Consider the following 55,889-nt stretch of genomic DNA (forward strand, 5'->3'; position numbering starts at 1 on the left):
ACGATGAACGCGATGAGGCGGAACTGGCCGTCCTCTGGATGGGCGATGAGCAACTGCCAGATACCGAACAGGAACGGCAGGTAGACCAGGATGAACAGGTTGGCGGACACATCGGCCACGAAACCGTCCTGGCCGCCGCGCAGCCGCCACACCAGGCAGGCGACGGCGGTCAGCGCGGTCGCGCCCACCAGCCACTCGGCGCCGCCGAAGTGGGCGGCCGGCTGCATGAGCACACCGCCCACCGCCAGCGGCACCAGGGCCGGTTTCACGCCCTTGCCGACGAACGCCCGGTTGACCTCCCGCAGCCCGATCAGCACCCCGGCCACGGTGATGATCGTGAAGAGCTGCGGCCAGGGGAAGATCGTGAGCAGCACGAGCGCGCCCAGGACACACCCGCTGATGATGGCCACCGGGAGGTTGCGGCCGGTCTTGACCGGATCGCCCCCCGGTTTGTGCAGCACGAAGCGCTGTCCCTCGGCCTTGTCGGAGTCGGGGCGCGACTCCGCGTCGGGTCTGTGCTCGTGCGAGGGGTCGCTCCCCTCGGAGCCCGTGGAAGGAGATGTCACCTAGACCTCAAGCAGTTCGGTTTCCTTGTGCTTGAGCACCTCGTCGATGGACGCGACGTACTTGTGGGAGAGGTCGTCGAGCTCGCTCTGGGCGCGGTGCGCCTCGTCCTCACCGATCTCCCCCGCCTTCACGCCCTTCTCGAAGGTGTCCTTGGCACGGCGGCGGACGTTGCGGATGGAGACCTTGCCGTCCTCGGCCTTGGTCCGCACGACCTTCACGTACTCCTTGCGGCGCTCCTCGGACAGGTCCGGGAACACCACGCGGATGACCTGGCCGTCGTCGGAGGGGTTCACGCCCAGGTCGCTGTTGCGGATGGCGTTGATGATCTCGGTCCGCGCGTTGACGTCGAACGGCGAGATGACCACCATCCGCGGTTCGGGGACCGAGAAGGAGGCGAGCTGGTTGATCGGCGTCCGGGCACCGTAGTAGTCCACGGTGATCTTGTTGAAGGTCGCGGGGGTCGGGCGTCCGGTACGGATCGTCGCGAACTCCTCCTTGGTGACCGCCACGGCCTTCTCCATCTTCTCCTCTGCTTCGAGGAGGGTCTCTTCGATCATGTCAGCGCTCCCGGATTCGACTCTGGTGTTCGTGGCTTGCCGACCGCGCCGCCTCAGGCGGAGGCCGGTCCGACGATGGTGCCGATCTTCTCACCGCGGACCGCGCGCAGGATGTTGCCCTGGCTCATCAGGTCGAAGACGACGATGGGCAGCCCGTTGTCCATGCACAGGCTGACCGCGGTGGCGTCCATGACCTTGAGTCCGCGGGTGAGGACCTCGTTGTAGTTGAGCTTGTCGAACTTGACCGCGTCCGGGTTGCGCCGGGGGTCGGAGTCGTAGACCCCGTCGACCTGGGTGCCCTTGAGGACCGCCTGTGCCCCGATCTCCAGCGCCCTCTGGGCGGCCGTGGTGTCGGTTGAGAAGAAGGGGGCGCCCAGACCGGCGCCGAAGATGACCACACGGCCCTTCTCCAGGTGGCGGACGGCCCGGCGCGGGATGTAGGCCTCGGCGACCTGGCTCATGTGGATCGCGGTCTGCACGCGGGTCTCCACCCCCAGGCGCTCCAGGAAGTCCTGGAGGGCGAGGCAGTTGATGACGGTGCCGAGCATGCCCATGTAGTCGGCGCGGCCGCGTTCGATCCCACCCTCGGTGAGCTGGGCGCCGCGGAACATGTTGCCGCCGCCGACGACCACGGAGACCTCGATGCCCTCGGAGACGGCCTCGGCGATGGACTCCGCGACGTACTGGACGATCTCGGGGTCGATGCCCAGACCGCCTCCGCCGGCGAAGGCCTCACCGGAGAGTTTGAGCATCACGCGTTTCCAGCCGGAATCGTGCATTGCGGGTTCGGTGCTCATGGTTTCGTTCTCCGACACGGCCCCTTGGCCTCCCTTGGTGTCCCCGAGTGGCCCCAGGGTCCCCCGATTGTTCCTGCCGGGTGGGGAGCGGGCGCTCACATCCCGCTCGAACCCGCCCATATCCACCGAAGGTGCCGGGGGATCACTCTCCCCGGCACCTCCATCATGTCAAAGACCTAGGCCTGGCCCACCTTGAAGCGGACGAAGCGCTTGACGCTCACCCCGGCCTCGTCGAGGACCTTCTGCACGGTCTTCTTGTTGTCCTTGACGAACGGCTGGCCGACCAGCGTCACGTCCTTGAAGAAGCCGTTGAGGCGGCCCTCCACGATCTTGGGGATCGCCTGTTCGGGCTTGCCCTCCTCGCGGGTGGTCTGCTCCGCGATGGCGCGCTCCTTCTCCACCACGTCGGCGGGGACGTCGTCCTTGCCGACGTACTGCGGGGCCAGGGCGGCGATCTGCTGGGCGACGTCCTTGCCCACCTCGGCGTCGGCCTTGTCCAGCTCGACCAGGACGCCCATGCTCGGGGGCAGGTCGGGGTCGGACTTGTGGAGGTAGCTGGCGACGTAGGCGCCCTCGAACTTGGCGAGGCGGCGGAGCTGGAGCTTCTCGCCGATGACCGCGCCCTTCTCCTCGATGAAGGTCTGCAGGGTCTTGCCCGGCTCGATCTCGGCGGCGGCGACGGCGGCGAGGTCGTCGCTCTCCTGGTTCTCGGCGAAGTCCGCGACCTGGTTGGCCAGCTCGATGAACTGGTCGTTCTTGGCGACGAAGTCGGTCTCGCAGTTGAGCTCGATGAGCGTGGCCTTGCCGTCGCCGGCCTGCTTGAGGACGACCATGCCCTGGGCGGCGGTGCGCTCGCCGCGCTCGGCCTGCTTCTTGGCGCCCTTGATACGCAGGGCCTCGACGGCCTTCTCGAAGTCGCCGTCGGCCTCGGTGAGGGCCTTCTTGCAGGCCATCATGCCGGAGCCGGTCATGTCGCGCAGCTTCTTGACGTCCGCGGCGGTGAAGTTCGCCATGACTGTTCTCGCCAGTTCCCTTGAGTGGAGTGTCGTGGAATCGCGGGGCTGCCCGCGTGAGCCGCCCCACCGGCAGGCGGTGGGGCGGCGGGGTGTGACGGCCCTGGGCCCTACTCGGCGGGCTTCTCGGCCGGAGCGTCGGCAGCGGCCTCGGCGGGCTTGTCCTCGGCCGGGGCCTCAGCGGCGGCTTCGGCGGGAGCCTCGGCGGGCTTGTCCTCCGCCGGGGCCTCAGCGGCGGCTTCGGCGGGAGCCTCGGCAGCGGCCTCGCCCTTGCCTTCGAGCAGCTCGCGCTCCCACTCGGCGAGGGGCTCCTCGGCGGGCTTGTCCCCACCGGCCGCCTCGGCGCCGGAGGCACCGGAGCGAACCAGCAGACCGTCGGCCACGGCGTCGGCGACGACGCGGGTGAGCAGGCTGACACTGCGGATCGCGTCGTCGTTGCCCGGGATGGGGTAGTCGACCTCGTCGGGGTCGCAGTTGGTGTCCAGGATCGCGACGACCGGGATGTTCAGCTTCCGGGCCTCGCTGATCGCGATGTGCTCCTTCTTGGTGTCCACGATCCACACCGCGCTGGGCACGCGGGACATGTCGCGGATACCGCCGAGGGTGCGCTCCAGCTTCTCCTTCTCACGGCGGAGGTTGAGGAGCTCCTTCTTGGTGAGCGTGGAGCCGGCCACGTCGTCGAAGTCGATCTCCTCCAGCTCCTTGAGGCGCTGGAGCCGCTTGTGGACGGTGGAGAAGTTGGTGAGCATGCCGCCCAGCCAGCGCTGGTTGACGAAGGGCATGCCGACCCGGCGGGCCTGCTCGTCGATGGCCTCCTGCGCCTGCTTCTTGGTGCCGACGAACAGGATGGTGCCGCCGTGGGCGACGGTCTGCTTGACGAACTCGTAGGCCCGGTCGATGTAGGCCAGCGACTTCTGGAGGTCGATGATGTAGATGCCGTTGCGCTCGGTGAAGATGAAGCGCTTCATCTTGGGGTTCCAGCGACGGGTCTGGTGCCCGAAGTGGACGCCGCTCTCCAGGAGCTGGCGGATGGTCACGACTGTGGCCATGACTCGGTCCTCCTTGAGGGGGCGGAGGGCTTCCTCCGCCATCGGTTGTGCCTGACGCCCCGGCCGTACCGCCGCCCCGCCGAAGCGGTGCGGACCGTGGGTGCGGCCCCTCCCGGAGGAGGCGCGTGGACGCGCGAATTGTGGTCGACCCAGTGGGCCACGGATGATTCTATCGCCCGTCGGGGATACACGGGACCTGCGCTCTGTCAAGAGGGAGGGTTGTCCACAGTTCCGCCCGACCCCTGGCGCACCACCTCCCGGCGGCCGACCCTTGACCCATGAGCCCGTCCCGCCCGCGGTACCTGCCCCGCCTGCTCGTGACCGCCTCGATTCTGCTGCTGCCCCTCGTCCCCGACCGAACCGCCGCGGAGGGCCCCTGGGAGTGGCCGGTGGAACCGCCCGCTCCGGTACTGCGCCCCTTCGACCCGCCCGAGGAGCGGTGGCTGCCCGGCCACCGGGGCGTCGACCTGGCCGCCGAAGCCGGCGCACCGGTGCACGCGCCAGGCCCCGGACACGTGCACTACGTCGGCGAGATCGCGGGAACCCCGCTGGTGAGCCTCAAACACGGCCCTCTGCGCACCACCTATCTGCCGGTGGAGTCCCCCCTCGGACGGGGCGACCCCGTCGGCGCGGGTGAGGTGATCGGCACCGTCGCCGCGGAGCCGGTGCACTGCCCCGGCCGCCCCTGCCTGCACTGGGGCCTGCTGCGCGGCCGGACCTACCTGGACCCCCTGGGACTCCTCGGCCTCGGAAAGGTCCGCCTCCTCCCCCTCGTTCCGCATTCGTGAAAGCACCCGTGACCGAAATCGGCCACACTTTCTCCACCTGCGGCAATGCTTTTCTCGTGACCGAAAGCGACAATGGCCGCTCTAGAACCCCAGCGAACCTCTCTCTTCCACCCGTGGGATTCATCCCCCCGACAGATCAGGAGATCGCCTTGGCACACGTGGTCGGCGTCAACGCCTCGGACGCCTACGCGGCAGGAGCGGGTGCCCAGGAGTACGCCACGGGGTTCATCGGACTCGGCACCGACTTCAACGAACCGACACCACTCCCAGTGGAAATCGCCGAAATGGTAGGGGCGATGACAGAAAACTTCTCCCAGGAAATCAGAAACCAAAACATGGAAAATGAAAGCGCCACCCCCACCCCCTCCTCTCCCACTGCCCCGGTCAACCGACCGGGATTCCACCCTTGGTTCATCGCTCTCACATGCCTAGCCCTGCCCTTGGCAGGAATGGTCCTGATCATCCCACTTCTTGACTTCCCTTTCCTTAGAATCGGAGAACTCCGCCCTCTGCCTTCCTGTCACCGGCATGTTCCCTTCAAACGGCATGGATTTCCCCGCAGATGAAGCCGGATCCCTCACCAGGGAGTACTGCGACTTGAAACGCCAAGCCCGCATCGGAGGGGCAGTGATCGTGGCAGTGCCGACGGCGATCGCGGGGTCGGTGGGTATGACCGCTTTCCTCTTCCGCAGGCAGCTCTCCTCTCCGGCCGGGCGCAAGGAGGAGCGGAGCGGCGAGTGACCGTGCCACGGCGTCGATGATCAGGCGCGGGGGTGGGCGCGGCGGTAGGTGTCGCGCAGCCGCTCCACCGACACGTGGGTGTACACCTGGGTGCTGCGCGGACTGGCGTGGCCCAGGAACTCCTGGACGCTGCGCAGGTCCGCTCCCCCGTTGAGCAGGTGGGTGGCGGCGCTGTGCCGCAGACTGTGCGGACCGCCATCCGTTCCGGCGGCGCGCAGGTGGGCGTGGACGTCCTCACGGGCCTGACGCACCCCGAGCCGCCGCCCCCGGGCACCCAGGAACACCGCCGGGCCGCTGGAGGGCACGGCCCACTCGGGACGCCCCCCGGTGAGCCAGGCGTCCAGCGCCTCCAGCGCGGGCGCCCCGACGGGCACCGTGCGCTCCTTGGCGCCCTTGCCCAGGACGCGCACCGTGTCGCGCTCCCGGTCCACGTCGTCGAGATCGAGGGCGCACAGCTCCGCCACGCGCACACCGGTGGCGTAGAGCACCTCCACCACGGCGTGGCGGCGCAGTTCCAGCGGCGAACCCGCGTGGGTCCGGGACAGCGCCTCGGCAGCCTGGTGCTCCTCCAGCACCGTGGGCAGCGACCGCCGCTGTCGGGGAGAGGCCAGGCGCGAACCGGGGTCCGACGCCAGGACGCCTTCCCGATGCAGGTAGCGGGTGAGTGCCCGGACGGCGGCCACCCGGCGCGCGATCGTGGACCGGCTCGCGCCCGCGTCGCGGGCGCGGGAGAGCCACGCGCGCACCAGGGGCACGTCCAGTTCCTCGATCGGGCGGCCGTGCTCCTCCAGGTGGGCCAGGAGGGAGCGCAGGTCGGCCAGGTAACCGCGCACGGTGTGCGGCGACCGCCCCAGCTCGCCCGTCAGGTGGGCGGCGAAGTCCTCCAGCACCGCGCTCACCTCCGGGGCAGGCAGGCGACGGCGTCGATCTCCACCAGGAACCGCGGGTTGACCAGTCCGTTCACCTCCACGAGTGTGCCCGCCGGACGCAGGTCGCCCGGCAGACAGGAGACGAGGGCGGGACGGAACTCGTCGAGGTCGGTGATGTGGCGCAGGTAGTAGGTGAGCTTGACCAGGTGGGTGAGGTCGGCGCCGTGCCGGGCCAGCACCGCTTCCATGTTGCGGAAGATCTGCCGGGTCTGGCCGGTGACGGTCCCGGCGACGCTCCCGTCGGGCGCCTGGGGGAGTTGACCGGAGACGAAGAGGAGGGGGCCGTCGGCCAGCAGGGCGTCGCTGTAGGTGGCAGCCATGGCGTGAACCTACCCAGACGGGCGGGGCGGAACCGGTCCCGGGCGTGCCGAGGTTCTCCCTGCGGCGAAGGTCGACCTGAAATATCGCCCTGGGGCGATCCTCGCCCGCGCGGAGCCACCGGTCGGCCCTGGGGCACGCCCTGCCCCCCGGCCCGACCGGGCGGCGCCACCGCCCCCTCACCGCGGTACCCGCCAACCGGCCGTGCAGCGCTCCACCCGGCCCGCCGCGGCCAGCAGCCCCAGGGAGCGCATGGCCTGCTCCAGGGTGGCACCGCTGCGCGCGGCGATCGTCGCGGTCCCGGCCCCGGCCCGGGGCACGGCCTCCAGCACGCGTGCCGTCTCCGGGGCGAGGTCGGCCGCTACCCGCAGCGGCCCCGGGCCGTGCTTCGGCGGCGCCTCGCCGAGCGGTGTCACGTGGGCCACCACGTCCTCGGCGCAGGTGACGCACGCCGCCTGCCGGTCCCGGAGGAGTACATGGCAGCCCACCGAGGCCGCGGAGGTGACCGGGCCCGGTACCGCCATCAGGGCCCGGTGCATCTCCAGCGCGTGCGAGGCGGTGTTGAGAGCCCCGCTGCGCCGCCCGGCCTCCACGACCACCGTGCCGGGGGTGAGCGCGGCGATGAGCCGGTTGCGCACCAGGAAGTCCGGGGCGCGAGGCGTGGTACCCACCGGGTGCTCGCTCACCAGCACCCCGCTCCTGGCGATGTCGGTGAACAGCGCGGCGTGCCCGCGCGGATAGTCCACGTCCAGTCCGCAGGCCAGCACGGCCACAGTGCCGCCGACGGCCAGCGCGGCCCGGTGGGCGGCACCGTCGATCCCGTAGGCGCCGCCGGAGACGGTCACCACCGAACGCTCCGCAAGGTCGTAGGAGAGTTCGGAGGCGACGTGCCGGCCGTAGGCCGTGGCCGCCCGCGCGCCCACCACGGCCACCGAGCGCAGGCAGAGGTTGCGCAGGTCGCCGCGGCCGCGCACCCACAGGCCGTGCGGACGGCTCCCCCCGTCCAGGTCCAGGGCGAGGAGCCGCCCCGGCCACTCCGGGTCGCCGGGGGCGACGAAGCGCACCCCCGCCTCCGCCGACGCCCCGAGCAGCGCGTCGGCGTCCACCCGCGCGGCCCGGGCACCCCACTGCCGCCAGCGCCGCGCCAGGCGCCCCTCCTCCGCCGGTGAGGGCTCCGGGCCGCCGGTGCCTGGCGGCGGAGCGCCGCCGGAGAGCCGCCCCCACACCCGCTGTGCGCCGTGCTCGGCGAGCATCGCCGCCACCCACGGGTCCCCCGGCGGCACCGCCGCCGTGAAGCAGGCCCGTGCCCGTGCCTCGGCCTCCTCCGCCACACCCCGTTCCGACACCACCGGTCCTCCCTTCGTCCGCACGGTGTACGGGCACCGCGCCTTCCCCGTTCCCACCCGGCTCGCACCACGGCCGCGCTGTCGCACGTGCAGCGGTTCCCGCACCGCCTTGGTCCCTTCCGGGACGTCCCCGCCCCAGCGGTCCGACCAGTGCCGGGCCGCCTGGGACCACCGACCGGAGCCCGCCTCCCCAACGGCGACGCCGCCGCGCCGTCCTGTGCCGCGGCCGCACCCGGCCGGCCTCGGACCGTGCTCACCACGCCCGACCCGACCACAGGGCGAAGGCGTAGGCGGTCTCCTCCTCACCCGGCCGGTCCCGGTCCCCCAGGTCGGCCAGTGTCCAGGCGACCCGCAGGGCCCGGTCCACACCGCGGGCGCTGATCTGCCCCCGGTCCATCGCCGTCCCGAGGACCCGCAGCGCCTCGGGCTCCACGGGGAACTCGCGCCGCAGGCGCGCCCCCGGGATCTGGGCGTTGGTCCGCCACGGTGTGCCCGCCAGCCGGTCGGCGGCCCGTGACCGGGCCTTCTCCACCCGGGCGGCGACGGTCGCCGAGGACTCCGCGAAGGCCCGGTCTGCCAGGAGTTCGGCGCGCGCCACCGGCTGGAGTTCCACCTTGAGGTCCACGCGGTCCAGCAGCGGCCCGGACAGCCGGGTGAGGTAGCGGCGGCGGTCGCCGGGCGGGCAGGCGCACAGGCTGCCGGGTTTGGCGCAGGGGCAGGGGTTGGCGGCCATCACCAACTGGAAGCGCGCCGGGAAGACCACCGTGGCCGCGGAGCGGGCCAGGGCGATCTCGCCCCGTTCCAGGGGTTCGCGCAGCGAGTCCAGGACACCCCTCCCGAACTGGGGTGCCTCGTCCACGAACAGGACCCCGTTGTGGGCCTTGGACGCCCATCCGGGCGCGGGGTAGCCGGGGCCGCCGCCGATGATCGAGGCACGGCTGGAGGAGTGGTGCGGGGCGGCGAACGGGGGCGTGCTGATCAGCGGCTCTCCCGGCCGCAGCGTTCCCGCCACGGAGTGGATCGCCGTGGACTCCAGCGACTCGGCCGGGGTGAGCCGGGGCAGGACCGTGGGCAGCCGTTCGGCGAGCAGGCTCTTCCCGGTCCCGGGGGAGCCCAGCATGAAGAGGTTGTGTCCCCCGGCGGCGGCGATCTCCACCGCCCTGCGTGCGACCGGCTGGCCGAGGACGTCCGCCAGGTCCACGCCCGGTTCCCTCCGGTCGCCCCCGTCCGGCCGCCGCGGGGCGGACCCCTGCTCGGGCTCCTCGGGCGCTTCGCCGCCGCGCAGCCAGTGGCACACGTCGGCCAGGTGGCCGGTGGCGAGCACCTCCACGCCGGGGACCAGGCGGGCCTCGGCCGCGTTGCCATGGGCGACCACGAAGCGGTCGTAGCCGAGTTCGGCGGCGGCGATCACGGCGGGAAGAGTGCCCTGGACCGGTCGGGTCCGCCCGTCCAGCCCCAGTTCCCCGATGAGGACCGTGCGGGCCAGCCGGGCCACCGGAACCTCACCGGAGGCAGCGAGGACGGCCCCGGCGATGGCGAGGTCGAAGAGGCTGCCGGACTTGGGCAGGGCGGCCGGGGAGAGACTGATGGTGACCTGGCCGCCGGGCCAGCGCTCACCGCTGTTGGCCACGGCGGCGCGGATACGGTCCCGGGCCTCCCGCAGGGCGGCGTCGGGCAGCCCCACCAGGGTCACGCCCGGGTTGCCGCCGCCCAGGTGCACCTCCACCTCGACGACGTGCCCCTGGACCCCCACGAGGGTGACGCAGTGGGTGCGCGCGTGCGACATCAGCCCACCCCCCGCTCATGGGAGACGAACACGCGGGCACCGGCCAGCAGCACGCCGACGCCGTCGACGCGCAGCGGGCGCGCGGGGACGCGGTGGCGGCCCGCCCACGCCGTGCCGAGCCGGCGCAGGCGACGCCGCTTGGCGGGGGTGAGGGCCTCCAGCGGATGCCCGTAGCGCAGGGAGGTGCGCGTCTTGACCTCCGCCACGACCAGGACGGGGCCGTCCCTGGCCACGATGTCGATCTCACCGTCGGGGATCCGCCAGTTGCGGTCGAGCACCCGCATACCGGCACGTTCGAGGAAGACCGCGGCCAGCTCCTCACCGCCACCGCCCAACCGGCGGCGGTACTGTGCCCACGTGTCCATCGGCGACCACCTCCCGCTACTACGGTCGGTGATCGACGGTCAACGCGCCAGGGATCTCCTCAGCCTGTGGACAACCTCAGGCGCCGGCTCCCCGCCCATGCGGGCCTCAGGACGTGCCACCGTCCGGCGGCGGCACCTCCAGGTCAGACTTGGCGATCTCCTCGACGTTGACGTCCTTGAACGTCACCACGCGCACGTTGCGCACGAACCTGGCGGGCCGGTACATGTCCCAGACCCAGGCGTCCTCCATCACGACCTCGAAGTACATCTCCCCGTTCTCGGTGGAGCGCGGTTGCAGGTCCACGTGGTTGGTGAGGTAGAACCGGCGCTCGGTCTCCACCACGTAGCCGAACAGGCCGACGACGTCCCGGTACTCGCGATAGAGCTGGAGCTCCATCTCGGCCTCGTACTTCTCCAGGTCCTCAGAACTCATCACGTGCTCGCTTTCGTCGCACTCTCCTCCGGACCCCCTTCCGGCCGACGCCGCCGACTCCCGGGTGGGAGGGCGGCCCCGTGAACCGGGGGGACACGAAGGCGGCCCGGGTTCCATCATGCGTCACGAAGGGGCCGCAGTGGACCCCCTGAGCGGATATTCTCCTCGGCTCCACCGACCCGGCGCCGCCTCCCGGCACGCTCCGCGACAGGAGCGGGGCTCACTGCCGCGCGCTGTCGAGGTCCTCGAAGGTCTCGGGCACCGACAGCCATCCGGCCTGGTCGAGCGGCCAGATGATGACGAAGGCCCGCCCCGCCACGTACTCCATCGGCACCGCGCCGCCGCCCGGGTCGTTCTGGTGGTCGCGCGAGTCCCCGGAGATGGCGCGGTTGTCGCCCATGACCCACAGGTGCTCCTCGGGCACGGTGATCGGGCCGAACGGGTCGTGGCTCTCCAGGCCCCCCGGGTGGAGGTAGGCCTCCTCGTCCAGCGGTACACCGTTGACCGTCACCCTGTTCTGCTCGTCGCAGCACTCCACCACGTCGCCCGGCAGGCCGATCACGCGCTTGATGTAGTCCTTGCCCGTGGGTGCGACCCCCATCTGCTGCTGCACCCACGTGAACGCGGCGGAGAACGGGTTGGTCGGCTTGGGCACGAAGGTGTCGGCGTCGTCCCAGGAGTCCTCACCGTTGAAGACGACGATCTCTCCGCGCTCGACGTCGCGGATCTCGTAGACGATCCTGTTGACGAGGACCCTGTCGTCCACCAGCAGGGTGTTCTCCATGGAAGTGGAGGGGATGTAGAAGGCCTGTATCACCCAGGTCCTCATCACGAACGTCAGCACCAGGGCGATGGCGATGAGGATGGGCAGTTCCTTCCAGAACGACCCCTCCTTCTCGGCGCTCTCGGACTTGCTCATCTCACTGCCCGCCCCCTCTTCCGGGCCCGGACCGCCTCCCCCGGACACAGCACCGGCTCCCGAGTGCCCGTGCACTCGGGAGCCGGTTTCGGAGCTGCCGTCCTCGGGACCGGACCGGGGGGACTGCCCATCCCGGTCCTCGTCCGCCGCGCGGTCCCTGCCGTCGTCGTTGCTCATCGCCGAAAGCCTATACCGCGCGGCCTTCCGGGGCGGTGAGGTCCGACGACGACGGGCCGGAGACGGGTCACTTGCCGACGGGCTCGCGGCGCTCGCGGATACGGGCGGCCTTGCCGCGCAGCTCGCGCAGGTAGTACAGCTTGGCCCGGCGGACACGGCCGCGGGAGACGACCTCGTACTTCTCGATGGCCGGCGTGTGGATGGGGAAGGTGCGCTCCACGCCCACGCCATAGCTCACCTTGCGGATGGTGAAGGTCTCGCGGTTGGCCGCGCCCTGACGGCGGATGACGACACCCTTGAAGACCTGGGTACGGGTACGGGTGCCCTCGGTCACGCGCACGTGGACGTTGAGCGTGTCACCGGGACGGAAGTCCGGGACGTCGGTGCGGAGCTGAGCCTTCTCAAGCTCCTGAATGGCGGTGTGCATCTGTCATCCTCATCGGTAGCGCTCCGCGTCCTGCCCCGCCGGACGGCGCCGGGGAGGGGAACGCGGGCGGGGCCCTGGACTCTGGATCTGGAGTCCGACTGTCGAACCGCCCGGGTGACCGTCACAGAGGCCGACGTCGGTCCGGCGGCATGCGGATGCGGCCGGTCACCAGGGGGGAACTCACCTAGTCTGCCACATCCCCGCGGCCGCCCCGAACGCCCTCTTCTTCGAGAATCTCCCGGTCACGCCGGTCGAACGCCTCCTCGGGCGTGTCCCGCACCAGGTCGGGCCGGTTGCGCGCGGTCTTGCGCAGGGCCTGGTCGCGCCGCCAGCGGTCGACGGCACCGTGGTCACCGGACAGCAGGACCGGTGGGACCGCGCGGCCGCGCCACTGGGCGGGCTTGGTGTAGACGGGGCCCTCGACGAGGCGCTCCATCCCGCCGGAGGCGAACGAGTCCTGAACCGCCGACTCCCGGTTGCCGAGCACGCCGGGGAGCAGCCTGGTGATCGCCTCGACCATCACCAGGGTGGCGGACTCCCCGCCGTTGAGCACGTAGTCGCCGATGCTCAACTCCTCCACCGGCATGCGCAGGGCGGCCTCCTCCGCCACACGCGCGTCGATCCCCTCGTAGCGCCCGCACCCGAAGACCAGGTGTCCCTCGCCCGCCAGGCGTTCAGCGTCGGCCTGGCGGAAGGGGCGTCCGCTCGGGGTCGGCAGGACCAGCCGCGGCGGACGGCCCTCCCCCTGCCCGGGGCCGCCCGCCACCGCGTCGAGCGCCTCACCCCACGGCTCCGGCTTCATCACCATGCCCGGTCCGCCGCCGCAGGGGGTGTCGTCGACGGTGTTGTGCCGGTCGTGGGTCCAGGAGCGCAGGTCGTGCACGCGCACGTCGAGCAGTCCGGCCACGCGCGCCTTGCCGATCAGCGACAGTTCCAGGGGCGCGAAGTAGTCGGGGAAGATACTGATGATGTCGATGCGCATGCGCGCCTTCTCACTCTGCGAGATCGAGCAGGCCGGGCGGCGGATCGATGACGATCCGCCCCCCGGCCACGTCGACCTCGGGGACCAGTGCGGCCACGAACGGCACGAGCGTCTCCCGCCCGTCACCGGTAGCGACGGCGAGGACGTCCTGCGCCAGATGGAGGACGTCCGACACCCGGCCGACGGGCTCACCGAGGGTGGTCACCACGTCCAGGCCGATGAGTTCGTGGTCGTGGAACTCGTCGGGGTCGTCGGTCGGCGCGATGTCGGCGGAGTCCACCAGCAGGGTGGTACCGCGCAGCGCCTCCGCGGCGTCGCGGCCGGCGTGTCCCTCGAAGCGCGCGAGGGACCTCCCGCTGTGGCGGCGGAACGCGGCGACCGTCAGCGGCCCCCGGTCGGCCGGGTCGGTGGCGAGTACGGAGCCCACGGCGAACCGCTCCTGGGGGTCGTCGGTGCGCACGTCGACGACCACGTCGCCGCGCACCCCGTGAGCACGGCCGATCCGGCCCACTACGAGCAGCATGGGGCTGTGCCCCTCCCTGGTGTCCGGCCCGGCTCAGGTCCGGGACGACGGAGCCCGGGGCTCGCGGGAAACGGCCCCGGGCATGGCAGCGGGGCGCCGCCCCTTGCGGGCGGCGCCCCGAGAGGCGTGTCAGCGCACCTCGTGAAGATCCAGCAGGTCCACACGGACGTAGCGGCCCCCGGCAAGGGAACCGATGACGGTCCGCAACGCCTTGGCGGTGCGGCCGTTGCGGCCGATCACCTTGCCCAGGTCGTCGGGGTGGACCCGCACCTCCAGGACCTTGCCCTTGCGGAGCCTCCTGGCCCTCACCTGGACGTCGTCGGAGTTGGCAACGATCCCCTTGACGAGGTGCTCAAGCGCCTCTTCCAGCACGTCAGGCCTCGCCCTCGGACTTCTCTGCCTCGGCGGCGGCCTCGGCGGGCTTGTCAGCCTTCTCCGCCTTGTCCGCCTTCTTCTCGGACTTCCTGCCCTTGCCCTTGCCCTCGGTGCCCGGGAGCACGAGCTCCTTGAGGGCGGCCTGGAAGGCGGCCTCCTTGGCCTCGGGGTCCTTGGGCTCGGCCACCTTCAGCGGCGCCGGAGCGGGCAGACCCTTGAACTTCTGCCAGTCACCGGTCTTGCGCAGGAGGACCTTGACCGCGTCGGAGGGCTGGGCGCCCACGGACAGCCAGTACTGCGCCCGCTCGGAGTCGACCTGGATCAGGCTCGGCTCCTCCTTGGGGTGGTACTTGCCGATCTCCTCGATCGCCTTGCCGTCACGCTTGTTGCGGGCGTCGGCGACGATGATGCGGTACTGGGGCGTACGGATCTTGCCCATACGCTTGAGCTTCAGTTTGACAGCCACTGGAGTGGTCTTCTCCCGGTCAACGGTGCGATCTGCCCGGCGGCGGACCGCGTGGGGTTGCGGCGCGCGTTGGGGCTGACGTGGGCGACCGACGAGTTAGAGGGCTGGCCGATCACCGTTAGTCGACTCCCCATTGTGCCAGACACCGGCGGGTTCCTCGGCCAGGAACCCGGCCGCGCATGGTCACACATCCGACAGTTCGCCGGACTACTTCTTCCCGCCCTTGCCCTGACCGAGCGTGAAGTCCGACAGGTCCGGCATGTTGGGCCCGCCGAAGGCGGGCGGGAGCTTGGGCTGCCCGGAACCGCCCGCACCGCCGCCCAGCCCCGGAGGCAACTGCGGCTGGCCGCCGCCCTCCTCCTGGCGGCGCCGACGCTGTTCGGCGCGCTCGGCCTCCTGCTGGCGGGCCTTCATCGGGTTGCCGCTGCGCTGCTTGCCCTTCTTCGCCTTCTTGGCCTGGGCCTTGGCCTTCTTGCGGTTGCCGCCGCCCCCCATGCCGGGCATACCCGGCATCCCGGGCATGCCGCCGCCCTCCTTCATCTTGCGCATCATCTTCTGCGCCTCGAAGAACCGGGTGACGAGGCCGTTGACGTCACTGACCTGCGTCCCCGAACCGTTGGCGATGCGCAGGCGGCGCGAGCCGTTGATCATCTTGGGCTGGGCGCGCTCGGCGGGGGTCATCGACCGGATGATCGCCTGGATGCGGTCCAGGGACTTGTCGTCGATGCTGTCGATCTGCTCGCGCATCTGCCCCATGCCGGGCATCATGCCGAGCAGGTTCCCGATCGGCCCGAGCTTGCGGACCATCGACATCTGTTCGAGGAAGTCGTCGAGCGTGAAGTCCTCGCCCGAGGTCATGGTCGAGGCCATCTTCTCGACCTCGGCCTCGTCGAACGTGCGCTGCGCCTGTTCGATCAGGGTGAGGACGTCGCCCATGTCCAGGATGCGCGAGGCCATCCGGTCCGGGTGGAAGAGGTCGAAGTCGTCCAGCTTCTCGCCGGTGGAGGCGAACATGATCGGACGGCCGGTGATGTGGCGGATGGACAGCGCCGCGCCGCCACGCGCGTCACCGTCGAGCTTGGTGAGCGCGACGGCGTCGTAGCCGACCCCGTCGAGGAAGGCCTGGGCGGTGTTGACCGCGTCCTGGCCGATCATGGCGTCGACGACGAAGAGGATCTCGTCGGGCTCGACCGCGTCACGGATGTCCGCGGCCTGCTGCATCATCTCGGTGTCCACACCGAGGCGGCCCGCGGTGTCGATGACGACCACGTTGTGGTTGTTGCGGCGGGCGTACTCGACGGAGTCCCGGGCCACCCGCACGGGGTCGCCCACGCCGTTGCCCGGTTCGGGGGCGAAGACCGGCGTGCCCGCGCGCTCGCCGACCACCTGGAGCTGGGTGACCGCGTTGGGGCGCTGGAGGTCGGCGGCGACCAGCAGCGGGGTGTTGCGCTCACCGGTCAGCCACTTGGCGAGCTTGCCCGCCAGGGTCGTCTTACCGGCACCCTGAAGGCCGGCGAGCATGATCACCGTGGGCGGGTTCTTGGCGTACCGAACCTGCCGGGTCTCGCCGCCGAGGATCTCGACCAGTTCCTCGTTGACGATCCTGATGACCTGCTGTGCCGGGTTGAGGGCCTTGGAGACCTCCTCGCCGCGGGCACGCTCCTTGACCCGTGCGAGGAACGCGCGGACCACCGGCAGGGCGACGTCCGCCTCCAGCAGCGCGAGACGGATCTCGCGCGCGGTCGCGTTGATGTCCTCCTCGGACAGGCGCCCCTTGCCGCGCAGAGAGGAGAAGACCGATGTCAGCCGGTCGGAAAGCGTCTCGAACACGAGTGTGGCCAGTCCTTCGTCTCGGAATTGGTCTCCCAGATTACCTGCCCGCCCCGGCACCGCCACCACACGGCGGCGGGCACCCGGGAGGCGGCTCAGTCCTCCGTGGCCTCCCCGGACGGCTCCGCCCCGGTTCCGTCCGTGGCCCCGCCCTCCCCGGCACCGCCCGACAGGGTGGCCTCGCGCTGCTCCTCGATCGCGGTCAGGAGCTCCTCCTGGCGCTCGCCGGTCAGACCCCGGGTGGACAGCCGGGACTCGGCGTTCACATCGTAGACCTCGTCGCCGCTCTCACCGGTGAAGCCGTAGTCCACGGAGCACGCCAACTCCAGGGAGCCCCCGGCCTCCAGGGTTCCGGTCTGGCTGCACTCCTTGTCCCCGAGTTCCTCGTTGCTGAAGTCCACGTCCATGACGACGGTCACGGACCCGCTGCCGGTGCCGCCCTGGTCGTGCACGACCCCGGACCAGGTGCAGTCGGGGCCCTCACCGCAGCTCAGGCTCGGCTGGCCGTCCCAGGTCACGTCGATGCGCGCGTCCCGGGACGAGTCCAACTCCTCCCCCGCGACGGTGCTCAGGCCGTCGTAGAGCTCCTCGACGGCGGCGCCGTCGGCCTCCGCCAGGTCCAGTCGGACCTGCGGCCCGCTCTCGGCCCCCTCGGGGACGAGTTCCTCGATGGCGACGCGCTCGACCCGGCCGGTCTCGGCGTTGATCCACAGCCGGTTGCGCTCGCCCGTCAGGTCCACCCGGTGGGTCAGGACACCGTCCAGGTTCTCCGTGACCGCGTCCGGAGAGGCGACCTCCATCCCACCGAGGATCTGTGCGAGCGCGGGCGGGGCCAGCGTCGCGGCGGGGTCGATCCACGCCTGTTCCCCGGTGACGCGCACCCACTGCTCCGGGAACTCGTCGGAGTCGGGGCCGAAGACGCCGCGGTCGAGCCAGAAGCCCTCCGGGGCGCGCAGGAAGAGCATGCCGTCGGCGCCGGCCAGCTCGCCGTCGAGGTCGTTGGCGCTCACCGTGCCCTGGGAGGCCCCGCCGTCGGCGACGGTGAGGGACACGTCCTGCGGTGCCTCACCGACGGAGGCGGCCACCTGGCCGGTGGCGGTGAGCGCGGGGTAGGCGGCCAGGTCGGTGAGGGCCTCCTCCAGGATCGGGGCGGCTGCCACGGTCTCGGCCTGCTCCCCGCCCCCCTCGCCCTCGTCCGTCCCCGGGGTGCATCCGGCCAGGCCGAGAACGAGGGCTGCGCCCGCTGCCGCGCACGCGGCACGGCCGCGTCCGAGGGCCTTGCTGTGACTCACCGGGGCCATGCTGCCTCCTGACCCCGACATACGGGGCACTGTACGAATACACGTGATTGCTCGGGAGCTCGGGGACCGGAAAGGGCCTCGGGGGCCGTCTCGGTCACACCCGTACCGCGACAGAAAGGTTATCCAACCGCGACGGGTGCCGATGCCACACCGCTTCAAGACAGCGAACGGGGCCGACGGGGAAGAGTTCCCCGCCGGCCCCTTGGAGCACCTCACCGCGTCAGCGGCGCAAGACCCACTGCCTCAGCGTCGAGGGCTAGGCCTTGGCCTGCGATGAGGCCGTCTCCTCGCCCGGAGGCGTCGACGAGGAGACCGCTTCTTCCTCCAGCTCGTCGAGCTCCTCGAAGGCGTACGCCGATTCGGCGTGCAGCTCGTGGTCCAGGCCGTTGGTCTCGACCTCCTCCGCGATGCGGAAGCCGACGATGAGGTCGATGACCTTGGCGATGATCCAGGTGACGACGAAGGAGTAGACGATCGTGGCGACCACGGCGATGAGCTGGACGAGCAGCAGGTTGAAGCTGCCGCCGTAGGCGAGGCCGTCGGTGCCGTTGGCCGCGGAGGCGGCCACGAGGCCGATCATCAGCGAACCGATGATGCCGCCGACCATGTGGATACCGACCACGTCGAGGGCGTCGTCGTACTTGAACTTGAACTTCCAGCTAATGGCGTAGGCGCAGATGGCACCCGAGGCGAGGCCGACCGCGATGGCGCCGATCGGGGTGACGTCGGCGGCCGCCGGGGTGATGGCGACCAGACCGGCGATGGCACCGGAGGCGAAGCCCAGAGCGCTGACCTTGCCGTAGCGCACCTTCTCCACCAGGATCCAGGCGAGGATCGCGGCGGCCGTGGCGACCTGGGTGTTGACCAGGGCCAGTGCGGCGATGGCGTCGGCGGCGTAGGCGGAGCCGGCGTTGAAGCCGAACCAGCCGAACCACAGGAGGGCGGCGCCCAGGAGGACGAACGGCAGGTTGTGGGGGCGCATGGACTCCACACCGAAGCCCTTGCGGCGGCCCAGGACGAAGGTCAGGGCCAGGGCCGCGGCACCGGCGTTGATGTGGACGGCGGTACCGCCGGCGAAGTCGATGAGGCCCGCGCCGACGACTTCTTCGAGCAGGCCGAACCAGCCGCCGCCCCAGACCCAGTGGGCGACGGGGAAGTAGACCAGCAGCGCCCAGAGGGGAACGAAGAGCAGCCAGGCGCCGAACTTCGCGCGGTCGGCGATGGCGCCGCTGATCAGGGCGACGGTGATGATGGCGAACATCATCTGGAAGCCGGCGTCGACGAGCAGCGGGTAGCCGCCGTCCGCGTCGACCTCGCCGACGATGCTGCTGAGGCCGGCCATGTCGAGGCCGCCGATGAAGTGGTTGAGCGCGCCCGGCCCCTCGGCGTAGGTGAGCGAGTGCCCGATGAGAACCCACAGGACGCTGACGATCGCGATGCTCGCGAAGCTCATCAGCATCATGTTGAGAACGCTCTTGGCCCGGGACATGCCGCCGTAGAAGAAGGCCAGGCCCGGCGTCATGAGCATCACCAGCGCGGCGCTGACGAGCAGCCACGTGGTAGTGCCAGTGTCAATCATTTGGTCGCCTCCGATGGGACGGAAGGGGGATGAAAACGTGCGGGCGGCGGTCTAGCGAGCGCGTCATCGGGCCCGTCGCAGCACCACGGAGGCCACTTTCCGACCTGGGTGTTTCTCTCCCTGAGCCGACATGTTTCGTCCATGTAAAAGGACAGACAGAAGTGTTAAGGCGGCGTGAAACGATGGCCCAGGTCACATCAACCGTGACGGACGAGGTCAGAACGCCCATATATCTCAGACTCGGGGTGACAAAACGGCTACCGAGAATGAGATATCACCTCGATAACGAAGCCTCCGCCAACTCCTGGATCGTAGTGTTTCTGTCATGTTTCCGTTGCGTGAAACAGATCACATCAGGGAACAGAAACCTCCCCGGGTGCACACGGGGGCGGGCATCCGCATCGATGCCCGCCCCCGTGTGCGCCCGCCCCGCCTCGGGGCGACGGATCAGTCGACGGCCAAGACGGCGTCCACGAAGACCTCCGGGTCGAAGGGGGCGAGGTCGTCGGGGCCCTCTCCCAGGCCGACCAGCTTGACGGGCACACCCAGCTCCCGCTGCACCTGGACGATGATGCCGCCCTTGGCTGTGCCGTCCATCTTGGTCAGCGCGATGCCGGTCACGTTGACCACCTCGGCGAACACGCGCGCCTGGCGCAGCCCGTTCTGCCCGGTGGTCGCGTCCAGCACCAGCAGGACCTCGTCCACCTGGCACTTCTTCTCGACGACGCGCTTGACCTTGCCCAGCTCGTCCATCAGACCGGTCTTGGTGTGCAGACGCCCGGCGGTGTCGATGATGACGGTGTCCGCACCGTCCTCGATCCCCGTGGCGACCGCGTCGAAGGCCACGCTCGCCGGGTCCGCGCCCTCCTCCTTGCGCACGACCGGCGCGCCCACCCGGGAACCCCAGGTCTGGAGCTGCTCGCTGGCGGCGGCGCGGAAGGTGTCCGCGGCACCCAGCACGACGCTGTGGCCGTCACCGACCAGGACGCGGGCGAGCTTGCCCGTCGTGGTGGTCTTGCCGGTGCCGTTGACGCCGACCACCATGATGACGGCGGGCCGGTCGCCGTGCGGGCCGGTGCGCACCGTGCGGTCGGTGTCCGCCCCGATCTGGTCGATGAGCTCCTCGCGCAGCAGCCCGCGCACTTCATCGACCCCGCGCGTGCCGAGCACCTTCACCTTGGTGCGCAGGTGGTCCACGATCTGTGTGGCGGAGGTGACCCCGATGTCCGCCGTGATGAGGGTGTCCTCGATCTCCTCCCAGGTGTCCTCGTCGAGGGTGTCGGAGGCCAGGAGGTTGAGCAGCCCCTGTCCCAGGGTGCTCTGCGAGCGGGCGAGCCGGGCGCGCAGCCGCACCATCCGGCCCGCGGAGGGGGGCGGGGTCTCCGGTTCCGGCACAGCGGGCGCCTCTTGGGCGGGAGGGGCCTCCTCGGCCGGGGGCGCGTGGGCGGGGGGCGGGACGACCGCTGCCCCACCCGCCTCCGCTTCCTCGGGGGCCTCGGTGGGACGCTCCTCCGTCTTCGTGGCCCCGGTGTCCTCCTCGTCCCGCGTGCCCGGACGCCGGACCGTCGTGACCAGGAAGAACCCGCCGACCACCAGCAACGCGACGACGATGGCAAGGGTTGCGATCAAGGTGATGTCCATAGCCCCATCAGTATCCCAGAGCGCCCGGTGCGATCGCCGTGACCCACGGCGGGTCAGGTGTGCCGGTGGCGCGTCGCGCGCAGGACCATGACGAAGAAGGGGGCGCCCAGGAACGCCGTGACCACGCCGATCGGGAGCTCGGCCGGTGATACCGCGGTCCGCGCCACGATGTCGACCACGATGAGGAAGGCCGCCCCGAACAGGACGCCGCCCGGCAGGATCGCCCGGTAGTCGGCACCCACCAGGCGGCGCACGACGTGCGGGACGACGATCCCGACGAACCCGATCAGCCCGCTCACCGCCACCGCCGCCGCGGTGGCCAGGGACGCCGCTGCGATGACGACGAGCCGCACGGCGCCGGGGCGCAGCCCCAGGCTCACCGCCTTGTCATCGCCCAGGGCGAGCAGGTCCAACAGGTGCCCGCAGGCGAGCAGCACGGCCAGTGAGACCACCGCGTAGGGCACGACCAGCCGGACGTCGTCCCATCCGCCGCGGCCCAGACCGCCCAGCAGCCAGGAGAAGATGCGCTGGAGCTGGTCCACCCCGATCTGCTGGACGAGGGTCTGGGCGGCGGACAGGAAGGAGGACACCGCCACGCCCGCGAGGAGCAGTCCGGCCGTGCCGCCTACGCCCGCGGCGGAGCCGAGGGCGTAGGCGGCGGCCACCCCGAGCAGGGCCCCGGCGAAGGCCGCCGCGGGGACCAGGTCGCGCGGCGAGGCAGCGAGGTCCGGGCCGAAGACCATGACCAGCGTCGCGCCGAGCCCCGCGCCCGAGGCGGCGCCGAGCAGGTAGGGGTCGGCCAGCGGGTTGCGGAAGACGCCCTGGTAGGCGGCGCCCGCCGTGGCCAGGAGGGCGCCGACGAGGGCCGCCGTGACCACCCGGGGCAGGCGCAGCTCCACCAGCAGGGCCACCTGCCGCTCCGTCAGCGGGCTCTCCACGCCGTCCGCCACGAGACTGAGCAGGTGGCGGGCGATACCGGCGGCGGAGAGGTCCGCCGCGCCCGCGGAGACCCCCAGGAGGACCGCCGCCGCCAGCACGGCGCATCCGGCCGGGAGCCACACGGACGCCCTCGGCCTCCCTCTCACGTTCAGCCGTCCGCGCTCGCCAGGACCGCGTCGCCGACCTCCTCGGCGAAGTCGACCACGCGCGGACCCCAGCGGGAGGCGACGTCGGGGTCGAGCAGGACCACACCGCCGTTCCCGACTGCGGCGACGGTGTCGAAGGCGGGCCGTTCGGCCACCGCGGACACGGTGGCCTCGTCCCCGTAGGAGAGGAAGATCAGATCCGGGTTCTCCTGGACGACGAACTCGGGGGACAGTTGCGGGTAGCCGCCCGTGGTGCCGTCGTCGGCCCCGTCAGCGATGTTGACCAGGCCGAAGGCACTGTAGACCTGTCCGACGAAGGTGTCGGAGGTGGCGGAGTAGAGGGTGTCGTCGAGCTCCTGGTAGAAGGTGAGCCCGTGGTCGCCCACCTCCGAGCACACGGTCTCGACCGCCTCGGTGAAGGCGGTCTCGACGCGGTCGGCCTCGGTGTCGGCCTCCTCAGGCAGACCGGTGGCGTCGCCCAGCAGGCGGATCTGGGCGTAGACGTCCTCCAGGTCCGCGGCGGCGCCGATCGTGAGGACGGGGATGCCCACGGCCTCCAGTTGCGGGGCGGTATCCGCCGCACTGTCGGCCAGGACGACGAGGTCGGGGTCGTACCCGGCGATCGCCTCGACGTTGGGGGTGAACCCGCTGAGGTCGGTGGTGGGTGCCTCGGCCGGATGGTCGGAGTACTCGTCGGCCGCTTCGACCAGGTCACCCGCACCGATGGCGAAGAGCATCTCGGTGTGGCTGGGCGACAGGGAGACGATCCGTTCCGGCGCCCGGTCGAGGGTGACCTCCCCGAGCGCGCCGGTGAGCGTGACGGGGAAGGTTCCGTCGCCGACACCGGGGCGGTCGGCGGCGGGGGCGGGCGCGCCGCAGGCGGCAGCGCTCTCCACGGTATCCGCGGTGGGCTCGGTTCCGGGCCCGGCCCCGGAACCGCCGCAGGCGGTGAGGGCGAGCGCGGCGCCGAGCAGGACGAGGGGAGGTTTGCGCGCGATCCGCACGTGTGCTCCTTGGCGGGGCAGGGGGAAGGGGAGCACGGCCCGGGCAGGGACGGCCGGTCCTTCCCACGAGGACGGGTACGTCGGCACCGGCGAGGCGACCTGGCTCGTCCCCGCGGGGCGGGGCGTCACAGTTGCGGGACAGCGCCGGGTTGGGGCGGCGTGGCCGCCGGACCGGACTTCGCTCGTTCGGCACCGTCGGCTCACCGACGGTGAACCGACCTTTCCACCCTACTCGGCCGCAGAACGCCACTTCGTCCTCTATGGGCGCCTCAGTGCACGGCCGACCGCCGGCTCAGCCCTTGCGTTCGATCTTCTGACTGATCACCTGGGAGATGCCGTCGCCCTTCATCGTGACGCCGTAGAGGGCATCGGCCGCCTCCATGGTGCGCTTCTGGTGGGTGATGACGATCAGTTGGGACGAGGCGCGCAACTCCTCGAAGATCACCAGGAGCCGTTGCAGGTTGGTGTCGTCCAGCGCCGCCTCGACCTCGTCCATCACGTAGAACGGCGACGGCCGCGCCTTGAAGATCGCCGCCAGGAAGGCCACCGCGGTCAGCGACCGCTCCCCGCCCGACAGCAGGGACAGCCGCTTGACCTTCTTGCCCGGGGGACGGGCCTCCACCTCGATCCCGGTGGTCAGCATGTCCTCCGGTTCGGTGAGCAGCAGCCGTCCCTCCCCGCCGGGGAACAGCCGGCCGAAGATCGCCGCGAACTCGCGCTCCACGTCCAGATAGGCGTCCGAGAACACCTCCTGCACCCGGGCGTCCACCTCCTGCACGATGTCCATCAGGTCCCGGCGGGTCTTCTTCAGGTCCTCCAACTGCGCGTTGAGGAAGGCGTGCCGCTCCTCCAGCGCTGCGAACTCCTCCAGCGCCAGCGGGTTGATCTTGCCCAACTGGTTGAGTCGGCGCTCGGCCGCCTTGGCCCGTTTGGCCTGCACGTCGCGGACGTAGGGGACGGCCGCGGCGTCCTCCCCCGCGTCCGCGGGCGGCGGCACCGGCACCCTGGGCCCGTACTCGGCCACCAGTGTGGGCACGTCCACGCCCATCTCGTCGACGGCCTTGGCCTCGAACTGCTCCAGACGCATGCGCCGCTCGGCGCGGGCCACCTCCCCGCTGTGCGCCGAACTGGTGAGCTTCTCCAGCTCCACCGACAGTTCACGCACCCGGGCACGCACGGTCTTCAGCTCGGCGTCGCGGGCCTCCTTGGCAGACTCGGCGGCGGACCGCTCGGACTCGGCGGCTGCCAGCGACACGGCGATCCGGCCCAGGGCCAGGCGCGCGCTCTCGGCGACCGCCTCGGAGACGGTGGCCTGCGCGGCGCGGGCCCGGCGGCGCTCGGCGGCCTGTGCCGCGGCCCGGCGCTCCTGCTCGGCCTGGGCCCGCAGGGTGTCGGCCCGGCCCGCCAGGGAGCGGGCGCGCTCCTCCGCGGTGCGCACCGCCAGCCGGCGCTCCACCTCGGTGGCCCGGGCGCGCGAGGCCTGGGCGGCCAGGGAGTCGCGGGTGTCGGCGTCGGGGGCGTCCTCCTCGATGGAGGCGGCCATCTCCTCGGCCTCGGCGAGCTCCTCCTCCAGACGGGCCAGCTTGGCGGTGTCCTCGTCCAGGGCGGTGGCCGCCTTGGCGGCGGCGGAGGCACAGCGCCGCGCCTCCGCCTCGGCCGACCTGGCCTGACCCGAGAGCGTGCCCATCCGCTGCGCGGTCTCGTTGCGCCTGCGCTCCCCCTGGCGGCGGCGGGCGGTGAGCTCGTCCGCAGCCCCGACGAGTTCGGCGCGCTCGTGCTGCTTGGCCTCCAGCGCCACGACGGCCCGTTTGGCCGCCTCGGTGGCCTCCTCCAGCCGCTGCCCGGCCTCGTCCACGGCCGCCTGGACCTCCAGCAGGCTGGGCGCGGCCGCCGATCCGCCGTAGACGAACGCGGCGCCGAACACGTCGCCCTCCGGCGTGACCGCGCGCACACCGGGTAGCGCGGCGACCAGGCGGCGGGCGCCGTCGGCGTCCGCGGCCAGGGCGGTCCGGTCGAGCAGTGCGGTGACCGCCCCCTCCAGGTGGTCGGGGGCGGTCACCGCGTCGACCGCGTAGCGCACCCCGGCGGGCAGTTCGGGCCACTCGCTCCGGGCGAGTGCGGGCGCGGCTCCGGCGATCACGATGCCCGCCCTGCCCGCGTCCCGTGCGCGCAACAGCGCGACGGCGGCCAGTGCGGCCTCCGGGGCGTCCACGGCCACGGCGCCCGCGGCCAACCCGAAGGCGGCGGCGACGGCGGTCTCGCGGCCGGGTTCGACCTGGACCAGCGCGGACACGGCGCCCAGCAGGCCGGACGGCCCCTCCTCCAGGAGGGCAGCGGCTCCGTCCTTGTGCGCCAGGCCCAGTTCGAGTGCCTCCTTGCGGGCGACCAGCGCGGTGCGCTCCGCCTCCGCCCCGCGCTCCGCGTCGCGCAGAGCGCCGAGTTCGGCGTCGACCGCGGCCAGGGCCTGGGCGGCGCGCTCCTGCTCCGTGTCGAGTTCGGCGTCGCCCTCGTCCAGCCCGGCGGACTCCTCCGACGCCGTCTCGTACTCGGCGCGGGCCTCGGCCGCGTGTTCGGCGGCCTGCCGGGCGGCCTCCTCCAGGCGGGCGGCCTCCTCTCGGCCCTCCCCCAGGCGGGCGCTCAGGTTCTCCACCCGCACCCCCAGACGCACGATCCCCTCACGGCGTTCGGCGGCGGCCCGCGCGGCGGCCTCCAGTCGGCGCTCCTCGCGGTGCAGGGCGTCCTCGGCGGCGGCCCGTTCCCCGACTGTGGTCTCCAGAGCCTCCCGGGCCTCCTCCAGGCGGGCGAGCAGCTCCTCCTCCTGGGCGGCGGCCTCGTCGGCCTCCGCCTCCAGCTCATCGGGGTCGCGGCGGTTCACGGGTTCTTCGGAGGCCGAGGTGAGCAGGTTGCGGCGGCGCTCGTCGGCCAGTCCCCGGACCGCGTCGAGACGCTCGGTGAGGCGTGACAGGGCGTGGTAGGTCTCCGAGGCCCGGGCCAGGGCGGGGGCGGCCTCGGCGGCCTGGGACTCCAGGGAGTTCTCCCGCTCCTGGGCCTGGGCGAGGGCCTCCTCCGCGGCCCGGCGGCGCTGGCGCACCTCCTTCTCGTCCGCTTCCTCCTTGGCCAGCCGCTCGGTGAGGCCCACGATGTCGTCGGCCAGCAGGCGCAGGCGGGCGTCGCGCAGGTCGGCCTGGATGACGGCGGCCTTCCTGGCGAGTTCGGCCTGGCGGCCCAGGGGCTTGAGCTGGCGGCGCAGCTCCACCGTGAGGTCGGTGACGCGGTCCAGGTTGCCCTGCATCGCGTTGAGCTTGCGGATCGCCTTCTCTTTGCGTTTGCGGTGTTTGAGGATGCCGGCCGCCTCCTCGATGAGGGCGCGGCGCTCCTCGGGGCCGGCGTGCAGGACGGTATCAAGCTGTCCCTGGCCGACGATGACGTGCATCTCCCGGCCGATACCGGAGTCGCTCAGCAGTTCCTGGAGATCGAGGAGCCGGCAGGTGTCGCCGTTGATGGCGTACTCGGAGCCGCCGTTGCGGAACATCGTCCGCTTGAGGGTGACCTCGGTGTAGTCGATCGGCAGGGCGCCGTCGGAGTTGTCGATGGTCAGGCTGACCTCGGCGCGGCCCAGGGCCTGGCGGGTGGAGGTGCCCGCGAAGATGACGTCCTCCATCTTGCCGCCGCGCAGGGACTTGGCGCCCTGCTCGCCCATCACCCAGGAGAGGGCGTCCACGACGTTGGACTTGCCGGACCCGTTCGGACCCACCACACAGGTGATCCCGGGTTCGAAGCGCAGCGCGGTGGCCGAGGCGAACGACTTGAAACCACGCAACGTCAGGCTCTTCAGGTACACCCACACCTCCCACACCGGCCGCCGTACCCAGCCGAACACACAGGCGGACGGGGCCGTCTGCTGTTCATGTATACGCTGCCGGGCGTTCGTCTGGCCACCCAAGGGTGCCACGAAACCGGAGGTGAACGGCGCGATTCGCGCCGATGGGGCCGGACGACGGTTCCGGCGGGGGATGGGGAGGACCGGCGGACACCGAAGGATTGCGACGCGGTCCGCCGGGTACAACAGTCGTTAAATATGCCGCAAAGGAAAAAGAAAAACAGTGGAGAGAAGGGCGACCTCGCGGCGCGGAGGCCTTCTCGGGTCCGTTGGGATGCCGGGGCGCGGATCCGTGGCGGTGGTTGCGGAACCCCTCAGGGACGCCTGTGGTGGTGCGTACGGCGTCCCGTCAGTGGTTCACGCGCGGCGCCCTGCGTCCGAACGGAGCTCGGTGGGCTCGACAGCGCTGATCAGGCGAGCGCGGGCTCGCGGTCGGTCGCGTTGGCGGCGACGTCGGTTACGGCCATGCTGAGCTGGTCGTTGCGAGCCTGGAGGCGGCTGATCTCGTCCTCGAGGTCGCGAACTCGGTTCTGAAGTCGTCGCATCTCCTGGACCATACGAGGGTCGGAGCCGCCGACGTGGCCAAACAGAGCCTTCGCCATGATGTGGGTCCTCCACACTGAGTGACCAGTGGTAATGTGCGCGCGCAAGACCCCGCAGCACTCGGCTGGTGCCCGGTTCCACGGGTGGAAATCATGCGCGATGTGCCTTCCAGAGTCTCACTCCGCGCACCGCTGGTCAAGATTGGATTACGGCAGTCGTCGGCCACCGCGCTCCGGACCGAAGAGACCCGGGCACGTGAGGCCGCACGATCCGAACATGATCCGCCCCCTGTGCTGCGCACCCCCGTAGGACACGCGCGGAGCGGACCGATCCGCCGCCGACGGCCCCGTGGGACCCCCGATCGGACGGCATGCCCGAATCGCGTTACGCCACAAGCATACTCACCGCTCGACGAATCCGGTGAACGTCCCCCCAGGAGAGGCCCAACGTTCCACCACGGAGTCCACTCTTCCCGGCGTCAGACCGCCCCTCAGGTGCTCCAGGAGCCGTTCGCAGTCTCCCCTCGACCCTTCGGCGACCACCTCGACCCGGCCGTCGGTGAGGTTGGTCGCCGCGCCCGTGAGCCCCAGTTCCAATGCCCGGGACCGCGTCCACCAGCGAAAACCCACGCCCTGGACCCGGCCGCGCACCCACGCGGTGAGCCGGACGGCTTCGGTGCCGCTCTCCACAACCGACCTCTTCCCTTACCTCAAGGAGACACATTCCTCACCGACGCCCGGGAAACCGCCGATCGAAGCACCGGCCCCTCACGGGACGCGCGGCGGCTGGCATCGGGGACAACTGAACGACGAGCGGTTCATGAACGACTCCCGGACGATGAGCGCACCGCAGCGCCCACAGGGCCGGTCGCGGCGGCCGTAGGCGTTGAGCCCGCGCTCGAAGTAACCGCTCTGCCCGTTGACGTCGACATAGAGGCCGTCGAAGGTGGTCCCGCCAACCTCCAGTGCCTCGTTCATCACATCGCGCACGTGCCCCAGCAGTTCCATGGCCCGCTCCCGGGAAAGCTCCCGCGTGGGGTCGGCCCAGTGCAGCCGCGACCGCCACAGCGCCTCGTCGGCGTAGATGTTGCCCACACCGCTGACGAGCGACTGGTCCAGGAGTGCCCGCTTGACCTCGGTCCGCCGCGAGCGCAGGGCATGGACGAACTCCTCGGCCGCGAAGGCGCCGTCCAGGGGGTCGAGGGCGATGTGGTCCACGGAGGACGGTACGTCCGCGCGCTCACCGGGCACGTCCACCCGCACGTGGCCGAAGGTGCGCTGGTCGACGAAGCGCACCTCGTTACCGCAGGACAGGGGGAAGCGCACCCTCAGGTGCCGCTCGTCGGGTTTTCCCGAGGGCTGGACCAGCATCTGCCCGCTCATCCCCAGGTGCGCCAGGAGCATCTCACCGCTGTCCAGCACCAGCCACAGGTACTTGCCGCGCCGACACGCGGCCGTGGCCACCCTGCCGCGGAGGCGGGCGGTGAAGTCGGCGGCACCCGGTACGTGGCGGCGCACCGACCTGGGGTGCAGGACCTCGGCCTCACCGATGGTCCTGCCCAGCATGTGCTCGGCCAGACCCCGGCGCACGACCTCGACCTCGGGGAGTTCGGGCACGTCAGCTCCGTTTCCGTCCCTGCTCGCCGACTGCCTCCGCGGCGGCGTCGGTCTTCGCTCGGATGGCCTTCCACGCGGCCTCGGCCGCCTGCTGCTCGGCCTCCTTCTTGCTGCGCCCCTCGCCCAACCCGTAGCTCTCCCCCGCGACCCTGACCGTCGCCCGGAAGGTCTTCTGGTGGTCGGGGCCGCTCTCGTCGACGTGGTACTCGGGCACACCCAGCAGTTCGGCCGCGGTCAGCTCCTGGAGGGAGGTCTTCCAGTCGAGTCCCGCGCCCAGGCCGGAGGCGGTGGCGATGAGCGGGTCGAAGAGCCGGTGGACGAACTCGGAGGCGACGTCGAGGCCGCGGTCCAGGTAGACGGCGCCGATGATGGCCTCAAGCGTGTCCGCGAGGATCGAGGACTTGTCGCGCCCCCCGGTGCCCTCCTCGCCCCGGCCGAGCCGGATGAAGGAGCCGATGCCCAGGCCGCGAGCCACGTCGGCCAGGGCCCGCATGTTGACGACGGCGGCGCGGAGCTTGGCCAACTGGCCCTCCGGTAGGTCCGGATGCTCACGGAAGAGGGTGTCAGTCACCACCAGGCCGAGCACCGAGTCGCCGAGGAACTCCAGGCGCTCGTTGGTGGGCAGACCGCCCTTCTCGTAGGCGTAGGAGCGGTGGGTCAGCGCCCGGAGGGCGATGGCGGGGTCGACCTCGACCCCGACGGCCTTGTGGAACGATGCGGTCTCGGCCGCGGAGAGTTGACTTGCCACTCGGGCCTCTTCCCTGTTCGGACGTGCCTCTCGGGCACGTGGTTCGGGTCCCCCAGACCGGTACGGGTGCTCGAAAACGAGGTGCTCGTCGCGGGAGCCGCGCTCCCCCGGCAACCACCACGAACTCGGGAACCCGTGCGTGCGCGTGTCACTGGTCGGGACGGTGTGGGCCACTCACTCTACAAAGCGGGCCACGACAACACGTCGGGGCGGACCCGCTCGACGGGTCCGCCCCAAGGCGGTTCAAGAATCGGGCACCGTGCCCGAAGCCCGGCATGAGCCTTACGCCGGGTTGGTGACCTGACGGTTGTTGTAGGTGCCGCAGGTCGGGCACGCGATGTGGGGCTGCTTCGGGTCACGGCAGCGCGGGCAGTTGACCAGCACCGGGCGCGACGCCTTCCACTGGGAACGGCGGGTCCGGGTGTTGCTCCGCGACATCTTCCGCTTCGGGACGGCCACTTCAATCCTCCTGGGTCACCCCCGCGGTCGCGGGAGGTCACTTATCTGGTCACCGCTCGCCGACACCCCGCGGGCGCCGACGTATCGCACCATTCCTGGGCGAAAGTCCCGTACCCACCCGACGAGGTGGGTCATGGGTGCACGCTTTGGTGCGCGGGCCGCCCGGCTGGGACTGGCCTCACACCCGCTCCACGTGCGGTCTTCCGTCTCCGGGCCGCTCCCGGCGACGCCGGGCCCGGACCCGGACCACCAAGCGTGTTTCACCTGCCGCCGCAGGGGTCGGACACCCGACCGGCCGCGGGATCACCGCTCTCCGGGGTCCTCCGCGAGAGTGCGCAGGGCCTCCCAGCGCGGGTCGATCCGCTCGCCGTGCCCGTGCTCGGGACCGGCGTCGGCGAGCCTGGCCCCGCAGTCCGCGCACAGACCGGGACAGTCCGGTTCGCACAGCGGCGAGAGCGGGAGCGTGAGCACGACCGCGTCCCTGACCACGGGTCCGAGATCGAGCAGGTCGCCCTCTAGATAGTAATCCTCATCCTCGTCGGACGCGTCCTCGCCGGATTCGGCGGCCTCCGCGTTCTCGTCCGAGTACCTGTACAGCTCCTGGAACTCGGCCTCGAAGTCCTCTGAGAGGGGGTCGAGGCAGCGGGAGCACTCCGCGGTGATCCGGCCGCCCGCGGTACCGGTGACCAGGACGCCCTCCATCACCGCCTCCAACCGGAGGTCGAGTGCGATCTCACTGCCCTCGGGCACGCTGGCCATCGCCGTTGAGTAGGCCTCCGGTGCGGCCACGAGGCGATCGACGGTTCGCATCGACCCCGGCTGGCGTCCCAGCGGGCGGGTGTCGACCACGAAGGGGTCACGAGGTTCTAGGGTCATCGCGCTTTCACGAGAGTTGTGAGAGCAGCCGGCGCGGCGCGTGCAGCGGCGGCGCCTGGCGGCCTCGCCGCGGACGCCGGGGACCGGCGACGCTCAGGGTCGAACCACGATTCTACCTACCATGGCGCCGACCACCCAAATCAGCCTCCAGCAGCCCGCTCACGCCCCCTCTCGCCCCTTGAACTTCTCGCGGAGGCGGTCCTCCACGTAGGGGGTGACCAGGCTGGAGACGTCCCCGCTGTGCTGGGCGATCTCGCGCACCAGGCTGGAGGAGAGGAACGAGTACCGCGGGTTCGCGGTCATGAAGACGGTCTCCACCCCCGAGAGCCGGTAGTTCATCTGCGCGATCTGCAACTCGTAGTCGAAGTCGCTGACCGAGCGCAGGCTGCGCACGATGGTCTCGATGCCGTTCACCTGGCAGAAGTCCACGAGGAGGCCGTCGAACTCGCTGACGCGGACGTTGTCGAACTCGGCGGTGGTCTGCCGGAGCATGTCCAGTTTCTCCGGGACGGTGAAGAGCCCGCGTTTGTTGACGTTGTTCAGAACCGCGGCGACGACCTCGTCGTACTGCTTGGCGGCTCTGCCGATGATGTCGATGTGACCGAAGGTGACCGGGTCGAAGGAGCCCGGACAGACGACACGGCGCACGGTGGATCGCCCCTCTCAGGAGTCGTTCGGGTACCGCGATCGTAGGGGTTGCCTTTCACCTCAATCCCGGCAACTCCCACAAAAGAACCCCAACAACCCGGTGGACAGCCGATATACCCCTCACGGGACATCTCACCCACAAGTTCCCACCACGGTACGATGACACCCCGGAGGCGAGGACTCCACACCCGGAACCCCGCCGCAACCTCCGGTGAACGTCACCCGACTGCGGGGCGCGCGTACCAGAGCACGGCCTCCCCGTACCCCCGCTTGCGGTCGAACCCCAGCCCCTCGGGCCAGTGCGGCGGCGCCCCGCGTTTGGAGCGTTCGACCACGACCACGGCGTCACGCGCCAGCCAGCCGTGCTCGACCAGGTCGGCCAGGACCGCGGTCACGGCGTCGTCGGTGACGGCGTAGGGCGGGTCGGCGAACACCAGATCGTAGGGCTCGTCCGGGTTGCCCCCCGCGAGCACGCGCTCGACCCGGTCGGCCACCAGGCGCGCTCCGGGCAGCCCCAGCAGCGCGATGTTGCCCCGCACGACCCGGGCGGCCCTGGTATCGGCCTCCACGAGCAGGGCGTGTGCCGCACCCCGCGACAGCGCCTCCAGACCGACCGCCCCGGACCCCGCGTACAGGTCCAGGACGCGGGTGCCTTCGAGGTCGCCCAGATCGGATCGGACCGAGGCGAAGAGGGCCTCGCGGGCCCGGTCACTGGTGGGGCGGGTGGTGCGGCCGTCGGGGGCCTCGATACGTCGCCCGCCAGCCGCCCCGGCGATGATGCGCGTCATGCCCCCACCGTAGCCCGAGCCCCCGGCAAAGGACCGCGCCGGAGGCGTCGGTTGAGGGTGGTGGTGGGCTGGCGGGCGGTGGAGGCTGCGGCCGGAAGCAGGGCGAGGGCGCCGCCGGTGTCTGCAGGAGGAGTCTCCCCCGCGGCGAGGAACGAGCAAGGCAGTAGCGACGACGAAGGCGCCGGCCTCCTTGGCGCCCGAGCACGTCCCGAACTTGTGAGGAACCAAGAAACACAGTCACGCCTTGTCCAGGTACTCGGCCCTCTCCTCGGGCAGCAGCTCGTCGAGCGCCTGCGCCAGTGGCGGGTGGCCGGTGAGCTCGGGGTCACCGGCGACGTGGGCGGCCGCTTCCTCCCGGGCCCGGCCGATCAGTTCCTCGTCCTTGAGCAGGGTGAGCATCCGCAGGCTGGACCGTGCCCCGGACTGCGCCGCGCCCAGGACGTCGCCCTCCCTGCGCAGTTCCAGGTCCTTGCGGGAGAGCGCGAACCCGTCGCTCGTCTCGGCCACAGCGGCCAACCGCTCCCTGGCCGAGGACCCCTCCTCGGCATCGGTGACCAGGAGGCACACCCCGGGCAGGCTGCCGCGGCCCACGCGGCCCCGCAACTGGTGCAGTTGGGAGACGCCGAAGCGGTCGGCGTCCATGATGGCCATCACTGTGGCGTTCGGCACGTCGACGCCCACCTCGATGACCGTGGTGGAGACCACCACGTCGGTCTCGCCTCCGGAGAAGCGCCGCATCACCGCATCCTTGTCGTCGGGGGGCATCCGCCCGTGCAGGACCTCCACGTTCAGGTCGGGGAGCGGCCCCTCGGTCAGGCGCCGTGCCACCTCCAGCACGGCCAGCGGCGGCCGGTTCCCGGGACCGTCCCCGTCCGGCCCCTCGCCGACCTCCTCTTCCGCCGTCCCGGCGTCGTCGTCGCCGATCCTCGGGCAGACGACGAAGGCCTGACGGCCCTGGGCGGCCTCCTCGCGGATGCGCTCCCAGACCCTGGCCAGGTGGCGGGGCTTCTCCCGCGCGGGGACGACATGGGTTGCCACCCCGGCGCGGCCCGAGGGCATCTGGGTGAGCGCGACGACGTCGAGGTCCCCGTAGACGGTCATGGCGACGGTGCGCGGGATGGGGGTGGCGGTCATGACCAGCACGTGCGGCCGACCGTCGGCGGCCTTCTCCCGCAGCGCGTCGCGCTGCTCCACGCCGAACCGGTGCTGCTCGTCGACCACGACCAGTCCCAGGTCGGCGAAGGTGACGTGCTCCTCCAGCAGTGCGTGGGTGCCCACGACGATCCCGGCGGCTCCGGAGGCGGCGTCGAGCAGGGCCTCCCTCCGCGCCGCCGCGCCCATCGAACCCGTGAGCAGCGCCAGGCGTGTGGCCCGCTCCGCGCCGTCGATCTGCCCGGCCCGGGCCAGTGGGCCGAGCATGGCGCCGATGGAACGGTGGTGCTGCTGCGCGAGGACCTCGGTGGGGGCCAGCAGGACCGCCTGGCCCCCGGAGTCGACGACCCTGAGCATGGCCCGCAGGGCGACCAGTGTCTTGCCCGCGCCCACGTCGCCCTGGAGCAGGCAGTGCATCGGGTGCGCGGCGTCCAGGCGTTCGGCGAGGCTCGCGCCGACCTCCCGCTGCCCGTCGGTGAGGGTGAAGGGCAGTCCCGCGTCGAAGGCGTCGAGGATCCCGCCGACCGCGCCCGGGCGGGGCTTGGCGGGCAGGTCCTCGGCGAGGCGCCGCCGCCGGGCCAGGGCGATCTGGAGGACGAACGCCTCGTCCCACTTCAGTCGTTTTCGGGCAGCGCCGACGTCGGGCCAGTCGGAGGGCTGGTGGATCTTGCGCATGGCCTCCCCGATCCCGAGCAGCCCGTACCGGTCGCGCACCTGGGGCGGGAGCGGGTCGGGCAGGTCCGCGGTGCGGGCGAGGGCCATCTCCACCCCGACCGCGATCCTCGCCGAGTCCAGCCCCTTGACCGCGGGGTAGACCGGGATGAGCTCCTCGGCGTAGGCACGGGCCCGTTCGCCCTCCTGTCCGTCCTCGTCGAGGAGCTGGTACTCGGGGTGGTCGAGCTGGCGGCGCCCCCGGTAGGTGGAGACCCGCCCGGAGAACATGGCCAGCCGTCCGGGCACGAGTGAGGTCTGGTGGTAGGCGCCCCGGTTGAAGAAGGTGAGGTGCAGCCTTCCAGTGCCGTCGGTGACGGTGGCCTCCAGCATGTCCATGCGTCGGCGGCCCTGGCGTGCGGGGATGGTGCGCCGCTTGGCGTCCAGGACCCGGGCCTGCACGGTGGCGTCCTCGCCCTCGGCCAGGGTCGCGAGGTCGGTCAGGTCCCCTCTGCGGTCGTAGCGGCGCGGATAATACCGCAGCAGGTCACCGAGGGTGTGCAGCCCGAGTTTGTCCTTGAAGGCCCGTGCGGAGCCGCCGAGGGCCCCGCGCAGCGGTTCGTCCCAGGTACTCACGTGTGCAAAACCCCGTCCCGGCCGGCGCCGACTACTCGGTCCTCACGTTAGCCCTCCCCGACGACGGTCTCGGGGAGGGAGGACCCGCCGATCGCGCTATACTCGTCTGAGTTCATCGCGTTTTCGCCGTGCCCGCATGGCGGAACCGATGCTCCGGTGGGGTGCGGGTCTCCCGCGTCTGTCCCCGCCAGGGTGAGTACACGCGCTGGTCTCGCGGGCGGCGATCCGCGCCCGACCTCGTTCTTCGTGTACTCTTCCACGGTTGGCGTCCTCGTCAGCCCGTCCACCCGGCCCCTCTCGGCCGGACGACCCTTTTCGCGTGCGGCGACGTGCGCGATCCCGAGCGCTTGAATGGAGTTACCGTGGCTTCCGTCTGCGACGTCTGCGGCAAGGGACCAGGGTTCGGTAACAGTGTTTCCCACTCGCACCGTCGCACCCGCCGCCGCTGGAACCCCAACATCCAGACCGTTCGCACCCGCGTGGGCGGCACGCCCAAGCGTGTGAACGCCTGCACCTCGTGCATCAAGGCCGGCAAGGTGACCCGCTAGGGTTCCCGCTTCCGCAGCTCGTCGAAGGCCCCCGACCCCGGTCGGGGGCCTTCGCGTGCTGTCGGGACGATGTGTCACGGGGTGCAGACGTGGCCGTTGAGGGAGCAGCGAACCGGGTCCTGCGCCGTTCCCCGGACGTCGATCTCCAGCGTCGTCGAGGCGCCGGAGACGAGGTCGGTGCCGCCCGCGGGGCGGCGGGCGAGGATGCCGTCCTCGAAGTGCTCCCACGCCGCGCCGCGCACCTCGGTGACCCGCGCGGACTCGAAGGCCAGCGCGAGCTCCCAACCCTCCAGCCGCACCAGGGAGCTGTTGGTGACGGTGATCCGCGCCGTGAAGCCCTCGGCGTCTGCGGCGGTGATCTCGTAGCCGACCATGATCGGCTCGATCCCGGCCTGGACCTCGTCCTCGCCGCCCTCCGACGGGGACACCGCGCCCCCGCGGTCCGCCGTGCCCTCCGTGGGCCGGACGCCCTCCAGGGATCCGGGAACCTCGGTCGCGTCGGGGTCGGACCCGAACTGGAGGTAGATCTGGGTGGTGCTGTAGCCGAACAGGAGCAGGCCGAGGATGACCCCGGACACGACGAGGACGTTGGTGATCCGCGGCGGCTCGACGCGTTTGGGGACCGTGCTCTCCATGAAGCCGACGATCCGTCGCAGCACACCGGCGTCGGGTTGCACGCTTCGGTGCATACCTCGGCGGGAGACGTGGTGGGAACCGTGACGCCCCATAGACCGCCTCTCGACGCTGCTCCGCTTCTCTGCCTTGACGGGAACGGGCTCCTGCTGCGGAGGTTCCGCCCCTCGGGTTCTGCCCCGTACGGGATCTTCCGGGGCGCTTCGCGCTTCGGGGCGCGGGCGGAGCGCCCGGAGGGCGGCGCGAGCCGCGATGCCAAAGCCTAGCGCGATCACCAAACGGGGCCAATCCGGAATGGTTCACCGCTGCCGGAAATGGTCCCATCCGCGCAATCGCGGAACACACCCGCCCACGGTCACGGGGTCGGTACCGGGCTCCGTCGTCTCCTCGACGGTGCCCAGGCGGGTCCACCCCTCGGGGAGCCCGTCCCCCGGAGGGAAGGTGGCGGCGAGCGCGTGGTCCTCCCCTCCCCCCGCCATGAGTTCCCTGGCGGCTGCCTCGGCTTCGGCGCGGTCCGCTCCCAGGGCGAGGACCGCCCCCAGCAGAGCGGGGGCGGGGCGGAGGGCGGAGGGGTCCAGGTCGATCCGGACCCCGCTGGCACGGCAGACGTGCCCGAGGTCTTGGACGAGTCCGTCGCTCACGTCGAGCATGGCGGTGGCCCCGGACCGTGCCGCGATCGGCCCCTGGGCGTAGGGAGGGCGGGGCCTGCGGTAGGCGGCCAGGCACTCCTCCGGGCCGTCGACCCCCTGTTGCAGGAGGGCCAGACCGGCCGCGGAGAGGCCTAGGCGGCCGTAACAGGCCACGGCGTCCCCAGGGCGGGCGCCGTCCCGGCGTACGGGGGAACGCCCTTCGAGGTCGCCCAGAGCGGTGATCCCGATCGTCAGGGTCTCCGAGGAGACCGTATCCCCTCCTACTACCGCCCCACCCGCGAGCGAGCACTCGTCGGCGGCCCCGGCGGTGAACTCCTCGGCCCAGGAGACCGGCAGGCCGGGCGGGGCGGCGAACCCGACGAGCAGTCCGGTCGGACGGGCGCCCATGGCCACGACATCGGCGAAGTTCTGCGCGACGGCGCGGTGGCCGACGTCGCGCGCCGACGACCACTCCCGTGTGAAGTGGCGCCCCTCCACCAGCATGTCGGTCGTGGCGACCGTCCGGCCGTCGGGTGAGGCCACGACGGCCGCGTCGTCGCCGGGTCCGAGAATGACGTCGTCGGTCGTGGGGAGCCCGCCCGTCACGCGCGCGATCAGAGCGAACTCGCCAAGACCCCCAATGGTGCTCAACACAGGGATCAGGGTACGGTGACGCTCCGAAGCAATGGTCTAGACCCGCGTTCGTCACAGGCCGCGCCCGCGGCCCCGGCGGCCGACCTCCATGCCCGGCGGAACACAAAGGAGTGCTCATGGTGCAGGCCTACATCCTGATCCAGACCGAGGTGGGGAGAGCGGCGGAGGTCGCCAGACACGTCCGAGACCTCGAAGGGGTCGACGAGGCGCACGACGTGACCGGCCCCTACGACGTCGTCGTCCGGGCGCGCGCCGACGACGTCGACGCTCTCGGAACCCTCGTCGTGGCCCGGATTCAGCGCTTGGAGGGCATCGCCCGTACTCTTACTTGTCCCATAGTCAATATCTGACGGGCCGAGTGGATCGGGGTTGCTGACAGTGATGAGACGGGGTTTCGGGGTGGCGTGTGCCGTCGCCTTACTCACCGCCGGGTGCGGAGCCGCGAACGTGCAGATAGAACCACCCCGGAGTGACGGTACGACCACGGAGGTCTGTACCGGGTTCGTGTCCGCGCTCCCGGACACCCTGTTGGACACCGAGCGGGCGACCGTCCGCCCGGACACCGGTGTGACGGCCGCCTGGGGCGATCCGCCCATCGGTGTGCGATGCGGTATCCCCCGCCCCTCGACGCTCTCCCCCGACTCCGTACTCCAGGAGGTCGACGGCGTGCTCTGGCTCCCGCAGCCGGAGGACGAGCCGACCCTGTTCATCGCGGTGGGCCGGACCGCCTATGTGGAACTGATGGTGCCGCCCACCTACGGCCCCCCGGCCGCGGCGCTGACCACCCTGAGCACGCTGGTCGAGGAACACGTCCCCGCCCTGCCGGAGGGCAGGCTCTGACGCGGTACCGCGAGGAGACTTCCAGCGGCACGGGGCCGCCGACCGTCGGCGGCCCCGTGTCCGTGTTCCGAGAGTTCGGAGGCGGTCGGCTACTCCTCCCCGCCGGCCTCCTCGGAGGGCTCGTCGCTCGCCTCGGCGTCGGCCGACCCCTCCGGCTCCTCGGCCGCGCCGGAGCCGTCGTCCATGGCCTGGCCGCCGAGGGAGCCTCCGGTTTCGAGCGCGGCGTCGACCTCCTCGGCGGTCTGCGACACCCCGCCGGAGCACGCGGCGCCGGGCTCGGGCACGTCGCTGCCGCGCTCGTAGACGGTGACGAACTTGCGCAGGTCGTCGTCGTCCGCGGTCTCGACGGCCACCTGGCGTCCCCAACTGGAGGCGACGATGGGGGCGTCCATCTCACCCTCGTAGGGGCTGATCACCAGGTAGTCGCCCGGGTTGTACATACCGGTGAGCAGGTCGACCTGCTCTTGGTCCAGTTCGGGGTCGTAGTTGATCCAGACCGCGCCGTGCTCCAGGGAGTGGACCGCGAACTCGGGGGTGACGGGCGCGGGGTAGACCCCGCAGTTCTGCCACCGGTTCCAGTGGTTGCCGCCCACCGGGGGAAGCTGCTCGTAGTCGACGCGCTCGCCGTCGGCGACGTGCTGGTAGGAACCGACCTCGTACTCCTCCAGGCCCGCGATGTTGCGGTCGCGGATCGCCATGACGATCAGGAAGGCCAGCAGCCCGACGACCAGTACGACGGCACCGACGGTGAGGGAGGTGTTGCGCACCTTGCGCCGCTTCTCAAGCCTGCGGCGTTCCTCTCGCAACTCTGCTGCTTTGCGGCGACGCTCCTCCGCCGTCTTCTTCTTGGCCACGGGGTCTCCTGGTACAGATGTGGTCGAATGGGGCGTATCTATCCTCTACTTTGACAGTATCGTTGCCCGATCCGACCAGGATGGTCCTATGGGACACACAAGCGAGATCGCCTCCGACCCGGACCTGGACGCGGACGAGCGCTCCCCGGAGGAGGACGTGCCCGGCCGCGGAGGCTCCGAAGGGGACGGGGGTCGCCCCCTGTCCCGCGGCTCCGGACGCTCCCTCCCGCTGTGGATCGCCGCGGTCCTGGTCGTCCTCGCGCTCTGCGGGGGCTACCTCCTGGGCCGCCCCTCCTACCCGCTGGACACCAGTGCCGACGCCGGGTTCCTGAGGGACATGAGCTCCCACCACGCCCAGGCCGTGGACATGTCGCTGATCATCCTCGACAAGACCGACGACCCGGACCTGCGCACCATCGCCACGGACATCGCGCGGACCCAGCAGGCCCAGATCGGGATCATGCAGGGGTGGCTGACCGCTTGGGGGCTCAACTCTCGGGGCTCCCAGCCGCCCATGACGTGGATGGTCGCCGCCGGGCACGACCACGGCGCCGGGCCTGGCGAGGTCCCGGAGTGGATGCCGGGCCTGGCCACCCCCGAGGAGATGGCGGCGCTGGAGGCCGCCGAGGGGGTGGAGGCCGAGGTCCTGTTCCTGGAGCTGATGATCGCCCACCACGAGGGCGGGGTCGAGATGGCTGTGGCCGAGGCGGACCTCGGCGGCCAGGACCTGGTCGTGGAGTTGGCCGACGGCATGGCCGACGCCCAGCAGAAGGAGATCGTCCTGATGGAGGGCATGCTGGCCGACCGCGGCGTGGACACCGGCGGAGCCCCTGCGAACTGAGCCGCCCGCCGCCGTCCCGCGAGCGCCCCCGGGAGCCCTTCCCGGGGGCGCTCGCGTTGTCCCGGGGTCGGGTATCGTGACGACACGACGTAGGACTACAGTTTGTAGTACTACGGCGAGTCGGAATCTGAGAGGCGGGTATGGAAGCCCTGGATCTCGCGAGGTGGCAGTTCGGGATCACCACGATCTACCACTTCCTGTTCGTCCCCCTGACCATCGGCCTGTCCCTGATCGTCGCCGTGCTCCAGACGCTCTGGCACCGCACCGGCAAGCACGAGTACCTCCAGGCCACCCAGTTCTTCGGCAAGCTGTTCCTCATCAACTTCGCCATGGGCGTGGTCACCGGCATCGTGCAGGAGTTCCAGTTCGGCATGAACTGGAGTGAGTACTCCCGCTTCGTCGGGGACGTCTTCGGCGCCCCGCTCGCGATGGAGGCCCTGCTGGCCTTCTTCCTGGAGTCCACCTTCATCGGCCTGTGGATCTTCGGCTGGCACCGCCTCCCGCGCACCGTCCACCTGCTGTGCATCTGGGCCGTGGCCGTCGGCACCAACCTGTCCGCCTACTTCATCCTGGCCGCCAACGCCTGGATGCGCCGACCGGTCGGCTACACGGTCAACGAGGAGACCGGCCGCGCCGAGCTCACCGACATCTGGGCCGTGCTCAGCAACGACCAGGCCTGGTCCACCTACCTGCACACCGTCTCGGCCGCGTTCATCACCGCGGGCCTGTTCGTCGTGTGCGTGAGCTGCTACAAGCTCTGGCGCGACACCGCGCACGGCGACACCGCGCACGGCGACACCGGCACCGCGGGCACCGCACCGCCCGCGGACGAGCGCGCCCTGTTCCTCGGCACGCTCAGGATCGGTCTGGTGTTCACGCTCCTGGCCGGGCTCGTGGTGACCGTCTCCGGCGACCACCAGGCCAAACTCGCCGCGGAGTACGAACCGATGAAGCTCGCCGCCGCCGAGGCGCTGTGGCACACCGAGGAGGGCGCGGACTTCTCCGCCTTCGCCGTCGGCGACACCGACGCCCGGTACAACCCCGTCGACATCACGGTGCCCAACGTGCTCAGCTTCCTGGCCACCGGGCACTTCGACGGCGAGGTGCACGGGATGAACGACCTCCAGGAGGCCTACGAGGAGTACTACGGCCCCGGGGACTACATCCCCAACGTGTTCGTCGTGTACTGGGCCTTCCGGCTGATGATCGGCCTGGGGCTGGCCGGCGTCGCGGTCGCCGCCCTCGGCCTGCTCCTCACCCGGGCCGGCACGCGGCCGCCACGGCAGCGCTGGTTCTACTTCCTGGGGATGGCCGCCCTGCCCGCCGCGCTGGCCGCCAACATCCTCGGCTGGGTGCTCACCGAGATGGGCCGACAGCCCTGGACGGTCCACGGCGAGCTGCTCACCGCGGCCAGCGTCTCCCCCGGGGTGAGCCTGGCCACCGTCGCGACGAGCCTGGCGGTCTTCACCGCCCTCTACGGGATCCTCTTCGCCGTCGAGGTGGGTCTCCTGGTCAAGTACGTCAAGGCGGGCCCCTCCCACCTCGTCCCCGCGCTGGAGGACGGCGAGGACGAGGCCCGCATCCCCCACTTCAGCTACTAGGAGCCCGGGACCATGGAACTGGCCGTCATCTGGTTCATCGCCATCGCCGTCCTCTGGACCGGCTACTTCGTCCTGGAGGGGTTCGACTTCGGGGTGGGGATCCTGCTGCCGTTCATGGGCAGGCGCGACTCCGTCGACCGCCGGGTCGCCATCAACGCCATCGGCCCGGTCTGGGACGCCAACGAGGTGTGGATGATCACGGCGGGCGGCGCGATGTTCGCCGCCTTCCCCGCCTGGTACGCCTCCCTGTTCAGCGGGTTCTACCTCCCGCTGCTGGTCATCCTCGTCGCCCTCATCCTGCGGGCTGTGGCCTTCGAGTACCGGGGCAAGCGTGACGACCCCGTGTGGCGCGCGCGGTGGGACCGGGCGATCGTCTTCGGCAGCGCCGCCCCCGCGTTCCTGTGGGGCCTGGTGTTCGCCAACGTCGTCCGAGGCGTGGCCATGGACTCCGACCACATCGTCACCGCCGGGCTCCTCGGCCTACTGCACCCCTACGCCCTGCTGGGCGGGGTGACCACGCTGTCCCTGTTCACCCTGCACGGCGCCGTCTTCCTCACCCTCAAGACCGACGGTCCGGTGCGGGCCCGGGCCCGGCGCGCGGCCGTGGGCGCGGCGTGGTCGGCGGTCCCGTCTGGGGCGATCTTCCTGGCCTGGACACAGATCGCCCACGGCGCGGCGTGGACCCTCCCGGTGGCGGTCGCGGCCGCCGCCGCACTGGTCGGGGCTGTCGCCGCGGCCCGGCTGCGGCGCGAGGGGCTCTCGTTCACCCTCACCGCCGTGACCGTGGCCGCCGCCTCCGTCACGCTGTTCGGATCGCTGTTCCCGAACGTCCTGCCCTCCACCACCGACCCGGCGTTCAGCCTGACCGTGTGGAACGCCTCGTCCGCCGACTACACCCTCACCGTGATGTCGTGGGTCGCGGTCGTGTTCCTCCCCCTGATCCTGCTCTACCAGGGGTGGAGCTACTGGGTGTTCCGCAGGCGCGTCACCGGTGAGCAGATCACCGGCACCAGCGCGGACGGCCCGAAGGAGGTCTCGGCCTCCTGATCGCCCCGGCCCGTCCGAAGGCCCTTCCGGTCCAGGCTGTGGACAGCCGGACCGGAGGGGCCGATCCGCGGCATCATCGAAGGGACACACGTCCGTGAAACCGCTGGACCCACGCCTGGTGCGCGCCGCCGGAGCGGTCCGCGTCCATCTGGCCGTCTCCGTGGTCAGCGGCGTGCTCATCACCGGACTGATCCTGCTCCAGGCCTGGCTGCTCGCCCGCGTCATCACGGGCGCCTGGGCCGGGGAGGGTCCGGCCGCCCTGGGACCGGCGATCACGGCGGTCGCCGGGGTGGCGGTGGCCCGGGCCGTGCTGTCCTACACGGCGGAGGCCTCCGCCCTGCACAGCGCCGCGCGGACGAAGTCGCAACTGCGCCGCCGCCTGGTCGCCCACGTGACCGGCTCCGGGAGGGTGTGGACCGCCGGGTCCGGCGACGGGCACGGCTCCCCCAGGGCCGGGGAACTGGTCACCCTGGCCACCCGGGGGCTGGACGCGCTGGACGACTACTTCGCCCGCTACCTGCCCCGGCTCGTGCTCGCCGCGATCGTGCCGCTGGCGGTGCTGGCGGTGGTCTTCCGGGCCGACTGGATCTCGGGCGTGGTCATCGCCCTCACGCTGCCGCTGATCCCGGTCTTCATGGCGCTGATCGGGATGTACACCCAGGAGCGCACCGAACGGCAGTGGCGGCTGCTCAGCCGCCTGGGCGGCCACTTCCTCGACGTCGTGGAGGGTTTGCCCACCCTCGCGGTGTTCCGCCGCGCCAAGGCGCAGGCCGCGCTCATCCGCCGGGTGGGCGACGCGCACCGCAGCGCCACCATGGGCACCCTGCGCATCGCGTTCCTGTCGGCACTGGCCCTGGAGGTGCTCGCCACCCTGGCGGTGGCGCTGGTGGCGGTCGAGGTGGGGCTGCGGCTGCTGGGCGGGCACATGGACTACCATTGCGCCCTGCTGGTGCTGATCCTGGCCCCGGAGGCCTACCTCCCGCTGCGCGAGGTCGGCGCCCGCTTCCACGCCAGCATGGAGGGCGTGGCCGCCGCCGACCGGGTGTTCGCCGAACTCGACCGTAGACACGATTCCTCCGGCTCGGGCCGGGCACGCACCGGCTCACCCCCCGAACCCGTCAGGCTGCCCCACCCCGCCGCCTCGGGAGACCTCCGCCTGGAGGGTGTGGGGGTGCGCTACCCCGGCCGCGACGTCCCCGCCCTGTCCGGGCTGGACCTGAGCATCACCGCGGGAGAACGCGTCCTGCTCACCGGACCCAGCGGCGCGGGAAAGACGACCCTGCTCTCCCTGCTGCTGCGCCTGCAATCCCCCACCGAGGGCCGCGTCCTCCTGCGCCCGACCGGCGGTGCGTGGACCCCCCTGGAGGAGGTCCCCGCGCAGGACTGGCGGCTCGGCGTCGCCTGGGTCCCCCAGCACCCGTACCTGTTCGACCTGTCGGTGGCCGACAACATCAGACTCGGGGCACCGGAGGCGTCCATGGAGCGGGTCCGCGAGGCGGCGCGGCGGGCCGAGGCGGAGGCGTTCATCACACGGCTGCCGCAGGGGTACGACACCCGGCTCGGCGAACGGGGCGCACGTCTCTCGTCCGGGCAGCGGCAGCGGATCGCCCTGGCCCGGGCCATGCTCCGCGACGCCCCGCTCGTCCTGCTGGACGAACCCACCGCCCATCTGGACCCGGAGAACGCCGCGGCGGTGCGCACCGCCGTCGTCCGCCTCCTGGAGGGCCGCACCGGCGTCATCGTCACCCACGACGCCGCGTGGGCCCGCCAGGCACTCTCCGGCGACCTCAGGGTCGAGACCCTGCCCGCCCCAGACCGGGAAGGACGGCTTCCGCGATGAGTACCGAACGGCGCGACCCGCTCCTGCGGATGCTCGCCCTGGCCCGACCGCGCGGCGCGCGGTTCGCGCTGGGCGTGCTGCTGGGCGCCGCCGCCACCGGCGCCGGGGTCGCACTGCTGGCCGTGGCCGCGTGGATGCTGGCCACCGCCGCCGACCACCCCCCGATCACAGCGCTGGGCGTGGCCGTGGTGGCCACCCGCGCCCTGGGGGTCGGACGGGGGGTGGCCCGGTACCTGGAGCGCCTGGTCACCCACGACGCCGCCTTCCGCACCCTGGCCGAGGTGCGGGTGCGAGTCTACGAGCGGCTGGCCGCCACCGAGCCGTTCGGCCGCTTCCGGTCGGGCGACCTGGTCTCCCGCCTGGTCAACGACACCGAGGCCACCCTGGACCTGCTGGTGCGCGGGCTGGCCCCGCCGCTGGTGGCGGTGGTGACGGGGGCGGGGGCCGTCCTGTTCCTGACCGCGGTTCACGCGCCCGGCGGCGCCCTGCTGGCAGCGGGGCTCCTCCTGGCCGGTCTGGCGGTGCCGCTCGCGGCGGCCGCCCTCGGCAGGGGGCCGGGGCGGCGGCAGGCCCGGGCCCGGGGCGAACTGTCGTCGGCGCTCGTGGACACCCTGCACGGCGCTCCGGACCTGGTGGCCTACGGGGCGATGGAGCGCCAGGTGGCACGGGTGAACGCCGCCGACGCCGAACTGACCCGGATGGCCCAGCGCGACGCCGCGGTCCTGGGGTTCGGGGCCGGGGCGAGCGCCCTGGTCACCGGGCTGACGGTGTGGGGCGCGCTGCTGCTGGGTGTGGCCGCCGTCGACGGGGGCGGCCTGGACGCGGTGTCGCTGGCCGTGCTGGTGCTGACCACGCTGGCGGCGTTCGAAATCGTCGCCCCGCTGCCGGAGGTCGCCGCCCGGCTGGGGGCGATCCGCGCCTCCGGGGAGCGGCTGTTCGGTGTCCTGGACACCCCGCCCTCAACCGCCGAGCCCTCCCGCACCGGCCTGTCGCCTCGTCCCGGGGCCGCCGCCGTGCGGGTGCGGAACCTACGGGTGCGCTACGGCCCCGGCGAGCCCTGGGCCCTGGACGGTGTGGACCTGGAGGTCCCCGAGGGGGCGACCGTCGCGGTCCTCGGGCCGAGCGGTGCGGGCAAGAGCACACTGGCATCGGTACTGCTGCGCTTTCGCGACCCCGACTGCGGGCGGGTCGAGGTCGGCGGCGCGGACGTGACCGCCTACCCGGCCGACGAGGTGCGCGCCGTGGTGTCGGGGGTGCCGCAGGACCCGCACGTGTTCGCCTCGACGCTGCGGGAGAACCTCGCGCTGGCCCGTCCGCGTCCCGCGGACGGGCCGTCCGTGGACGAGGACGCCCACCTGTGGGAGGTGCTGCGCCGGGTGCGGCTCACCGACGAGGTAGCCGCCATGCCGGAGGGACTGGACACCCGGGTGGGCACCCACGGGCGCGGGCTGAGCGGCGGCATGGTGCAGCGTCTGGCGCTGGCGCGCGCGGTGCTGGCCGCACCGGGGGTGCTGGTGCTGGACGAGCCGACGGCGCATCTGGACCCGGACACGCGGGACGCGGTGATGGGCGATCTGCTGGACGCCGCCGAGGGGTACTCCACCCTGCTCATCACCCACGACCTCGCGGGGCTGGAGCGGGCGGACCGGATCTACGTGGTGCGCGAGGGACGGGTGATCCAGGAGGGCACCCACGCGGAGCTGTCGAGACGGGAGGGCTGGTACCGGAGCGTGCTCCCGGGGTGAGCGCACGCCGGTGCGGATCCCACCCCGCAGAGGCTTCCCGCCGCCTTGCACGGAGGCCGTGCCGTCAATCGGAAGCGAGCGCACGGTGGACGGCTTGCGGAGGAAGTCCTCACGGGCGGCCTTCCGGCGGGCCTTCGCGCTGCCATGGGATCCTTCGCGCCGTCGGAGGGCACCGCGACGCTGGACGGCCGACGGTGTTCTCCCGCATCGACGGGCACACCCTGGTCTCCCGGAGCTGACACCCGGCCGGAGCGGCCCTGTCGACGCCCTGGAGGGCGAAACCGTTCGGCTAGGGGAGCAGCGAGTTCACCGCGATCTCGATGCCGAAGGGCTCGGGGAGCTTCACGGATTCGTCGCGCAACGCTCGGGCCACGTCACGGTACTCGCTTCCCTTCGGGTTGGAGAACAGGGCGAGCTCTCCCTTGGCGGGGTCGACCACAAGGTAGAGGGGAACACCGGCGCGGGCATGGCCCCGGGGCTTGACCTGCCAGTCCCGGACAGACGTGCTCGGAGAGACGACCTCCACCGCGAGTTCAAGCTCCTCGGCGGGCCGGATCCAATCCGGCCCCTCCCACCCCTGTCCCATGGCGAGGGATTCGGGAAGGACCACCAGGTCGGGAACATACCGGTCACCGGTGGTGGAGATCTCCACCGTCACCATCTGGAGCCCGGCCCGGTCCATCGCTTGAGCACGATCGATGGCCCGCTCGATCCGCTTGACGATCCAGGCGTGCCGGTAGGTCGGTGTGGGCGACACGACGATGCTCCCGTCGATGACCTCCGTGCGGTAACCCTGGGGGAGTTCGAGGTTTTCAGCGAGCGTCGGAAGATCCACCGTCGTCACCTCCGGCCGCTCGTGAGCAACACACGTCATTCATAACCCCTTGCGGTGTTCAGAATGTCTCTGAGCGTAGCGAGAGCACATGCCCAGTGTAGGCGTTTTCCGGAAAGGCGCCAGAGAACGAACCCGCCCACCGACGGGACGCATCCGGACGCATACCCGCGAACCGCCCGGCTGACACCGGGGCACCGATCCTCTAGGGTTCCCCCGTGGGTAACTGGGTTCGGGAATTCCTCGGCGGCGCGGGCCTCCTGCCGCGCGGCCTGTTCATCCTCGTGCGCCGTCCGCGCATGCTGCTGCTGGGGGCGATCCCCCCGCTGATCACGTCCGTGCTGTTCCTGTGGGCCTTCGTGGCCCTGCTGTTCCACCTGCCCGGCCTAGCGACGTGGGCGACGCCCTTCGCCGCGGAGTGGGACGAGAACCTGCGCGGGCTGCTGCGCCTGGCCGTCGCCCTGGGGATCGGCGCGGGTGCGGTGATGGCGATGGTCGTCACGTTCACCACGGTGACGCTGACCCTGGGATCACCGATCTACGACAAGATCAGCGAGATGGTCGAGCAGGAGCTCGGGGACGCCCCCGAGGGCTCCGACGAGCCGCTGCTGGCCTCGATCGTGCGTGCGCTGCGCCAGGCGCTGGCGATCGTCCTGGCGTCCCTGGCGGTGACCCTGGCCGTGTTCGTGATCGGGTTCCTCCCGGTTGCCGGCCAGGTGGCCGGCCCGGTCCTGGCGGCCACCCTGGGCGGCTGGCTGCTGGCCATCGAACTGCTGGGGAGCGCCTTCGACCGACGGAACATGCTGTTCATCCGGGACCGGCGCCGCCACATGCGCACACGGCGGATGCGGGTGCTGGGGTTCGCCGTCCCCACGTACTTCCTGCTGGCGATCCCGTTCGTGGCGATCGCGGTGTTCCCGGCCGCCGTCGCGGGCAGCACGATCCTCGCCCGGGACCTGCTCGGGGCCCAGTCCCAGCGTCCCGTGCCCGGCCCCGGCGGGCCGGGCACGCCCCCGCCGCAACCCCTGCCCCCGCAGGCACCGCACGGGCACCCGCCGCAGGGCGGCCCCGGGATGCCGGGGCCGCAGCACGGTCCGGGGTGGCGCTAGCGCAGGCCCGGTGACCGGCGCAGGGCGGTGGCGAGCATCCGCTCCACCAGCGCCGCGTAGCCGACACCGGTGGCCTCCCACATCTGCGGGAAGGCCGAGGAGGGGGTGAACCCGGGCATCGTGTTCAGCTCGTTGACGAGGATCTCGCCGTCGGCGGTGTAGAAGAAGTCGACCCGGGCCAGGCCCTCGCAGCCCATCGCCTCGAACACGTCGGCGGCCATCGCCCGCAGGCGGGCCGCGGCCTCCTCAGGGATCCCCGCCGGGATGGTGAGGCTGCTCGTGGACAGGTACTTGGCCTCGAAGTCGTAGAAGTCGAACCCGTCGGCGACGTGCACCTCGGCCGGCAGGGAGACGTCGGGGACCCCGCCGTCCTCGGACTCCAGCACCCCGCACTCGATCTCGCGCCCGACCACCTGCGCCTCGACGAGGACCTTGGGGTCGTGCTCTCGGGCGGCCTCGACGGCGGCGGACACGGCGTCGGGGTCGGAGGTGTCGGACACCTTGCTGATGCCGACGCTGCTGCCGGCGCGGGCCGGCTTGACGAACACGGTGTGGCCGAGGGCCCGGATGTCGTCGAGCGCCTTCTTGCGCTCGCGCTCGGTCCGCCACTGCCGGTCGGTCACGGCCACGTAGTCGCTGGTGGGGATGGCGTTGCCGGAGAGCATCGCCTTCATGAACACCTTGTCCATGGCGGCGGCGCTGGAGAAGACCCCGGCGCCCGCGTAGCGCACGCCCATCATCTCGAACAGCCCCTGGATGGTGCCGTCCTCACCGAAGGGCCCGTGCAGGAGCGGCAGCACCGCGTCCACCCGGGGCAGGCGCTCCGCCCGGCCGCCGGGGGCGACGCGCAGCAACTGCCCGGCACCGTCGAAGGACAGCGCCAGGCCCGCGCCGTCCTCGGGCACGGACGGCAGCGCCCTGGTCCGCGGGTCGATCCTGAGCCGTTCGGGGTCGGACGGGGCCAGGACCCAGTGGCCGCCCTTGGTCACCCCGATGGGCACGATCTCGTAGCGGTCGTGGTCGACGGCGGAGAGGACGCTGCCCGCGGTGACACAGGAGATCTCGTGCTCAGAGCTGCGACCGCCGAAGACGACCGCGACCCGAGTCTTGCGCTGCTCGGACGACATGCTGCCTGACCTTATCTCGCCTGTAGGAACCGGAACAGGGAAAATACCCGTTTCATGTAAGTTTCCGCCACCGCGCACCGCGGGAAGGACCCTCCCCACGGTCACCGGCCCCTAGACCCCGTAGCGCTCGGGTTTGGCGCTGCGTGCCATGAAGGCCACGAGCGCCTCGGCCGGGGACAGGTCGTGGTGCATCATCTTGACGACGGCCTCGGTGATCGGCATGTCGACGCCGTTGCGCCAGCCGAGTTCGAGGATCGACTCGGAGGACTTGACCCCCTCGGCCGTCTGCCGGGTCTCGGCGATGACCTGTTCGAGGGTCTTGCCCGCGCCCAGTTTCTCACCGAAGGTCCTGTTCCGCGACAGAGGTGAGGAGCATGTCGCCACGAGGTCCCCCATGCCGGCCAGGCCGGACAGAGTGTGCTCGTCGGCGCCCAGGGTCACGGCCAGGCGTGTGGTCTCGGCCAGGCCTCGGGTGATCAGGGACGCCTTGGTGTTGTCCCCGAGCCCCATGCCCTCGGCTACGCCCACGGCCAGGCCGATGACGTTCTTCATCGCGCCGCCGATCTCCACACCGACCAGGTCGGTGCTGGTGTAGGGGCGGAAGTAGGGCGCCTTGAACAGCCCCTGGAGGCGGACCGCCGTCGCCTCGTGCGGGCAGGCCACCACCGCGGTGGCGGGCTGGCGCTCGGCGATCTCCCTGGCCAGGTTGGGTCCCGAGACGGCGGCGATGCGCTCCTCGGGCAGCTTCAGAACCTCGGCGATGATCTGGCTGACGCGCAACTGCGTACCCAGCTCCACACCCTTCATCAGGCTCACGATCACGGCGTCCCCGCGCAGGTGCGGCTGCCAGCGCACGAGGTTCTCCCGCAGCGTCTGGGACGGTACCGCGAGCACCACCACGTCCGCCCCGGCGAGCGCCTCGGCCTCGTCCGCGGTGGCTCGAAGCCGGGGGTTCAGCGCGATACCGGGAAAGTAGTCCGGGTTCTCCGAGGTCTCGTTGACCGCGTCCACGACCGCCGCCCTGCGGCCCCAGAGGAGGACCTCGGCCCGTGGGGCGTCCCGGTTCTCCCGCCGTGCCTCAGCGGCCGCGTCCGCGACGATGTTGGCGAACACGGTTCCCCAGGAGCCGGCCCCGAGAACGGCGATCTTCACCTCGTCGGTCCCTTTCAGCACCGTCATGCCTGTGCGCCGCTCCTGCCGTTGTCGTCCTCGTCGGTGTGCTCGGCCCGGCGCTCGGCCTCGGCCGCCGCGATACGGGCCCGCTTCATGTCGTAGGGGATCGCGGGCGGGCTCTCCCCGCGGATGTCCGCCTGTAGCGCGGTGATGTCCGCCATGATGGCCTCGGTCGCCTCCGCCAGGAGCGAGGCGGTCAGCGGTCTGCCCTCGAATCGGGACAGGTCCACGGCGGGACCCGCCAGGAACTCCACCCGCTTGGGCGGGAAGAGGCTCATCCCCTTCTTCCTGTAGGGCAGGATCCTGTGCTCGCCCCAGTGGGCCACCGGTACGACCGGTACGCCGGTCGTCAGTGCCAGGCGGGCCACACCGGTCTTGGCGGTCATCGGCCACAGGTCCGGGTCACGGGTGCAGGTGCCCTCCGGGTAGAAGACCACCGAGGACCCGTCACGGGTGAGAGCCAGCTCGGCCTCCTTGAGCGCCTTCACGGCGTCGGCGCCGCCCCGCTTGACGGGGATCTGTCCGGTGCTCCTGGCCACGGCGGACACCACGGGGACCTTGAGGATGGAGTCCTTCATCGTGAAGGTCGGCCATCGGCGCGCGCCGATGTAGAGGTAGTGCGCGACCGTCAGGGGGTCGATCGTGGACAGGTGGTTGGCCGCGATGATCACGCCGCCCTCGGCCGGGATGTGCTCGGTTCCCCGCCAGACGGGTCGGGTGATCAGCCGCAGGACCGGGCGGACGATGGACGCCGCGACCGCCTTCACCCACTGAGATTCTCGTTGCTTGGCCACGGGACTCCTCACTTCATCGCTCCGGTCCGATACGGCCCCCGGAGCACAGCCGGTTCAGTGTAGGCCGGGTCCGGCACCGCCCCACCCCGCCGGGAGCGCCTAATCTCGTGATCACCGCCGTTGCCGCAACCGATGTCCCGGGGGAACCGTGACCGGCTTTCGAGAGCGAGGCGGGGCCGCCGGTGCCGGAGTGCCCTGGTCCCTGATCGTTCCAGTCAAGCACCTCGACCGCGCCAAGTCGCGACTGGGCCGCTCGCTCGGGCCCCACCGGGGTGACCTGGCGCTGGCCATCGCCTGCGACACGGTGGCCGCCGCCTTGGCCTGCCCGGGTGTGGGTGCGGTGTTCGCCGTGACCGGCGACGGCCGTGTCGGCGCCCGGTTGGCCGCGCTGGGCGCCGTCGTGGTCGGCGACGAGCCCGGCACGGGCCTGAACCCGGCGCTGCGCCACGGCGCGGCCACGGCGCGGCGGCGCCTGCCCGGGTACGGGGTGTGCGCCCTGTCGGCGGACCTGCCCGCGCTGCGGCCCGAGGAACTGGGCCGGGTGCTGTCCGCGGCGGCGGCGCTGGGCCGCTCGTTCCTGCCCGACGCACCGGGTGTGGGGACGACCCTGCTCGCCTCGGCCCCCGGACGGCGGTTCACCCCCGCCTTCGAGGGGGACTCGCGCGCCCGCCACCTGTCCTCGGGCGCCCGGGAGCTGGTGGTGCCGGGCACGGCCTCGGTCCGCCGCGACGTGGACACGCCCGAGGACCTGGCCGCGGCGGCCCGCCTGGGGCTGGGTGAGCGCACCCGCGCCCTGCTGGAACGGATCGGCCCGGTGAGCGGAACGCACACCGCCCGGGTCCCTGTGGGGGACCCGGGCGGTGCCGAGCGGTCGCCGCGGCGCGGCGGACCGCCTACTTCTCCCCGTTGACCAGGGTCTTGAAATCGGCGCCGGCGCGGAACTTCGGAACGAAGCTCTCCGGGACGTCGATGGCCTCGCCTGTGGCGGGGTTGCGGGCGGTACGGGCCGCGCGCTTGGACTTCTCGAACACTCCGAAGCCCGTGATGGCGACCTTGTCGCCCGACGCCACGGTGTGCTGAATGGTGTCGAGCACAGCGTTGACCGCTTCGGTGGCGGTCTTCTTGTCCCCGAGCCGGTCGGAGATCGCGTCGATCAGGTCACGCTTGTTCATAAAGGTTCCTCCGGTTCCCCCTTGCCCGCACGAAATTAGGGGAAGCGAAGGGCCTTGCACAAATACAAACGCCTGCGATCCAGGCGTGTCGGCCCCTCCCCGAACTGCGGGGAAGCTACGGAAGGCGACCGGAGCACACCGCCGCACACGCCCCTAGGTGCCCCGTTTGTCCCCCTGTGGGGGACTCGAATGCCTACGTACAACCGGATTCCGGACACGAGGCGCCTTCCACGGGAGGACCAGGAAAGCCTCATTGGCCGGTCACTCCAAGTAAAGGTAAAATCTTTGCGATCATGGCGCCCGCGAGCCCGCGGAGGCCGCCGTCCCCGGTCCAGAAGGCGATCCCGCACGCGAGCCGCCCAGCACGGCGCGGCCCGGACCGGAGGGCTCCGGTCCGAGCCGCGCGACCCGTCGGAGGGCCTCAGAGGGTCACCGGCAGCCAGCGCCTGCGCGAGGTCTCGAACTCGCCGATCTCGTCCGTGTGGCGCAGGGTCAGGGCGATGTCGTCCAGCCCCTCCATGAGGCGCCAACGGGTATAGTCGTCCAGCTCGAAGGGCTCACGCACACCCGGGCCGCGCACCTCGCGGGCGACCAGGTCCACGGTCACCTCGGTGGCGGGGTCGGCCTCGACGGCCTCCCACAGCCTGTCGATGACCTCCTGCGGCAGCAGGACGGTCAGCAGGCCGCCCTTGAGCGAGTTGCCGCGGAAGATGTCGGCGAAGCGCGACGACAGGACCACCTTGAACCCGTAGTCCTTGAGAGCCCACACGGCGTGCTCACGGGAGGATCCGGTACCGAAGTCCGGCCCCGCCACCAGCACGGTGGCGCCCTCGAACTCGGGGCGGTTGAGGACGAAGTCCGGGTCGCTCTGGCGCCACTCCGCGAACAGGCCGTCCTCGAACCCGGTGCGGCTCACCCGCTTGAGGTAGACGGCCGGGATGATCTGGTCGGTGTCGACGTTGCTGGCGCGCAGCGGCACGGCCCGACCGGTGTGGACGTCGAATTTCTCCATGGGAGGTCTCTCCTCGGTACTGGTCGGGGCCCTACAGGGATTCCAGGTCGGCGGGCGAGGACAGCGTGCCGCGCACCGCCGTGGCGGCGGCGACCTGGGGCGACACCAGGTGGGTGCGACCGCCGCGGCCCTGGCGGCCCTCGAAGTTGCGGTTGGAGGTGGAGGCACTGCGCTCACCCGGCTTGAGCTGGTCCGGGTTCATGCCCAGGCACATCGAGCACCCGGCCTCACGCCACTCGGCCCCGGCCGCCTCGAAGACCGCGCCGAGCCCCTCCTCGTTGGCCTGCTCCTTGACCCGCATGGAGCCCGGCACCACCAGCATCCGCACCCCCTCGGCGACCTTGCGGCCGCGGATGATCTCGGCCGCGGTGCGCAGGTCCTCGATACGGCCGTTGGTGCACGAGCCCAGGAAGACGGTGTCGACGCTCACCTCGCGCATCGGCGTGCCGGGCGCCAGGTCCATGTACTTCAGGGCCTTCTCGGCGGCGGCACGGGCGGAGGGGTCCTCGAAGGAGGCGGGGTCGGGCACCGGGGCGTCCAGCGGCACGCCCTGGCCGGGGTTGGTGCCCCAGGTGACGAACGGGCTGAGCTCGTCGGCGTTGAGGACGACCTCCGCGTCGAACCGGGCGTCCTCGTCGGTGCGCAGGCTCTTCCAGTGCTCGACGGCGGCGTCGAAGTCCTCGCCCCGCGGGGCGTGGTCGCGCCCGCGGATGTACTCGAAGGTCGTCTCGTCGGGCGCGATCATGCCGGCACGGGCGCCCGCCTCGATGGACATGTTGCACACGGTCATCCGGGCTTCCATCGACAGGGACCGGATGGCCTCGCCCCGGTACTCGATGACGTAGCCCTGGCCGCCGCCGGTGCCGATCTTGGCGATCACCGCGAGGATGATGTCCTTGGCGGAGACGCCCGGCCGGAGCGTGCCGTCCACGGTGACCGACATCGTCTTGAAGGGCGCGAGGGGCAGGGTCTGGGTGGCCAGGACGTGCTCGACCTGGCTGGTGCCGATACCGAAGGCCAGCGCACCGAAGGCGCCGTGGGTGCTCGTGTGGCTGTCACCGCACACGATGATCATGCCGGGCTGGGTGAGACCGAGCTGCGGGCCGACCACGTGGACGACGCCTTGGTCGATGTCGCCCATCGGGTGCAGGCGGACGCCGAAGTCCGAGCAGTTCTTGCGCAGGGTCTCGACCTGCTTGCGGGAGACCGGGTCGGCGATCGGCGCCAGGAGGTTCTGGGTGGGGACGTTGTGGTCCTCGGTGGCGATGGTCAGGTCCGGGCGGCGCACGCTCCGCCCGGCCAGGCGCAGTCCCTCGAACGCCTGGGGGCTGGTCACCTCGTGGACGAGGTGGAGGTCGATGTACAGCAGGTCCGGCTCGCCGTCGGCACGCCGGACGACGTGCTCCTCCCAGACCTTCTCGGCCATCGTGCGTGCCATGGGCAATCGCCTCTCTCGTGCTCGGTCTCGGGCCCGGCCTTGAGGGCCCCGCGCGGATGTGCGACCTGACTTGCATTCCATATATCGAGACGGCAATATCAAGTCATGGACAACTCTAGCCCATCCAGCGGCGTTGGTGTACTCGACAAGACGATGTCGGTCCTCGACGCGCTGGAATCGGGGCCCGCGTCACTGGCCCAACTGGTGCAGATCACCGGGCTGGCACGGCCCACCGCACACCGTCTGGCCGTCGCCCTCGAACGGCACCGCATGGTCACCCGCGACAGCCAGGGCCGGTTCGTCCTGGGCCCCCGCCTGGGCGAGCTCTCCATCGCCACCGGCGAGGACCGGCTGCTGGCCGTGGCCGCCCCCGTGCTCGTCCAACTGCGCGACCTGACCGGCGAGAGCGCCCAGCTCTACCGGCGCCAGGGCGACCTGCGGGTCTGCGTGGCCGCCTCCGAACGCACCAGCGGCCTGCGCGACACCGTCCCCGTCGGCAGCGAACTGCCCATGAACGCCGGCTCGGCCGCCCAGATCCTGCTCGCCTGGGAGGACCCCGACCGTATCCGCCGCTCCCTGGTGGGTGCACGCTTCACGGCCGCCAGCCTCGCCCAGGTCCGGCGGCGCCGCTGGGCCCAGAGCGTCGCCGAGCGCGAGCAGGGCGTCGCGTCGGTGTCGGCACCCGTCTCCGGACCGGGCGGGCGGGTGATCGCGGCGGTCTCGGTGTCCGGCCCGATAGAGCGCCTGACCCGCGCCCCCGGACGCATGCACTCCCAGGCGATACTGTCGGCCGCGGAGAAGATCAGCGAGTCGCTGCACACCTACGAGAACCGGTAGGGCCGACGGACACGGCACCGGGTGGTCCGTCCGGGGCCGGACGGGCCACCGGGAACCTGGAGACGCCGAAGGCCCCGCTCCGTGGAGCGGGGCCTTCGGCGCTATGTGTACCCCCGAGCGGATTCGAACCGCCGTTACCGCCTTGAGAGGGCGGCGTCCTAGGCCACT

The 55,889-nt window shown here is 71.5% G+C and carries 56 protein-coding genes (1 of these 56 cut by a window edge); 13 read left to right on the plus strand and 43 right to left on the minus strand.

From position 1 onward, the window contains the following. The 5 genes from ACFHWE_RS06750 to rpsB form a co-directional block, all read right to left on the minus strand. Positions 1-566, minus strand: partial view of a phosphatidate cytidylyltransferase gene (locus ACFHWE_RS06750; protein WP_416599743.1) — the 5' portion only. It extends 370 nt beyond the left edge of the window; 566 of the gene's 936 nt are visible here — the first part of the coding sequence; the start codon lies at positions 564-566; its stop codon lies beyond the left edge, outside the window. After that, complete coding sequence (gene frr, locus ACFHWE_RS06755; protein WP_028646865.1) at positions 567-1,124, minus strand: ribosome recycling factor; 558 nt, start codon at positions 1,122-1,124, stop codon at positions 567-569. Between the two features lie 53 nt (positions 1,125-1,177). Next, positions 1,178-1,921: a UMP kinase gene (pyrH, locus tag ACFHWE_RS06760; RefSeq protein WP_028646866.1), complete on the minus strand. Its 744-nt coding sequence runs from the start codon at positions 1,919-1,921 to the stop codon at positions 1,178-1,180. A gap of 176 nt (positions 1,922-2,097) precedes the next feature. Further along, entirely contained in the window at positions 2,098-2,934 is an 837-nt protein-coding gene (gene tsf / locus ACFHWE_RS06765) for a translation elongation factor Ts (protein ID WP_416599744.1), read from the minus strand. A 110-nt stretch (positions 2,935-3,044) separates the two neighbouring features. Next, on the minus strand, positions 3,045-3,983 hold the full coding sequence (gene rpsB, locus ACFHWE_RS06770; protein WP_416599745.1) for a 30S ribosomal protein S2: 939 nt from the start codon (positions 3,981-3,983) through the stop codon (positions 3,045-3,047). A 278-nt stretch (positions 3,984-4,261) separates the two neighbouring features. On the opposite strand from rpsB, the gene ACFHWE_RS06775 reads away from it, so the two are divergent. Continuing rightward, positions 4,262-4,771, plus strand: a complete 510-nt coding sequence (locus ACFHWE_RS06775) for a peptidoglycan DD-metalloendopeptidase family protein (RefSeq protein ID WP_416599746.1) — start codon at positions 4,262-4,264, stop codon at positions 4,769-4,771. An 8-nt stretch (positions 4,772-4,779) separates the two neighbouring features. Next, a complete protein-coding gene (locus ACFHWE_RS06780) occupies positions 4,780-5,337 on the plus strand; it encodes a hypothetical protein (RefSeq protein WP_416599747.1) in 558 nt (185 codons plus the stop codon). 195 nt (positions 5,338-5,532) lie between these two features. Here the strand turns inward: ACFHWE_RS06780 and ACFHWE_RS06785 are convergent, their stop codons facing one another. From ACFHWE_RS06785 to recG, 28 genes are all read right to left on the minus strand, one after another. Continuing rightward, positions 5,533-6,402: a tyrosine recombinase XerC gene (locus ACFHWE_RS06785; RefSeq protein WP_416599748.1), complete on the minus strand. Its 870-nt coding sequence runs from the start codon at positions 6,400-6,402 to the stop codon at positions 5,533-5,535. Between the two features lie 5 nt (positions 6,403-6,407). Further along, positions 6,408-6,761 (minus strand): RidA family protein, encoded by a 354-nt coding sequence (locus ACFHWE_RS06790; RefSeq protein ID WP_416599749.1) that lies wholly within the window; start codon positions 6,759-6,761, stop codon positions 6,408-6,410. A 177-nt stretch (positions 6,762-6,938) separates the two neighbouring features. Then, positions 6,939-8,105, minus strand: a complete 1,167-nt coding sequence (gene dprA, locus ACFHWE_RS06795) for a DNA-processing protein DprA (protein ID WP_416599750.1) — start codon at positions 8,103-8,105, stop codon at positions 6,939-6,941. 253 nt (positions 8,106-8,358) lie between these two features. Then, complete coding sequence (locus ACFHWE_RS06800) at positions 8,359-9,891, minus strand: YifB family Mg chelatase-like AAA ATPase (RefSeq protein WP_416599751.1); 1,533 nt, start codon at positions 9,889-9,891, stop codon at positions 8,359-8,361. Next, a complete protein-coding gene (locus tag ACFHWE_RS06805; RefSeq protein ID WP_416599752.1) occupies positions 9,891-10,256 on the minus strand; it encodes a YraN family protein in 366 nt (121 codons plus the stop codon). The genes ACFHWE_RS06800 and ACFHWE_RS06805 overlap by 1 nt, the downstream gene beginning before the upstream one ends. 106 nt (positions 10,257-10,362) lie before the next feature. Next, positions 10,363-10,689 carry a DUF2469 domain-containing protein gene (locus ACFHWE_RS06810; protein WP_416599753.1) on the minus strand — a complete coding sequence of 109 codons (327 nt, stop codon included), beginning with the start codon at positions 10,687-10,689 and terminating at the stop codon, positions 10,363-10,365. Between the two features lie 220 nt (positions 10,690-10,909). Then, positions 10,910-11,785, minus strand: coding sequence for a signal peptidase I (lepB, locus tag ACFHWE_RS06815; protein ID WP_416599754.1), 876 nt, complete (start codon positions 11,783-11,785; stop codon positions 10,910-10,912). A 67-nt stretch (positions 11,786-11,852) separates the two neighbouring features. Beyond that, entirely contained in the window at positions 11,853-12,212 is a 360-nt protein-coding gene (rplS, locus tag ACFHWE_RS06820) for a 50S ribosomal protein L19 (protein ID WP_416599755.1), read from the minus strand. 184 nt (positions 12,213-12,396) lie between these two features. Continuing rightward, positions 12,397-13,194: a tRNA (guanosine(37)-N1)-methyltransferase TrmD gene (gene trmD / locus ACFHWE_RS06825; RefSeq protein WP_416599756.1), complete on the minus strand. Its 798-nt coding sequence runs from the start codon at positions 13,192-13,194 to the stop codon at positions 12,397-12,399. A 10-nt stretch (positions 13,195-13,204) separates the two neighbouring features. Beyond that, complete coding sequence (rimM, locus tag ACFHWE_RS06830) at positions 13,205-13,717, minus strand: ribosome maturation factor RimM (RefSeq protein ID WP_416599757.1); 513 nt, start codon at positions 13,715-13,717, stop codon at positions 13,205-13,207. Between the two features lie 129 nt (positions 13,718-13,846). Continuing rightward, positions 13,847-14,089: an RNA-binding protein gene (locus tag ACFHWE_RS06835; RefSeq protein ID WP_017598215.1), complete on the minus strand. Its 243-nt coding sequence runs from the start codon at positions 14,087-14,089 to the stop codon at positions 13,847-13,849. Position 14,090: 1 nt separating this feature from the next. Beyond that, on the minus strand, positions 14,091-14,558 hold the full coding sequence (gene rpsP, locus ACFHWE_RS06840) for a 30S ribosomal protein S16 (protein WP_416599758.1): 468 nt from the start codon (positions 14,556-14,558) through the stop codon (positions 14,091-14,093). Between the two features lie 207 nt (positions 14,559-14,765). Then, entirely contained in the window at positions 14,766-16,388 is a 1,623-nt protein-coding gene (gene ffh, locus ACFHWE_RS06845) for a signal recognition particle protein (protein WP_416599759.1), read from the minus strand. A 95-nt stretch (positions 16,389-16,483) separates the two neighbouring features. Beyond that, complete coding sequence (locus ACFHWE_RS06850) at positions 16,484-17,689, minus strand: hypothetical protein (RefSeq protein WP_416599760.1); 1,206 nt, start codon at positions 17,687-17,689, stop codon at positions 16,484-16,486. 256 nt (positions 17,690-17,945) lie between these two features. Further along, entirely contained in the window at positions 17,946-19,268 is a 1,323-nt protein-coding gene (locus ACFHWE_RS06855; RefSeq protein WP_416599761.1) for an ammonium transporter, read from the minus strand. Positions 19,269-19,715: 447 nt separating this feature from the next. Next, positions 19,716-20,909: a signal recognition particle-docking protein FtsY gene (gene ftsY, locus ACFHWE_RS06860; protein ID WP_416599762.1), complete on the minus strand. Its 1,194-nt coding sequence runs from the start codon at positions 20,907-20,909 to the stop codon at positions 19,716-19,718. A 53-nt stretch (positions 20,910-20,962) separates the two neighbouring features. After that, positions 20,963-21,970 (minus strand): FecCD family ABC transporter permease, encoded by a 1,008-nt coding sequence (locus tag ACFHWE_RS06865; RefSeq protein ID WP_416599763.1) that lies wholly within the window; start codon positions 21,968-21,970, stop codon positions 20,963-20,965. Positions 21,971-21,996: 26 nt separating this feature from the next. Next, positions 21,997-22,998, minus strand: coding sequence for an ABC transporter substrate-binding protein (locus ACFHWE_RS06870; protein WP_416599764.1), 1,002 nt, complete (start codon positions 22,996-22,998; stop codon positions 21,997-21,999). 292 nt (positions 22,999-23,290) lie between these two features. Beyond that, on the minus strand, positions 23,291-26,839 hold the full coding sequence (gene smc / locus ACFHWE_RS06875; protein WP_416599765.1) for a chromosome segregation protein SMC: 3,549 nt from the start codon (positions 26,837-26,839) through the stop codon (positions 23,291-23,293). Between the two features lie 449 nt (positions 26,840-27,288). Beyond that, complete coding sequence (locus ACFHWE_RS06880) at positions 27,289-27,480, minus strand: hypothetical protein (protein ID WP_028646887.1); 192 nt, start codon at positions 27,478-27,480, stop codon at positions 27,289-27,291. Positions 27,481-27,822: 342 nt separating this feature from the next. Next, a complete protein-coding gene (locus tag ACFHWE_RS06885; protein WP_416599766.1) occupies positions 27,823-28,110 on the minus strand; it encodes an acylphosphatase in 288 nt (95 codons plus the stop codon). Between the two features lie 78 nt (positions 28,111-28,188). Next, the gene (gene mutM / locus ACFHWE_RS06890) at positions 28,189-29,037 is read right to left on the minus strand and encodes a bifunctional DNA-formamidopyrimidine glycosylase/DNA-(apurinic or apyrimidinic site) lyase (protein WP_416599767.1); all 849 of its coding nucleotides are present in this window, start codon (positions 29,035-29,037) and stop codon (positions 28,189-28,191) included. 1 nt (position 29,038) lies between these two features. Continuing rightward, a complete protein-coding gene (rnc, locus tag ACFHWE_RS06895) occupies positions 29,039-29,785 on the minus strand; it encodes a ribonuclease III (RefSeq protein ID WP_416599768.1) in 747 nt (248 codons plus the stop codon). A gap of 282 nt (positions 29,786-30,067) precedes the next feature. Continuing rightward, positions 30,068-30,244: a 50S ribosomal protein L32 gene (rpmF, locus tag ACFHWE_RS06900; protein WP_013151268.1), complete on the minus strand. Its 177-nt coding sequence runs from the start codon at positions 30,242-30,244 to the stop codon at positions 30,068-30,070. 303 nt (positions 30,245-30,547) lie between these two features. Continuing rightward, a complete protein-coding gene (locus tag ACFHWE_RS06905; RefSeq protein ID WP_416599769.1) occupies positions 30,548-31,120 on the minus strand; it encodes a YceD family protein in 573 nt (190 codons plus the stop codon). A gap of 159 nt (positions 31,121-31,279) precedes the next feature. Next, positions 31,280-31,768: a pantetheine-phosphate adenylyltransferase gene (gene coaD / locus ACFHWE_RS06910; protein ID WP_416599770.1), complete on the minus strand. Its 489-nt coding sequence runs from the start codon at positions 31,766-31,768 to the stop codon at positions 31,280-31,282. Positions 31,769-31,986: 218 nt separating this feature from the next. Then, positions 31,987-32,556, minus strand: coding sequence for a 16S rRNA (guanine(966)-N(2))-methyltransferase RsmD (rsmD, locus tag ACFHWE_RS06915; RefSeq protein ID WP_416599771.1), 570 nt, complete (start codon positions 32,554-32,556; stop codon positions 31,987-31,989). A gap of 237 nt (positions 32,557-32,793) precedes the next feature. Further along, positions 32,794-34,995 (minus strand): ATP-dependent DNA helicase RecG, encoded by a 2,202-nt coding sequence (gene recG / locus ACFHWE_RS06920; protein ID WP_416599772.1) that lies wholly within the window; start codon positions 34,993-34,995, stop codon positions 32,794-32,796. Between the two features lie 362 nt (positions 34,996-35,357). Between recG and rpmB the strand changes: the two genes are divergently transcribed. Next, the gene (gene rpmB / locus ACFHWE_RS06925) at positions 35,358-35,543 is read left to right on the plus strand and encodes a 50S ribosomal protein L28 (RefSeq protein WP_013151263.1); all 186 of its coding nucleotides are present in this window, start codon (positions 35,358-35,360) and stop codon (positions 35,541-35,543) included. 74 nt (positions 35,544-35,617) lie between these two features. Here rpmB and ACFHWE_RS06930 read toward each other — a convergent pair whose 3' ends face one another. Continuing rightward, positions 35,618-36,271 carry a cellulose binding domain-containing protein gene (locus tag ACFHWE_RS06930; protein ID WP_416599773.1) on the minus strand — a complete coding sequence of 218 codons (654 nt, stop codon included), beginning with the start codon at positions 36,269-36,271 and terminating at the stop codon, positions 35,618-35,620. 204 nt (positions 36,272-36,475) lie between these two features. Beyond that, positions 36,476-37,459 carry a thiamine-phosphate kinase gene (locus ACFHWE_RS06935; RefSeq protein ID WP_416599774.1) on the minus strand — a complete coding sequence of 328 codons (984 nt, stop codon included), beginning with the start codon at positions 37,457-37,459 and terminating at the stop codon, positions 36,476-36,478. 116 nt (positions 37,460-37,575) lie between these two features. On the opposite strand from ACFHWE_RS06935, the gene ACFHWE_RS06940 reads away from it, so the two are divergent. Both ACFHWE_RS06940 and ACFHWE_RS06945 read left to right on the plus strand, forming a co-directional pair. Further along, positions 37,576-37,809, plus strand: coding sequence for an Lrp/AsnC family transcriptional regulator (locus ACFHWE_RS06940; protein ID WP_416599775.1), 234 nt, complete (start codon positions 37,576-37,578; stop codon positions 37,807-37,809). 31 nt (positions 37,810-37,840) lie between these two features. Then, positions 37,841-38,299, plus strand: coding sequence for a DUF3515 domain-containing protein (locus tag ACFHWE_RS06945; RefSeq protein WP_416599776.1), 459 nt, complete (start codon positions 37,841-37,843; stop codon positions 38,297-38,299). A gap of 89 nt (positions 38,300-38,388) precedes the next feature. Here the strand turns inward: ACFHWE_RS06945 and ACFHWE_RS06950 are convergent, their stop codons facing one another. Next, entirely contained in the window at positions 38,389-39,153 is a 765-nt protein-coding gene (locus ACFHWE_RS06950; RefSeq protein ID WP_416599777.1) for a DUF3105 domain-containing protein, read from the minus strand. A gap of 88 nt (positions 39,154-39,241) precedes the next feature. Between ACFHWE_RS06950 and ACFHWE_RS06955 the strand changes: the two genes are divergently transcribed. The 5 genes from ACFHWE_RS06955 (at position 39,242) to cydC (ending at position 46,227) form a co-directional block, all read left to right on the plus strand. Continuing rightward, positions 39,242-39,994 (plus strand): DUF305 domain-containing protein, encoded by a 753-nt coding sequence (locus ACFHWE_RS06955; protein ID WP_416599778.1) that lies wholly within the window; start codon positions 39,242-39,244, stop codon positions 39,992-39,994. A 140-nt stretch (positions 39,995-40,134) separates the two neighbouring features. Further along, a complete protein-coding gene (locus tag ACFHWE_RS06960; protein ID WP_416599779.1) occupies positions 40,135-41,595 on the plus strand; it encodes a cytochrome ubiquinol oxidase subunit I in 1,461 nt (486 codons plus the stop codon). A 12-nt stretch (positions 41,596-41,607) separates the two neighbouring features. Further along, a complete protein-coding gene (gene cydB / locus ACFHWE_RS06965; RefSeq protein ID WP_416599780.1) occupies positions 41,608-42,642 on the plus strand; it encodes a cytochrome d ubiquinol oxidase subunit II in 1,035 nt (344 codons plus the stop codon). A gap of 94 nt (positions 42,643-42,736) precedes the next feature. Further along, positions 42,737-44,482 carry a thiol reductant ABC exporter subunit CydD gene (gene cydD / locus ACFHWE_RS06970; RefSeq protein WP_416599781.1) on the plus strand — a complete coding sequence of 582 codons (1,746 nt, stop codon included), beginning with the start codon at positions 42,737-42,739 and terminating at the stop codon, positions 44,480-44,482. Beyond that, a complete protein-coding gene (gene cydC / locus ACFHWE_RS06975) occupies positions 44,479-46,227 on the plus strand; it encodes a thiol reductant ABC exporter subunit CydC (RefSeq protein ID WP_416599782.1) in 1,749 nt (582 codons plus the stop codon). Before cydD ends, cydC begins: the two co-directional genes overlap by 4 nt. 289 nt (positions 46,228-46,516) lie before the next feature. Here the strand turns inward: cydC and ACFHWE_RS06980 are convergent, their stop codons facing one another. Then, entirely contained in the window at positions 46,517-47,062 is a 546-nt protein-coding gene (locus ACFHWE_RS06980; RefSeq protein WP_416599783.1) for a Uma2 family endonuclease, read from the minus strand. 215 nt (positions 47,063-47,277) lie between these two features. Between ACFHWE_RS06980 and ACFHWE_RS06985 the strand changes: the two genes are divergently transcribed. Further along, entirely contained in the window at positions 47,278-48,168 is an 891-nt protein-coding gene (locus ACFHWE_RS06985) for an EI24 domain-containing protein (RefSeq protein WP_416599784.1), read from the plus strand. Here the strand turns inward: ACFHWE_RS06985 and ACFHWE_RS06990 are convergent. The 3 genes from ACFHWE_RS06990 to ACFHWE_RS07000 form a co-directional block, all read right to left on the minus strand. Next, positions 48,165-49,295 carry a D-alanine--D-alanine ligase family protein gene (locus ACFHWE_RS06990; protein WP_416599785.1) on the minus strand — a complete coding sequence of 377 codons (1,131 nt, stop codon included), beginning with the start codon at positions 49,293-49,295 and terminating at the stop codon, positions 48,165-48,167. The two genes, ACFHWE_RS06985 and ACFHWE_RS06990, sit on opposite strands and share 4 nt — an antisense overlap. A 111-nt stretch (positions 49,296-49,406) precedes the next feature. After that, positions 49,407-50,474 carry an NAD(P)H-dependent glycerol-3-phosphate dehydrogenase gene (locus ACFHWE_RS06995; protein ID WP_416599786.1) on the minus strand — a complete coding sequence of 356 codons (1,068 nt, stop codon included), beginning with the start codon at positions 50,472-50,474 and terminating at the stop codon, positions 49,407-49,409. Continuing rightward, positions 50,471-51,262: a lysophospholipid acyltransferase family protein gene (locus ACFHWE_RS07000; RefSeq protein ID WP_416599787.1), complete on the minus strand. Its 792-nt coding sequence runs from the start codon at positions 51,260-51,262 to the stop codon at positions 50,471-50,473. The genes ACFHWE_RS06995 and ACFHWE_RS07000 overlap by 4 nt, the downstream gene beginning before the upstream one ends. 148 nt (positions 51,263-51,410) lie before the next feature. Here ACFHWE_RS07000 and cofC point away from each other — a divergent pair, with 148 nt between their 5' ends. Then, positions 51,411-52,172 (plus strand): 2-phospho-L-lactate guanylyltransferase, encoded by a 762-nt coding sequence (gene cofC / locus ACFHWE_RS07005; RefSeq protein WP_416599788.1) that lies wholly within the window; start codon positions 51,411-51,413, stop codon positions 52,170-52,172. Here cofC and ACFHWE_RS07010 read toward each other — a convergent pair. From ACFHWE_RS07010 to leuC, 3 genes are all read right to left on the minus strand, one after another. Further along, complete coding sequence (locus tag ACFHWE_RS07010; RefSeq protein ID WP_028646909.1) at positions 52,156-52,434, minus strand: HU family DNA-binding protein; 279 nt, start codon at positions 52,432-52,434, stop codon at positions 52,156-52,158. The two genes, cofC and ACFHWE_RS07010, sit on opposite strands and share 17 nt — an antisense overlap. A 421-nt stretch (positions 52,435-52,855) precedes the next feature. Continuing rightward, positions 52,856-53,446, minus strand: a complete 591-nt coding sequence (gene leuD, locus ACFHWE_RS07015) for a 3-isopropylmalate dehydratase small subunit (protein ID WP_416599789.1) — start codon at positions 53,444-53,446, stop codon at positions 52,856-52,858. A 31-nt stretch (positions 53,447-53,477) separates the two neighbouring features. Beyond that, positions 53,478-54,884, minus strand: a complete 1,407-nt coding sequence (leuC, locus tag ACFHWE_RS07020; protein ID WP_416599790.1) for a 3-isopropylmalate dehydratase large subunit — start codon at positions 54,882-54,884, stop codon at positions 53,478-53,480. 153 nt (positions 54,885-55,037) lie between these two features. Between leuC and ACFHWE_RS07025 the strand changes: the two genes are divergently transcribed. Next, the gene (locus ACFHWE_RS07025; RefSeq protein WP_028646912.1) at positions 55,038-55,721 is read left to right on the plus strand and encodes an IclR family transcriptional regulator; all 684 of its coding nucleotides are present in this window, start codon (positions 55,038-55,040) and stop codon (positions 55,719-55,721) included. The last annotated feature ends 168 nt before the right edge of the window (positions 55,722-55,889 follow it).

This window comes from Nocardiopsis sp. LOL_012 (assembly GCF_048060475.1).
GTDB lineage: Bacteria > Actinomycetota > Actinomycetes > Streptosporangiales > Streptosporangiaceae > Nocardiopsis.

Excerpts from the sequence above, each read along its gene's own strand:
- frr (WP_028646865.1), bottom strand. The coding sequence starts at position 1,124 with ATGATCGAAGAGACCCTCCTCGAAGCAGAGGAGAAGATGGAGAAGGCC.
- pyrH (WP_028646866.1), bottom strand. The coding sequence starts at position 1,921 with ATGAGCACCGAACCCGCAATGCACGATTCCGGCTGGAAACGCGTGATG.
- tsf (WP_416599744.1), bottom strand. The coding sequence starts at position 2,934 with ATGGCGAACTTCACCGCCGCGGACGTCAAGAAGCTGCGCGACATGACC.
- rpsB (WP_416599745.1), bottom strand. The coding sequence starts at position 3,983 with ATGGCCACAGTCGTGACCATCCGCCAGCTCCTGGAGAGCGGCGTCCAC.
- ACFHWE_RS06775 (WP_416599746.1), top strand. The coding sequence starts at position 4,262 with ATGAGCCCGTCCCGCCCGCGGTACCTGCCCCGCCTGCTCGTGACCGCC.
- ACFHWE_RS06790 (WP_416599749.1), bottom strand. The coding sequence starts at position 6,761 with ATGGCTGCCACCTACAGCGACGCCCTGCTGGCCGACGGCCCCCTCCTC.
- ACFHWE_RS06800 (WP_416599751.1), bottom strand. The coding sequence starts at position 9,891 with ATGTCGCACGCGCGCACCCACTGCGTCACCCTCGTGGGGGTCCAGGGG.
- ACFHWE_RS06805 (WP_416599752.1), bottom strand. The coding sequence starts at position 10,256 with ATGGACACGTGGGCACAGTACCGCCGCCGGTTGGGCGGTGGCGGTGAG.
- ACFHWE_RS06810 (WP_416599753.1), bottom strand. The coding sequence starts at position 10,689 with ATGAGTTCTGAGGACCTGGAGAAGTACGAGGCCGAGATGGAGCTCCAG.
- lepB (WP_416599754.1), bottom strand. The coding sequence starts at position 11,785 with ATGAGCAACGACGACGGCAGGGACCGCGCGGCGGACGAGGACCGGGAT.
- rplS (WP_416599755.1), bottom strand. The coding sequence starts at position 12,212 with ATGCACACCGCCATTCAGGAGCTTGAGAAGGCTCAGCTCCGCACCGAC.
- trmD (WP_416599756.1), bottom strand. The coding sequence starts at position 13,194 with ATGCGCATCGACATCATCAGTATCTTCCCCGACTACTTCGCGCCCCTG.
- rimM (WP_416599757.1), bottom strand. The coding sequence starts at position 13,717 with ATGCTGCTCGTAGTGGGCCGGATCGGCCGTGCTCACGGGGTGCGCGGC.
- ACFHWE_RS06850 (WP_416599760.1), bottom strand. The coding sequence starts at position 17,689 with ATGGCCCCGGTGAGTCACAGCAAGGCCCTCGGACGCGGCCGTGCCGCG.
- ACFHWE_RS06855 (WP_416599761.1), bottom strand. The coding sequence starts at position 19,268 with ATGATTGACACTGGCACTACCACGTGGCTGCTCGTCAGCGCCGCGCTG.
- ftsY (WP_416599762.1), bottom strand. The coding sequence starts at position 20,909 with ATGGACATCACCTTGATCGCAACCCTTGCCATCGTCGTCGCGTTGCTG.
- ACFHWE_RS06880 (WP_028646887.1), bottom strand. The coding sequence starts at position 27,480 with ATGGCGAAGGCTCTGTTTGGCCACGTCGGCGGCTCCGACCCTCGTATG.
- ACFHWE_RS06905 (WP_416599769.1), bottom strand. The coding sequence starts at position 31,120 with ATGACCCTAGAACCTCGTGACCCCTTCGTGGTCGACACCCGCCCGCTG.
- rsmD (WP_416599771.1), bottom strand. The coding sequence starts at position 32,556 with ATGACGCGCATCATCGCCGGGGCGGCTGGCGGGCGACGTATCGAGGCC.
- ACFHWE_RS06930 (WP_416599773.1), bottom strand. The coding sequence starts at position 36,271 with ATGGGGCGTCACGGTTCCCACCACGTCTCCCGCCGAGGTATGCACCGA.
- ACFHWE_RS06940 (WP_416599775.1), top strand. The coding sequence starts at position 37,576 with ATGGTGCAGGCCTACATCCTGATCCAGACCGAGGTGGGGAGAGCGGCG.
- ACFHWE_RS06945 (WP_416599776.1), top strand. The coding sequence starts at position 37,841 with ATGAGACGGGGTTTCGGGGTGGCGTGTGCCGTCGCCTTACTCACCGCC.
- ACFHWE_RS06955 (WP_416599778.1), top strand. The coding sequence starts at position 39,242 with ATGGGACACACAAGCGAGATCGCCTCCGACCCGGACCTGGACGCGGAC.
- ACFHWE_RS06960 (WP_416599779.1), top strand. The coding sequence starts at position 40,135 with ATGGAAGCCCTGGATCTCGCGAGGTGGCAGTTCGGGATCACCACGATC.
- cydB (WP_416599780.1), top strand. The coding sequence starts at position 41,608 with ATGGAACTGGCCGTCATCTGGTTCATCGCCATCGCCGTCCTCTGGACC.
- cydC (WP_416599782.1), top strand. The coding sequence starts at position 44,479 with ATGAGTACCGAACGGCGCGACCCGCTCCTGCGGATGCTCGCCCTGGCC.
- ACFHWE_RS06990 (WP_416599785.1), bottom strand. The coding sequence starts at position 49,295 with ATGTCGTCCGAGCAGCGCAAGACTCGGGTCGCGGTCGTCTTCGGCGGT.
- ACFHWE_RS06995 (WP_416599786.1), bottom strand. The coding sequence starts at position 50,474 with ATGACGGTGCTGAAAGGGACCGACGAGGTGAAGATCGCCGTTCTCGGG.
- ACFHWE_RS07010 (WP_028646909.1), bottom strand. The coding sequence starts at position 52,434 with ATGAACAAGCGTGACCTGATCGACGCGATCTCCGACCGGCTCGGGGAC.
- leuD (WP_416599789.1), bottom strand. The coding sequence starts at position 53,446 with ATGGAGAAATTCGACGTCCACACCGGTCGGGCCGTGCCGCTGCGCGCC.
- leuC (WP_416599790.1), bottom strand. The coding sequence starts at position 54,884 with ATGGCACGCACGATGGCCGAGAAGGTCTGGGAGGAGCACGTCGTCCGG.
- ACFHWE_RS07025 (WP_028646912.1), top strand. The coding sequence starts at position 55,038 with ATGTCGGTCCTCGACGCGCTGGAATCGGGGCCCGCGTCACTGGCCCAA.